Here is a 42,296-nt window from a genome sequence, read left to right on the forward strand (position 1 = left end):
GTGACGGTGCCGGCCCGCTCCGCGAGGATCGGGATCTCCGTCTTCATGCACTCGATGACGGCGACGGTGTCGCCGGCCGCGAGCCGACTCCCTTCGGTCACAGGAATGCGGACGACGCTTCCCATCATCTCGCTCCGAATATCGGCCATGCGCCATCCTCACTGATCGGACCATCGCCGTGTGGATCTACGTGCTCGTTGTACGCCTGAGTCGGAAAAGCTGTCAACGCTTCTTCTCGGGTGCAGAACCGACCGCTCGGTAGGGCCTTTCCGAACGGACGGTTGACCGTGACGGTTGTCCGAGGCTAATCTCCTGCTGTCCGGGTCGGCAGACGGCAGGAGAGCTCATGTCGGAGGCCGGACACATCGCGCACGACGTCCCGGAAGCGAGGCGTCCGGTCGCCCCCAAGGCGCGGCCGCAGGAAGTCAACGAGTCCCGTTACGAGCACATCGTCGACGTCGCAGCGGAGCTATTCCGCCGTAAAGGCTATGCCGCCACGAGTATCAACGACATCGCCGAGGCGGCCGGCCTGATGAAGGGAAGTCTCTACCACTACATCAACTCCAAGGAAGACCTTCTGTCGGCCATCGTCGACCAGGCGCACCACAACACGGCCTCGCTCGGCGAAGAGTTGCTGGCGGCGGATGCAACCGCCGAGGACAAGCTCCGCTTCGTCGTGCGGCGGCACCTGCGCGGGACCGAGCAGAACCAGACCAAGATCCAGGTCCTGTATCGCGAGTTCCCGGTCCTCCCCGCCGAACGCTTCGCCGAGGTCATCCGCAGGCGGGACACCTACGAGCGGGCGGTTCGCGAGCTGGTGCGCCAGGGACAACGGGAGGGCACGTTCGCCCCGACGCTCAATCCCTGGCTGACGGCGGCGTCGATCCTGGCGACGTTGAACTCGGTCCAGGCGTGGTTCACGCCGGACGGGCCGATGAGTATGACGGAGATCATCGACGGCTACACGGCTCTCCTCCTGCGGAGCGTGGGCGTGGAGACCGAGAACGGTCCTGCGGGCCCGGCCGGGAAGACGTCGGCCGAGGACGCCGGCGAGCCGGGCTGACCCTGCGGCCCGCTCCGGCCCGGGTACGCCGAGGTGCCCGGGGTGTCGAGGAGAGCGAGGTTCGAGACGTGATCGGAGTGGGCGACATCGTCCGCGTCAACGCGCGACACCTCGGTGACCGGGAGGCGCTGGTCACCCTGGCGGAGCGCATCACCCACCGCGAGTTCAACCATCGAGTGAACCGGATCGCAGCCGGGCTCACCGGATTCGGGGTGCGAGCGGGGGACCGGGTCGCGGTCCTGAGCCGCAACCATCCGGACTACGTCGCCACCTACTTCGCACTCGCCAAACTGGGTGCCGCCCTCGTGCCGCTCAACTTCTGGCACCGCGCGACAGAACACCGGTTCGTGCTCGACGACGCCGCGCCCCGGGTCGTGATCGTCGAGGACGAGTTCGGCGACGTGATCCGATCGGCGTCGGAGGGGCGGACGGGGACCCGGCTCGTCGAGGTCCCTGCCGGATACTCCGACGGCCGGTCGGACCCTCCGTGGGAGGCGGTCTACGGACCGCCGGACTCGCCTGAACCCCTGTCGGTCACCGATCTCGACCTGCCGCACATGGTCCTGTACACGTCGGGCACGACGGGTAGGCCCAAGGGAGCCGTGCTGTCCCAGCGGCGTACGGTCGAGGACGCCTACTCGATGGCCCTGGCCCTGCGCATCGGTTCGAACGACACGTTCATCGAGTACCACCCACCCTTCCACGTCGGGAACTGGGACCATCTCAAGCTCTACTTCCTGGTCGGTGCCCGCACGGTCCTCCTGCGCGAGTTCGAGCCCTCCGCCGTCCTCGACGCGGTGGAGCGTGAACGGGTGTCGGTGATGCTGGCCGGGAGCACCATGCTCAAGCGCCTCGTCGAACACCCGACCTTCGCGACCCGGGACTACTCCGGCCTCCGTCTACTCTACGGCGGCAACTACGACCCGTCGGGAGCGCCGGCGAAGGCCATCGCCGACCTGGGAGCACGAGACGGCAAGGTCGCCGTCGCCGCCACCTACGGGCTCACCGAGGCCGGCCCGTTCGTCACGCTCTGCCCGCCCGAGGAGGCGCTCGACCGCGTCGGGACGATCGGCAGGCCGATCCCCGGCGTCGAGATCACGCTGCTCGGCGACGACGGGAACCCGGTCGTACGGGGCACTCCGGGTGAGCTCTGCGTAGCCGGCCCCCACCTCAGCGAGTACCTCGGTCTGCCGGACGTCACGGCGGAGACCCTCGCCGGAGGGCTACTGCACACTGGCGACATCGCCGTCGAGGACGAGGAGGGCTACTTCTGGCTCGTCGACCGGCTCAAGGACATGGTCCGCTCGGGCGGGCACAACGTGTACTCGAAGGTCGTGGAGAACTGCCTGGTCGAGCACCCGTCGGTGCGCGACGCCGCGGTCGTCGCGGTCCCCGATCCCGAGTTCGGGGAGGCGGTGTGCGCGGTCGTCGTCCCGGCGGACCTCCACGACGACGGCCTCGCGGACGATCTCCGGGACTGGGTCCGTGGACGGATCGCCGGCTACAACGTGCCCAAGCACGTCTTCCTCACCGACGAGCTGCCCAAGAGTGCGATCGGCAAGACGCTCAAGCGCCGGCTGCGCGAGGAGTACGGATCCCGCGTGCAGCAGCTGATCGCGAGCGGAGCGGCCACGTGACCGCTGCGGCCGCTGACCCCGCCCCGAACGACGTCGCCCTCGCGGTCCGGAACGTCACGAAGACGTTCAAGGGCGTCCGGGCCCTGACCGACGTCTCCATAGACTTCCGCCGTGGTCGCATCACCGGCTTCGTCGGCCCGAACGGTGCCGGGAAGTCCACACTGGTGAACGTCGCGTCCGGCCTCCTGCATCCCGACAGCGGCCGGATCGAGCTCGACGGCAAGGACGTGACGGGCCTGGGGTTGGCCGCGCACGCCCGCCTGGGGATCGTGCGCACCTTCCAGCATCCTCGCCTCTTCGGTGGCCACACGGCCGGCGAGATGGTCCGGACCGCGCTGAGGGCACCGTCCACCGACGGCCGAACCCGGGATGCGGGGGAGGTCCTCGCCCATTTCGCGCTCGAGCACGTCACCGATGTCGTCGTCGACGATCTGCCGTACGGCACGAAGAAGCTGCTGAACGTCGCCATCGCCTGGGCCCTGCGCCCGAGGGTTCTCCTGCTCGACGAACCCTTCGCCGGGGTCGGCCATGGGGACCGGGAGCTGTTCGTCGACGCGATCGCCGCCGTCGCGGAAAGCGGTGTCGCAGTGGGGCTCATCGAGCACAACGTCGGTGTGGTGATGCGGCTGTCGAGCCAGCTCGTGGTGCTCGACTCGGGAAGGGTCATCTTCGACGGCGATCCCGTCGAAGGGCAGCGCGACCCGGAGGTGCTCGCCGCGTACTTCGGCGATCCCGATGCCCCTGCCCTGCCCGCGATGGTGGGGGAGAACGACGATGAATGACGCACCGCTTCTCGAGATCACGGGCCTCGAAGCCGGCTACAGCGGTTCCCGGGTGCTGGACGGGGTCGATCTCGCCGTGCACGCCGGCGAGGCGGTCGTGGTCGTCGGGCCGAACGGGGCCGGGAAGTCGACCCTGCTCAAGACGATCTCCGGGCTGATCCGGGCCGGTGGGGGCCGGATCCGCTTCGACGGCGACGACGTGACGAACTGGCCGACACATCGCCTCGTGGCCGCCGGGATCGTCCAGGTCCCGGAGGGCAGGCAGGTCTTCCCCGGACTGTCCGTCGCGGAGAACCTCCGCCTCGGCGCTTTCGCGCTCGGTCGTTCGACGGGTGCCACCGACGACCGGTTGGACCAGGTACTGCACATGTTCCCGCGGTTGCGGGAGCGCTACGGCCAGGACGCGGAGAACCTCTCCGGTGGCGAGCAGCAGATGCTCGCCATCGGCCGCGGGCTCATGGCCCGACCCCGGTTGCTGATGGTCGACGAGCCGACGCTCGGGCTGGCCCCGGTCGTCGTGCAGCAGCTGATCGGCTACTTCGCCTACATCCGGTCGGAGTTCGACACGACGCTCCTGGTCGCCGAGCAGAACCTCTATCTGCTGGAGAAGGTCGCCGACCGAGGATGCCGGCTCGCCGACGGTCGGCTGAGCGAGTACAGCGCCGACGGGGCGGACGCGTCGCGCGACGGCCTCCTCGGAACCTATGCCGGTGAGATCGGCACCTGAGCGCACGCCGATCCCGTCCATCCGCCCTCGAGCACAACGGAGTGTCATGGCCACCAGGTACAACGCGTTTCCCAAGGGAGCCCTCGCCGCCGCGGCCGCAGTCGCGGCGGTGGCGCTCGTCGCCGGATGCGGCGGGGGATCGAGCGGCTCCGGCGGGAGCGGCGAGACGATCAAGATCGGGGAGATCGACAGCCTGACCGGGGCGTCACGCACCTACGGAGTGCCCCAGCACAACGGCATCCAGCTCGCCGTCGACGAGATCAACGGCAAGGGCGGCGTCACGGTCGGTGGCACCAAGTACCAGCTGGAGCTCACCACCGAGGACGACAAGAGCGACCCGGCGACGGGAGTCGCAGCGGTGCAGAAGCTGCTGAGCCAGGACGACAGCCACTTCATCGTCGGCACCCTGAGCAGCGAGGTCGCCAGCGCCTACATCCCGGTGATCAAGAACCGCGACGACGTGGTCAACATGGTCGTCGGCGCCGCGGTCGCCGGCATCACGGACTACCCACCGGTCTACCGGCCCCGCGTGACGTCGGCCCAGTACACGCCGCAGCAGGTCGACTTCCTCGACCAGCTCGCGAAGCAGAGCCCCATCACCAACGTCGGCATCGTCTACGACCAGACCCACTCGGGAGTGGTCCAGCAGTTGCCGGTGATCAAGCAGAAGCTCGCCGACGGCCACTACACGGTCGCCGCCGAGCAGGCGTTCGACCTCAGTGCCAGCACGTTCGACACCCAGATCGCCGCTGTCCTGCGCGGCGGTGCGCAGGCCGTGTTCTTCCAGGGCTACGCACCCGACGCGGCCACGTTCGTGAAGCAGTCCCGCGCCGCCGGCTACACCGGCCCCATCATCACCGCGGTCGGTTTCACCAGCAAGGACGTCCAGAACGCCAACGTCCCGTCGGCCGCCATGAACGGCGTCTACGACATCGGCGCGCCCTTCCCGAAGGACCTCGTGGCGCTCGGTTCGGACAAGGCGTCCGCCGCGAAGACCTTCGCCGACGCCTATCAGGCCAAGTTCAACGACGAGCCCGGCTTCACCTCCGCCAGCGCCTACAACGGCGTCTACATCCTCGCCAAGGCCCTGGAGCAGGCGAGCTCGCCGAAGGACTACGCGGGCGTCAAGAAGGCTCTGGACGGGATGAAGACCACCGACGTGCCGAACCTGGCCGAGTCGATCATCCCGCAGACCGCCGGCGAGATCTTCACGGCACACCAGGCCTACTTCCAGTCCGCCGTGCACGTGTGGAAGGACAACACCTTCCAGGCGACCGCACTCGTCGGATGACGCCATGCAGGAACTGATCAACGGCATCGTCCAGGGGTCCGTCTTCGCGCTGGTCGCCACCGGGCTCCTGCTGATCTTCAGCATCGTCCGGGTCCCGCACTTCGCGCACGGGGAGTCCGTCATGATCGGGGGTATGGTCACGACGACGCTCGTGACCCAGGCTCACCTGCCGCTCGTGCTCGCCCTCGTGCTCGGCGCCGTCTCCGGACTGGTGCTCGGCCTGCTGATGTGCGCGGGACTGTATTGGCCGCTGCGGCACTACCCCGAGGTCAGCGTGCTGGCGGCGTCCCTCGCCGTGGTCCTGCTCATCGAGACCGTGGCGACGCTGATCTGGGGCGCGGATCCGCGGGTCACCCCCACCGACCTGTCCGGCGCCCTCCCGCTCGCGAGCGCCCAGGTCCAGTGGGACCGGGTGATCCTGGTGGCGGCCGCGCTGGTCTTCGTCACGGCGACCTGGGCCTACGTGCACCACACGCCGCGGGGACGGGCCATGCGGGCGATGGCACTCAACCGCACCGCGGCCCTGCTGATGGGTATCCCCGTGCGCCGCTACTGGCTGATCGCCTTCGCGATCGGCTCCGGCCTCGCGGGCGCGGCCGGAGCTCTCTACAGCCTTTCGTTCGGCGTGAGCGCCACGATGGGCTCGCAGATCACCCTGAACGCCTTCATCGTGATCGTCTTCGCCGGGGTCGGGTCGATCTTCGGTGCCTTCGGGGGCGGCCTGCTCCTCGGGATCGTCCAGTCCTTCGGCGGGAGCTACATCTCCGCCGGTTATCAGGAGATGTTCGGGTTCGTCGTCATGGTCGTCATCCTGATCGTCAAGCCGCAGGGGTTGTTCGGTGCTGCCAAGACTGCGTAGTGCGCTGCCGTGGGTCCTGTTCGCCGCCGTCATCGTGCTGGTCGGCGCGACCGGCGGGCCATTCCTGATGACCGTCGGCATGGTGACGGCGCTGTCGATCATCCTGTCCTCGGGGATGAACGTCGCCATGGGCTACGGCGGACTGCTCAACCTCGGCATCGGTGCCTTCTACGGCCTCGGTGCGTACGGGACGGCCATCCTGAGCCTGCACTTCCAGGCGAGCTTCTGGGTCATCCTGGTCGCGGTCGTCGTGGTCGCCGCCGTGACCGCCGTCGTCCTCGGGCTGCCGATCCTGCGGACCCGCGGCCTGTACTTCGCGATCGCCACGCTCGCCATCGGTGTCATCGGAACCGACGTCGCCAACAATTGGGTCGAGGTCACGCAGGGCCCGATCGGGCTCGCAGGCATCGAGCGTCCGGACCTGCTGGGCTGGGACCTGTCCGACCTGCAGCCGATGTACTTCTTCGCGGCGGTCGTTGCCTTCCTGGCCGTGGGTGTGGTGGCGTTCTTCGCCCGGAGCCGGTACGGCCAGGTGCTGGTGGCCGTCCGGGAGGACGAACAGCTCGCACAGTCCTTCGGCTACCGCACCCTCGCGTTCAAGGTCGGGGGCTTCGCCCTGTCGAGCGTGATCGCGGCCGTCGCGGGCATCGTGTACGCCTACGCGATCCAGTACGTGTCCCCGACGCCCTTCTCGTTTCTGACCGGCTCCTTCCAGGCCTTCGTCGTGGTCGCGGTCGGCGGGGGCGGGACGGTGTGGGGCCCGGTGGTGGCCGCCGTGCTGCTCGTCGGCGTCCCGGACCTGCTCGACTTCTCGCCGACGACGAACCAGTTCATCTACGCCGTCGCGCTGCTCGTCGTGGTCGTCGCGCTCCGGGGTGGCGTCGTGCCGGCGCTGCGTCGCCTGGCACGTCGCGCGGCGCCGCCGCGACCACCGGTCGCTGCGGGAACGGGTCAGGGCCGCAGCCGCGAGGTTCCCGGGCAGCGGGTCCCGGCAGGTGGCCCACCCACCGCATGATCGTGAACAGGACGGCCGACGGCACGGAGAGGAACGGAGGACGAATGAGCGAGCCCAGCGCCTGGGACGCCGAGATCGAGGAGGGGGCCCGGCGTCGCGACCTCGCCGCGGGGCTGGGCGGCCCCGACCGTGTCGTACGCCAGCACGCGAACGGCAAGCTCACGGTGCGCGAGCGCATCGCCCGTCTCGCCGACCCGGGCTCCTTCCGTGAGGTCGGGGGCCTGGCAGGGGAGGCGGTCTACGACGATTACGGCACGCTCCTGTCCTTCACCCCGGCGCCGTTCGTCTTCGGCGAGGCGCGGATCGACGGCCGACGGGTGACCGTCGGCGGTGACGACTTCACGGTGAAGGGAGCGGCCTCGGCGAGGGGCCCGAACAAGCGCCGCTACTTCTGGCGGATGTCGCACGATCTGCAGATCCCGCAGATCAAGTTGCTCGACGGAGCGGGCGCCAGCGTCAAGGCGGTGGAGGAGGAGGAGCGCACCTACGTCCCGGAGATCGACGGCTGGTCGTACGCCGCCGCGAACCTGTCCCGGGTGCCGGTGGTCGCGGCCGCGCTGGGGCCGGTCGCAGGCCTGCCTGCGGCAGAGGTGGTCGCAAGCCACTTCTCCGTGATGGTGAAGGGGCTCGCCCAGGTCTTCGCGGCGGGGCCACCTGTGGTGGCCCGGAGCGGGCTCGGCCCGGAGATGACCAAGGAGGAGCTCGGCGGCTGGGAGGTCGCCGCGCGGTCCGGCGTCGTGGACAATGCCGCCGAGGACGAGGAGGACGCGTTCCGTCAGATCCGCGAGTTCCTCGACTTCCTCCCGGGAAGCCGGTTCGCCTTCCCGCAGGTCCGGGCGGCCACCGATCCTGCCGACCGGGACTGCCGGGTGCTCCGGGACGCGGTCCCGCGCAACCCGCGCGAGCCCGTCCGGATCCGTCCGATCATCCACACCCTGGTCGACGACGGCCGGTTCTTCGAGATCGGCCGCTACTACGGCAGGTCGGCCGTCGTCGGACTGGCCCGGCTGCAGGGCGCGCCGGTCGCGGTGATCGCCACGGATCCCTTCTTCGACGGCGGTGGACTGACCGCCGACGCGTCGTCGAAGCTCACCCGCTTCGTGGACATGGCCAACCTGTTCCGCCTGCCGGTGATCCATCTCGTCGACCGGCCGGGAGTCGTCATCGGGCCGGCCGCCGAGCGCGCCGGCAGCCTGCGCTACGCGGCGCGCATGCTCGCAGCCCTGCACGAGGCCACGGTGCCGTGGGCAACCATCCTGATCAGACGGGCCTTCGGCCTCGCCGGCGCCGCGGACCGCGACCACTCCCGCCACGGTTTCCGCGTGGCGTGGCCGAGCGGCACCTGGGGCTCGTTGCCGATCGAGGGTGGTGTCAAGGCGGCCTACAAGCGCGCGATCGAAGCCGCGCCCGACCCCGAGCTGTACCTGAAGCAGCTCGAGGCCCGACTCACCGCACTCCGCTCGCCGTACCGGACCGCGGAGGCCTTCCTCGTCGAGGACGTCATCGACCCGGCCGACAGCCGCGCGCTGCTCTGCGACTGGGTCGGATCGGCCTACGACGTGCTGACCTCCGGCGCCCTCGACGACGCGGGAGCCCGCTATCGCCCCTGAAACGGAGGAGGCCGCTCGGCAGGACTGCTCGTCGCGCGACGCCGCCGCAGGACGGGAGACGGTCGTGATGGTCCCGTTGCTTGAGGTCGGCGGGGTGCGGGGGAGAGCCTAATCGTGATCGTCTTGGGGCGTTCGTCCGGGATGACCGACCCGACGCGCTCGACCACCACGCACGGCGACGAACGGGAGAGCGGCGCGCCCGGCGCCCTCTCGACGAGATGGGACGTCGATGCGTTTGTCACCGTTCGGCGCGCTTCCCGCGCGCCGTCTCCGCCTGCTGTTCGTCGGTGCGGTCGCTGCACTGCTCGTGGCCGGGTGTGGCTCGGGGCCGATCGACTCGGGCAGCGCGCCCGCCGCGTCCGCTGCGCCCGCGGCGGGGGCCTTTCCGGTCACCGTCGAGCACCTCTACGGCAGCACCGAGATCACCGCGCGCCGCAGCGGGTGGTCGCGCTGGGCTACAGCGACACAGACGCGCTGCTCGCCGTCGGGGTGAAGCCGGTCGGGATCGTGGACTGGTTCCAGGTCCCGCCCGCGAACAACACGTGGTCGTGGGAGGAGCAGGCCTTCGGTGGCACCGTGCCCGAGGTGGTCGGCGTGCGGGACGAGTACGACCTGGAGAAGGTCGCCGCGCTGCGGTCCGATCTCGTGGTCGCGGCCTACTCCGGCATGTCGGAGGAGCAGTCCAACCCGCTGTCGCAGATCACGAAGGTGGTCGCCCAGCCCGTCGGGTTCGAGCCGTTCGCGGCGCCGTGGCAGGCCCTGACCACCCAGATCACCAAGGCGGTCGGGCAGGAGGCGCGGGGCAGGGAGCTCGTCGCCGGGGTCGAGCGGAAGATCGCCGACGCACGGTCCGCCCATCCGGAGTGGGTCGGGCAGACGGCGGTGACCGCGGCGTACGGCGGCGGCCAGTACTTCGCGTTCACCGCGGGCGACCCGAAGACCGACCTCCTCACCCAGCTCGGGTTCACCATCCCGGCCGAGCTCGACGCCCCGCGGCAGGGCGGGACCGCGATGGTCAGCGCCGAGCGGGTCGACCTGCTCGACGTCGACAAGCTCGTCTGGGTGCTGTCCACCGCGGCCGACGAGGCCGAGGTCAGGGCACGACCCGAGTACGCGGCGATGCCCGTGGCCCAGCAGGACCGGGCGCTGTTCCTGCTCACCGAGGAACGGCAGAAGGCCCTCGCCGCGGCGTTCTCCTACAACAGCGTGCTGAGCCTGCCGTACGTGGTGGACCAACTCGCGCCGCAGCTGGCGGACCTGCCGCCGGCCACCTGATCGGCGCGTGTCGCAGCCCCGGCCCCGAGGTCCGGGGCTGCGGCCGCCTCCCACGCGCTCACGGGCTCGAGCCGACCCGACTCCGCGCCTTCCCCGGCCGTTGACCCGCACCGGTCACCGTCATACGCTCCGGTATAAACCGGCGGGTCGAACGTCGGGACGCGACGACGCGGCGGGAGGGCCGATGGCCGAGATCGGTCTGCGGGGCAGCGCCGTCCGCGATCCCGAACACCGCGAGGCGCAGCGCGGACGGATCCTCGCGGCCGCAGCGGAGGTGTTCGCCCGCAAGGGTTACGAGGCCGCGACGATGGACGACATCGCCGCGCAGATGGGTGTGAGCAAGGGCGTCCTCTACTACCAGTTCCGCAGCAAGCAGGAGCTGGTCGTCGAGACCCGGCGGGCCAGCTCGGGGGCCGCTGTCGAGCGGCTGGACGAGATCGTGCGCCGGCCCGGGTCCGCCCTGGTGCGGATCGAGGCAGCCCTGCGCGACCTCGCGGCGGCGGCGTTCGACCCGCTGGCCAAGCACGTGATCCTGCTCCCGGTGCTGCACGGCCTGGACCAGCAGCACCTCCACGAGGTCCGGACCATCGAGCGCCGCTACGAGCGGCTGCTCGAGACTCTCCTGCGCGAGGGTGTGACCGAGGGCAGCCTCGTGGTCGACGACGTCAAGCTGACCGCGTTCACCCTGATCAGGGCCTGTTTCGGCCCGGCGGTCTGGTATCGGCCGGACGGCGAGCTCGGCGAGTCCCAGATCGTCGACCGCCTCGTCGCGCACCTGTTGCGCAGCATCACCGCATGACTGGAGGTCCCGTGACCCTGCTCGTCGCCAACCGGGGCGAGATCGCCGTCCGGCTCGTCCGCGCCGCCCGCGAGCTCGGCCTGCGGACGGTCGCCGTCTTCGCGGCCGAGGACGCGGACGCCCCGCACGTCACGCTGGCGGACGAGGCGCACGAGCTGCCCGGCTCGGGCGTGGCCGCCTACCTGGACCAGGACGCGCTGGTCGAGGTCGCCACCCGCGCGGGAGCCCGGCTCGTCCACCCCGGCTACGGCTTCCTCAGCGAGAACGCGGCCTTCGCCCGGCGGTGCGCGGACAACGGCCTGACCTTCGTCGGCCCACGACCCGAGCTGCTGGACCTGTTCGGTGACAAGGTCCGCGCCCGTGCGACCGCCCGGGAGGCCGGCGTCCCGGTCCTGCCCGGCACCCTCGGACCCACCTCGCCGGACGAGGCCGGGGCCTTCCTCGCCGAGCACGGCGCCGTGATGCTGAAGGCGCTCGCCGGCGGGGGCGGCCGCGGGATGCGGGCCGTGACCAGCGCCGACGACCTCGCCGACGCCTACGCCCGCTGCCGCTCCGAGGCCGAGCAGGCGTTCGGGTCCGGGGAGCTGTACGTCGAGAAGCTGGTCGGGTCGGCGCGGCACATCGAGGTGCAGATCGTCGGGGACGGCACGCAGGTCCGGCACCTCGGCGAGCGGGACTGCTCGATCCAGCGCCGCCACCAGAAGCTGATCGAGATCGCCCCCGCACCGTTCCTGGACGTCGCGGTCCGGCAGCGGCTCCTCGACGCGGCCGTGACCATCGGCGAGCACGTCGGCTACGAGAGCCTGGGCACCGTCGAGTTCCTCGTGCACGGCGACGAGGTGTGGTTCCTCGAGCTCAACCCGCGGCTGCAGGTCGAGCACACCGTGACCGAGGAGGTCACCGGCGTCGACCTCGTCGAGACCCAGCTCCGGCTCGCGCAGGGTGGGCCCCTGGACGTCTCCGGTGCGCCGCGGGGGTTCGCGATCCAGGCCCGGGTCAACACCGAGGAGCTCGACGAGGACGGCACGCCCCGCCCCCGGGCGGGCCTGCTCACCGCCTTCGACCCGCCCGCCGGCCCGCACGTGCGGGTGGACACCTACGGCTACACGGGCCTGCGGACCAGTCCGCGGTTCGACTCGTTGCTGGCCAAGGTGATCGCCCACGGCGCCTCGTTCGCGGACGCGGCCCGGCGCGCGGACGCGGCGCTGGCCGAGTTCCGGATCGAGGGGCTCGCGACGACGATCCCGTTCCTGCGCGCGGTGCTGACCCATCCGGACTTCACCGGCGGCCCGTCGGACACCGGGTTCGTGGCCGCGCACCTCGCCGAGCTGCGGAGCACCGACCTGCCGGTCCGGTTCCCCACCGTCACGCACGCGGCACCGAGGGCCGAGGTCGTCCCCGCCGACGGGATCACGGCGCCGATGGACGGCGTCGTCGTCGAGTACGCGGTCGAGCCCGGTGCCCGGGTCCGCCGCGGCGAGCGACTGCTGGTGCTCGAGGCGATGAAGATGGAGTTCACGGTCCGCGCCGAGACCGCGGGCACCGTCGGCCCGCTGCTGGCCGAGGTCGGGGCGGTCGTCGAGGAGGGCGCGCCGCTGCTGGTGCTGGAGCCCTCGGCGTCGGACGACGGTGAGGTCACGGCGGACATTCCGGCGGTCGACGAGGGCTGGGAGCGCGAGGCGGAGGAGGTCCACCGCCGCCGGGCCCTCGGCCGCGAGATGGGCGGGCCGGAGAAGATCGCCCGCCAGCACGAGAGCGGCCGGCTGACCGTGCGCGAGCGCATCGACGCGCTGGTGGACAAGGGCAGCTTCGCCGAGATCGCCCCGCTCACCGGCTTTGCCACCTACTCCGCGGACAACGAGCTGACCTCGCTGCTGCCGGTCAACTTCGTCTCCGGCACGGCGCGGATCGACGGCCGCCGCGCGGTCGTCGGGGCCGACGACTTCACCATCCGCGGCAGCTCCGGCGACGCCGCGATCTGGCAGAAGCAGGTCTTCACCGAGGAGTACGCGGGTGCGATGCGGCTGCCGGTCGTGCGGCTGCTCGACGGCGCGAGCGGCGGCGGCAGCGTGGTCACCGCGCAGCGCAACGGCTACCACTACCTGCCGGTCAACCCGGGGTGGGACGCCGTCGTCGAGAACATGTCGCTGGTCCCGGTCGTCTCGGCCTGCCTCGGCCCGACGGTCGGGCTGGGCGCCGCACGGCTGGCCATGTCCCACCTGGCGCTGATGGTCGAGGGCATCGGGCAGGTCTTCACCGCCGGGCCGCCGGTGGTGAAGGGCAGCTCCGGTGAGGACCTGACCAAGGAGCAGCTCGGCGGCGCGGAGATCCACCGCAACAACGGGCTCGTCGAGCGCTTCGTCCGCAGCGAGGAGGAGGCGTTCGGCGTGGTCCGCGGCTTCCTGTCCTACCTGCCGCAGAGCGTCTTCGAAGTGCCGCCGGTCGTCCCGAGCGAGGACCCGGCGGACCGGGCGGAGGAGAGCCTGGTGCGGGCCATGCCCCGCAACCCCCGCGAGCCCTACGACGTGCACGCCCTGCTCGACGCCGTCTTCGACCAGGGCTCGGTCTTCCGTTACGCCGAGTACGGCGGCGCGACGGTCACCGCACTCGCCCGGCTCGACGGACACCCTGTCGGCGTGATCGCCACCGACCCGACCCGCGGCGTGACCATCTCCGCGGAGGGCGCGCAGGCGATCACCCGGCTCGTCGACCTCTGCGAGACCTTCCACCTGCCGCTGGTCAGCCTGACCGACCAGGGCGGCGCCTCGATCGGTTCGGGCGCGGAACGCAAGGCCACCATCCGCTTCGGGGTGCGCGCGATCGCGGCCGTCTACCAGGCGCGAGTGCCGCAGGCGGAGATCATCGTGCGGCGGGTGTTCGGGGTCGGCGGCGCGGGGATCGTCAACCGGCACCGGCCGAACCGGACGTGGGCCTGGCCGTCCGCCACCTGGGGCTCGCTGCCCGCGAAGGGCGGCGTCGAGGCGGCCTTCCGCGCGCAGCTGGAGAACGCCCCGGACCGCGCGGCGGAGATCGCCCGGATCGAGCGCGAGCTGGAGGCGCTGGCCTCCCCGTTCCGGACCGTCGAGCGCTTCGGTGTGCAGGACCTGATCGACCCCCGCGAGAGCCGGGCCGTGCTGTGCGAGTGGGTGCACGACGCCTACCGCCTCCTGCCCGAGCAGCTCGGCCGTCCCGCCTTCGGCACTCGTCCCTGAGAAGTCCGGCCCTGAGGAGAAGCATGTCCGAGCACGAGCTCACCGCCCGGCTGCGCGCCGAGGACGAGCTGATCACCGACCGGCTCCGGCACTGGGCCCGGACCACCGGCGACCGCACGTTCCTCTACTACGGCGAGGACGACGTCTCGTTCACCTACGCCGAGTTCGACCGCCGGACCGACGCGATCGCCGGCAACCTCGCCGGCCGGGGCGTGACCAAGGGCGACCGGGTGTCGGTCTTCAGCCTCAATCCGATGATCACCGCGCTGGTGATGGTCGGCTGCTGGAAGGCCGGGGCGGTCTACGCGCCGGTCAACTTCTCCTACACCGGCCGGCTGCTGTCCTACCAGCTCGACGACACCCGACCCGTGCTGATCGTGACCGATCCCGCCCTGCTGCCGGCGCTCAACGCCGTCGCCGACGTGCTGGAGCAGCCGCCCGCCGTCGCCCTCTACACGCCGCCGGAGAGCGCCCACGACCACGCGCCCGCGCCCGACCTGCACCCGGCGTTCCGGTCCGTGGCCTGGGGCGATCTCGTGGCCGACGCCGCGGCGCCGCAGGTCACCGTCGCCTTCGACGACCCGGCCAACGTCTTCTACACGTCAGGGACCACCGGTCCGTCGAAGGGCGTGCTGCAGCCCTTCCGCTGGATGGCGCAGTACACGTGGGGGCTGCGGATGACGTTGTCCGAAGAGGACGTCGTCTACAACGACCTGCCGATGTACCACGTGGGCGGGGCGCTGGCGAACTTCGGCCGCGCGCTGTGGCAGGGCAGCGAGGTCGCGGTGTGGAACCGGTTCAGCCCCACCCGGTTCTGGGAGCGCGTCGCCTCCCGTGGGGCCACCTCCGCGATCCTGCTGGACGTCATGATCCCCTGGCTGTCCAAGGCACCCGCCTGCGCCGACGACCGGCGAAACACGCTGAACAAGGCGTACATGCAGCCGTTGCCGTTGCAGCACAACGAGTTCTCCCGCCGGTTCGGGATCGACCACGTGGCGGCCGGGTTCGGGCAGACCGAGGCCGGGGCGCCGCTGTGCGTGCTGATCGAGGAGACCGCTCCTGGTGAGGGGACGCCGGCCGATCTCTACCGCGGCCACTCGCACGAGGAGATGGCGGCGGTGGCGGAGCGCAAGGGCGTCCCGGTCCTGCACGCTGCGCAGGCGAGCCGGAAGGGGCTGATGGGGCGGCCGAGCCCGTTCTTCGACGTCACGGTGCGGAACGAGCGCGACGAGGAGTGCGAGCCCGAGGAGCCCGGCCACCTCAGCGTCCGGCCGAAGGTGCCCGGGATGCTGCTGCAGTCCTACCTGAACAAGCCGGAGGCCACGGTCACCGCCACCCGCAACCTCTGGTTCCACACCGGCGACGCGGCGCTCGTGGGTGAGGACGGGCTGTTCTACTTCGTCGACCGGCTCGGTGACCGGATCCGGGTGCGCGGCGAGAACCTGTCGTCGTTCCAGGTGGAGGACATGCTCAACCAGCACCCGGTGGTCCGGATGAGCGCCGCGTTCCCGATCCCGGGCGCCGAGGGGGACGAGGACGACATCGTGGCCTACGTCGTCCCCACCGAGGGCGCGGCGCTGACCACGGACGAGGTGTACGCCTTCGCCGAGGAGACCATGCCGAAGTACATGCGGCCCCGACACGTCCGGATCGTGGACGACATCCCGCGCACCCCCACCAACAAGGTCGAGAAGTACCGGCTGCGGCAGCGGATCCTGGCCGAGCTGCAGGAGGCGTAGCCCGCCGTGGCGCGGGACGGGGGTGGTGTCGCGCCGCCGTCGTCCCGGGTGGGCTCGGTCCCGGTACGAGGCGCGGGTAGCGACGGGAGGGCTCAGGGGCCCGGCCGGCTGACGTGGCACTCGGCGTGGAACCAGCCCGCGGACTCCTTGCCGGACGGGTCGAGGCCGCGGGCGCGGACGTCGGCGACGGCGGCGGCCTGCTCCGCCGCGTCGACGAAGCGACGCTGGCGCACGGTGCCGGGCAGGCGGCGGGTGACCAGGCCGTGCGCGTCGAGCACCCCGGTGATCTCGTCGTAGCCGAAGACGCGCAGCACGAACACGACCAGGCGGACGTCGGACGGCAGGTGGGCGAGCAGCCGGGTGAACGTCCGCGGGCCGACGTACCCGACGCCGCCGGTGCACACCAGTGTCCCGACCGTCGCGAGCGCGGCGGCGAGCTCGGGGGACGGGTCCGCGCGTTCGAGGTCCTCGGCGAAACCGCGGTGGAGCAACCCGGCACGCTCGGCGTAGCCGACGGCCGGGGCGGAGGCGTCGAGGCCCACGACCCGGATGTCGGGGCGGTCTACCCAGGCGCCGAAGAACGCCGCGTCGGCGGCGGCGAGCGCGTCGGGGGACAGGTCTCCGACGGCGGGCGCGGTGTAGCGGGCCTCGAGCGCCGGGAGACGGATCGAGGTGCGCAGCAGGGCCGCGTTGGTGCCGTAGGAGCAGCAGAGGTCCAGCACCGTCCGGGCCCGTGGGTCCCGGCCCGCCGCGTCGACCTCGGCGCGGGCGACGGGCACGGCGTGGGCGGGCACCTGGTACTCCAGCGGCGCGAGCGCGCCGAAGTAGGGGCGCGGGTCGGGCGCGGTGTAGATGCCGCTGAAGTCCGCCTTCGAGGTCGCGGTCCGCGCCGCCCGCACGGCCGGCGTCATCCCGGGACCTGCTCTGCGGCGAGGAGGGCGTCGAGCTCGGCGAGGGCCTCGCGGAGGCGGCCGGCGAAGGCGTGCATCCGGTCGGCGACGGCCCGCGGGGTCGCGAGGTAGACGTCGAAACGGTCGTGCTGCAGGCCGTAGCCGACGCCGATGCACGTCGGGCTGGTCGAGCCGAAGCCGAAGTACTGGATGCGGGGCGAGGGCACGGCGCTGGTGGACAGGAAGTCGTCGCGCAGGATCGTCCAGCCCGGGCTGTCGAAGAACGGCAGGTCCGGGCCGCCGCGGCGGCGCCGGATCCACTGCAGCTCCCACAGGTGCTGTTCGGGGGCGTCGCCGGCCTGGCACTCCTTCGCCCGGCGGACGTGGGCCTCGGCGGCGGCGCGGAAGGCGGCGCGCCGCGCGTCGTCGCCCACGGCCGGGTCGGTCATGGCGTCGACGAAGGCGACGACCTCGGGGGTCACCACGCGCATCGCCTCGGTGCGCCCGTGTCGGAAGCGGCGGGTGGCGATCGACTCATAGGTCGCGCCGGTGATCCCCGTCGCGCGGCGGTGGGCGAGCTGGAACGCCAGCTGGGCGAACGCGTCGGGGGAGCAGCGGAGCTGCTTGGCGCGGGTGCTGGTGACGCTGCCGATGCTGAGCGTCTCGGTGGCGCAGGCGGCGGCGTAGTCGGCGAACTCGGCGCCGGACCGGGCGATGTCGGCCCGCATGGCGTCGTCGAGGTGCCACGGGACGGGGGTGACGGCGCAGGGCCCCGCGCCGGGAAGGTTTGGGGCCGGTGCGCCGAGGATCGCGTCGACGTAGCCGATCACGGTGGTCCCGTCGAGCTCGCAGTGCTCGCCGTTGAGCCCCGCGGTGCCGTCGCCGAACACGACCAGGGTGAGCGACTTGTCGAACCAGCGGTTGCCGGAGTCCCCGTGCAGGAGGACGTCGCAGGCCTCGCGCGGCTCGCCCGGGACGGTGTCCTCCAGGGCCACACAGAACAGCGCGGTCTCGATCGTCTCGAGCGCGTCCGCGTTGTGGGCGCGCAGCCTGTCGCGGCTCTCCGCCCAGGCGGCACGGGCCTTCGTGGTGAGGTGCCCGACCCCCTCGCCGCGGGTCCCGGTGGCCGCGACGACGGCGCGGAGCCCGTCGGCGATCTCGGCGGCCGAGTGCGGTGTCCCGTCCGGGCCGATCACGTCGAGCCGGACGGCGTGGCCGTGGTGGAACACGACGACGTGCCGCTCGGCGGACGGTCCCGGCCAGGCGTCGGTGTACGGGGTGCGACTGCTGTCGATCTCGCGGCCCGGGATGCGGCAGGCGGAGAACAGGTACTTGAGCTGCTCCATCGACAGCGGCGCGCCGCGCTGGGTCGCCGGCGGCACCGCCTGCGCGTCGATCGCCAGCTTGTAGGCGACCGTGGCCGCGGTCAGCGCGGCCGCGCGCTCGATCCGGCCGAGGCCGGGGGCGTCCTGGAAGAGGAAGAAGAAGTTGGCGTTGAGCGCGATGCGGTCGCGGCGGCCGAGGTAGCGGGAACGCCAGAAGGCGTCGAGCCAGCTGTGCACGCCCGGGGTGGCGTCGTAGGCGCGCAGCGCGGCGTCGAGCTCGGGGCCCTCGCCGGCGAGGAACTCGTCGAGCGCCTTCTCGGTGCGGGCGCGCTCGTCGTCGGTCAGCAGCGGCGCGCACCACTCCAGGAACCGTCGTGCGGTGTCCTCCAGGGAGGGCAGCGGCACCCGGGGCAGGGCGTCCTCGTTGCCGAAGGTCGCGGGGGAGAGGGTCACCGGCGGCCCTTCAGATCAGGAGCCGGTCGACGCGGCCGGGGCCGGCCGGCACGGTGTGGGTCCGGGTCACCCGGCCGAAGAGCTGGCGGGTGCGGGTCGCGGTGCCCACCACCCCGGGCCGGCGGCTGTAGGCGAGGATCGCGGTGTGCCGCTCGCGGCCGCCCTCGACCGGGCTGACCCGGTGCAACGAGTACCGGCCCGCGAAGAGCTGCAGGTCACCCGGGCGCAGCTCCAGCGTGCGGACGCCCCGGTGGTCGCCGTCGAGCACCGCGGTGACCGCGTCGAGGTTCTCCTCCTGCGGCGACCGGATGCCGGGGCAGTACTGGAACAGGCCACCGGCCTCGGCGGCCTGGGTCTGCAGGCTGACGGTGAACTCGTTGGTGTCGAAGTGCCAGGGGTGCTCGCGGCCGGGGGCGACGACGTTGAGCACGAGGCCCGAGAGCGGGTCGGCGAGCGGGAACACCTCGGGCAGCCCGAAGGCGGCGGCGACGAACCGCTGGACCGCGCGGTCGGCGTGGAGGCGCTGGATCAGCGCGTCGGCCGGGATCCGGTCGCGGGCGACGAACGCGTTCCCCCGCTCCAACGGCCGGTGCGCGGGGTGCTCCGCCGGGAGCGTGGGGTCCGGGTCGGTGTTGTAGACGTTGACGATCGCGGTCTGGTGGTGGGCGAGCGGGGCGAGCGCCCGGCCCTCCGCGCGCAGCGCCTCCACCTGCTCGGCCCGCACGAACCCCGGCAGCACGCAGCATCCGGAGTCTCGCAGCTCGGCCCGCACGCGGTCGACCAGCGCCGGGTCATCGAGCGGATGGCGGTCGGTGTCCACGATGGTCGGATCCACGCGCACCCCTTCACGTCGTCGTACGAGGGTCGTCGTCGTGCGAGTGCCACAGTCGTGCGAGTGTCGTCGTCGTGCGTGTGCCGCTGTGCGCAACGTAGCGGGTCGGCGCCGCCCCCAGAACCCTCCGACCGCACGCCCGGGGCCGTCCGCTCAGGCGTCGGGCAGGTTCTGCACGTGCTGGAAGCCGAAGCGGCCCTTGATGCAGAGGTGGCCGTGGGTGACGTCGTGGTCCGACGGGCTGGTCACGTTGACGATGCTGCCCTGCTGGACGTGCAGCTCCAGGTTGCAGCCGACCCCGCAGAACGAGCAGATCGTCGTGGTGACGGTCTGCTCCTCGGGACGCCAGTCGCCGTCCTCGCGCAGCTCGTGCTCGCGGACCGACTTCAGCGCGCCGGTCGGGCAGACCCCGATGCAGTTGCCGCAGTAGACGCAGGCGGAGTCGGGCAGCTCGCCGTCGTACTCGGTGGCGATGTGGGCGTCGAACCCGCGGCCGGCGGCGGAGATCGCGAAGGTGAACTGCGCGTCCGTGCCGCAGGCCTTCACGCACTTGTAGCAGAGGATGCAGCGGGCGTAGTCACGCACGTAGAGGTCGTTGTCGACCTTGACCGGCTGGGCGACGTTCGCCGCCGTCGACCCGTCCGGCGCGTGGTGGTGGCCCACGCGGTGACCCGCGCGGTCGTCCTCGGGGGGCGCCGGCGGTCCGTAGCGTGCCGGGTCGACACCGTACTCGACCATCCAGCGCTGCACGTCGGTGCTCGCCTGGTCCATGTCGACGGACGAGGCGAGCAGCTCCAGGACCATCCGACGGCTGTGGCGCACCTTCTCGGTGTCCGTGCGCACGACCATCCCGTCCTCGACCTTCCGCGCACAGGACGGCACGAGCACCCGGGAGCCCTCGACCTCGACCATGCACACCCGGCAGGCGTTGATCGGCGTGAGGTTCGGCGCCCAGCACAGGGTCGGCGTCTCGACGCCCCGGTCGCGCAGGACGTCGAGGATCGTCGCGCCCTCGGGGACGCGCAGCTCGCGGCCGTCGACCGTGACGGTGACGAGCCGGGAGATCGAGCCGAGAAGCACGGTCGTCACAGCAGCCCCACTCTCACAACAGGCCCAGTTTCAGTGCGGACATGACAGCGGCCGGGGCGGTCTGTCCCAGGCCGCAGATGGACGCGTCCTGCATGACGCGCGCCAGGTCGTCGAGCAGCGTCAGCTCCGGGCCCTTCGGCGCGCCCCGGGTGAGCCGGGCCAGCGCCTCCTCCTGGCGGACGGTGCCGACCCGGCACGGCACGCACTGCCCGCACGACTCGTCGCGGAAGAAGGCCGCGATCCGCCGCAGCGTCCCGGTCAGGTCCGCCTGCGTGTCCAACGCGAGCACGACACCCGAACCGAGCGTGGCGCCGATCTCGCGGGAGCCCTCGAGCGTGAGCGGCAGGTCGAGCCCGTCGGGCAGCACGAACCCGCCCGCCGCCCCGCCGAGCAGGACCGCCCGCAGCTCGCCGCGCACGCCGCCCGCCAGCTCCAGCAGCTCACCCAGCGTGGTGCCGAAGTCCACCTCGTAGACCCCGGGCGTGCCGACCGCCCCGGACACGCAGAACAGCTTGGTCCCGGTCGAGCGGCCGCCGCCGACCTTCGCGAACGCCTCGCCGCCGACCGCGAGCACCGGCAGGACGTTGTACAGCGTCTCGACGTTGTTGATCACGGTCGGCTTGCCGAACAGGCCGCTCGTGCTGGGGAACGGGGGCTTGTTGCGGGGCTCGCCGCGGTGGCCCTCGATCGAGTTGAGCAGCGCGGTCTCCTCGCCGCAGATGTAGGCGCCGGCCCCGCGGCGCAGCTCGATGTCGAAGGTGAAACCGTCTCCGGCCATGTCCGCGCCGAGGTACCCGTGGGCCCGGGCGGTCGCGATGGCGTGCTCGAGGCGCCGCGTGGCCAGCGGGTACTCGCCGCGGATGTAGAGGTAGCCGCGCTCGCAGCCGGTGGCGTACCCGGCGATCGTCATGGCCTCGATCAACCCGAAGGGGTCGTACTCCATCAGCACGCGGTCCTTGAACGTGCCGGGTTCGGACTCGTCGGCGTTGCACACCAGGTAGTGCGGGCGGCTCGGGGCGCGGGCGACGCCGTCCCACTTGACGCCGGTCGGGAACGCGGCCCCGCCGCGGCCGGTGAGCGAGGCGTCGGAGACCTCCCGGATCACCCGCTCGGGGCCGAGCGCGACCGCGCGCCGCAGCGCCTCGTAGCCGCCGTGCGCGCGGTAGTCGTCGATGCTCTCCGGGTCGACGACGCCCACCCGGCGCAGCAGGGTGAGCTGCGGCTGCCCGGCCTGCGGGACGCTGACCGTGGCGTCGGCGAACGCGGCGTCGGCGGCCGGGACCCGGTTCGGCTCCCCGGGCTCCTCGGTCGCGATCCGGTCCAGCTCGGCGCGCAGGCCGCCGATCGCCGCCGGCGCGACGCTCACGTCGGGCCGCCCGGCGAGCTGCAGCATCGCGGCCGGGGCCCGTTCGCACAGGCCGAGGCAGGGGCTGCGGACCCAGCACGCCTCCTTGCCCTCGCCCTCCTCGCCGAGGTCCTCGGCCAGCCCCGCGATGATCGCCTCGGCGCCCGCCGGCGCGCACGCCACGTCGTCGCACACGTGCACGACGTGCGGGGCCCGCGGCGTCACGCTGAACATCGCGTAGAACGTGGCGACGCCGTAGACGTCGGCGGGCGGCACGGACAGCACCCGGGCGAGGTGGTTCAACGCGCCCGGCGTGAGGTGCCCGACCGCGTCCATCACCGCGTGCAGGGCGGGCAGCAGGATGTGCCGGCGCGCCCGCGCGGCGTGCCCCGAGTCGGGGAAGCGCACGTCGGCGCCGGGGACGTCGTCGGGCGACCGGTGCGCGGCGAAGGCCGAGTCGACGGCGCGGCGCTCGGCCTCCGTCGGCTCGGCCGTGGACAGGTGCAGGTCCATCAGATCTTTTCGCTGCCGATCTTCTCGATGCGGATCGCGGTCGCCTTGAACTCCGACGTGCCCGACTTGGGGTCCCACGCGTCGTTGGTCAGCACGTTGATGTCGACCTCCTCGGAGAAGTGGGGCGTGAACGACGCCAGCCCCGGACGCAGCGAGGGGTCGAAGGCGACCGGCGCCTCCACCGCGCCGCGGCGGGACACGACGCGCACCCGGTCGCCGTCGGCGATGCCCAGCTTCGCGCCGTCCTCGGCGTCCATCCGCAACGACTCGCGCCGCCGCATCGGCGACGCGTACCCGCCGCTCTGCACACCGGAGTTGTAGGCGTCGAGGATGCGGACGGTGGTGAGCCGGATCGGGAACTCCTCGCTCAGGACGTCGAGCGGGGCGGCGTGCTCCACCGGCATGAACGGTGCCAGGCGGCCGCGCTCCTCGGGGTCCTCGGCCCACAGCCGGGTGTGCAGGGTCGGCGTGCCGGGATGGTCCTCGTCGGGGCACGGCCACTGGATCCCGCCGAGGGCGTCGAGGCGGGCGTAGGACATCCCGGCGTGCCAGTCCAGGGACAACGACCGGAGCTCGTCCCACACCTCCTCGGCGGTGGGCTCGCCCCAGGCGTGTCCCAGCCGGTCGGCGACGGCGCAGATGATGTGCGTGTCCGGGCGGGCCGAACCCGGCGGGTCGAGCGCCTTGCGGACGCGCTGGACCCGGCGCTCGGAGTTGGTGACCGTGCCCTCGTACTCGCACCAGTCCGCCGCGGCGGGCAGGACGACGTCGGCGAGCTCGGCCGTGGCCGTCCGGAAGATGTCCTGGACGACGAGGTGGTCCAGGCCTTCCAGCAGCTCCCGGGCGTGCGCGGCGTTGGCCTCCGACTCGGCCGGGTTCTCCCCGATGCAGTAGAGGGCCCGCATCGTGCCGGTCTCCATCGCCTCGAAGATCTGCGACAGGTGCATCCCCGGCTTCGGCGAGATCGGCGCGCCCCACGCCTGCTCGAAGCGGCCGCGGGCCACGTCGTCGCCGAGGTCGTAGCCGCCCGGCAGCTTGGCCGGGATGGCGCCCATGTCGCCGCCGCCCTGGACGTTGTTCTGCCCGCGCAGCGGCACGACCCCCGACCCGTAGCGGCCGATGTGCCCGGTGAGCAACGCGAGGTTGATCAGGGCGAACACGTTGTCGGCGGCGTTGTGGTGCTCGGTGATGCCCAGCGTCCAGCAGATCTGGGCGCGGTCGGCCCGGGCGTAGGCGTGCGCCAGGTCGCGGATCAGTCCGGCGTCGACGCCGGTGATCTCCTGGGCGCGCGCGAGGGTGTAGGGCTCCACCGTGGCGCGGTAGTCCTCGAACCCGGTGGTCGACCGCTCGACGAACACCTCGTTGACCAGCCCGGCGTCGATGATCTCCCGCCCGACCGCGTTCGCCAGCGCCACGTCGGTGCCGATGTCGAGGCCGAGCCACCCGTCCGCCCACTGCGCCGTGGAGGTGCGCCGCGGGTCGACCGACCACATCCGGGCGCCCTTCTTCAGGCCCTGCAGGACGTGGTGGAAGAAGATCGGGTGCGTCTCGCGCGCATTGGTACCCCACAGGACCAGCAGGTCGGTGTCCTCGGCCTCGACGTAGGCCGACGTGCCGCCACCCGCTCCGAACACTGCCGTCAGACCGACGACCGAGGGAGCGTGTCAAGTGCGGTTGCAGGAGTCCACGTTGTTGCTGCCCATGACCACCCGGGAGAACTTCTGGGCCATGAAGTTCATCTCGTTGGTGGCCTTGGAGCAGCTGAACATCCCGAACGCCTCGGGCGGCACGCCGCGGAACCCGGCGGCGGCCCGGTCGAGGGCTTCCTTCCAGCTCGCCGGGCGCAGCACCCCGTCCTCGCGGACGAGCGGCTCGGTGAGGCGGACGTGGCGGGGGCGGCGCGGCATCGGGCGACCTCCTGCTCGGCGTCGAGAACCAGGAACGACCACCCTAGTTGAGAAACGTGACTCCGCACACGGCCTGACCCGCAACTGGCCCAGTCCGATCGGGGAGGGCTACGCCACGATGACGTACAGCCCGCGAGCGGCGATCGCGACTTCGGGTTCACGCCGGCCGAGCCGGTCCGCGTCGTCCAGGACCTGGGCTCGCCTACGCCGGTACCGGTCCTGCGCCGCGTCGTGACCCCCACGGCCCTACCAAACGATTGTCTGGGCGGGTACCGTCGTCCCGCGGCGGACCAACGGAGGTACGGCGTGGACTTCGAGCTCACCGACCAGCAGCAGCTCTTCCGGAAGACCGTGAAGGAGTGGGTGGACCGCGAGGCACCCAAGTCCTGGGCCCGGGAGCTGGAGCGCGACGAACACCATTTCCCGCACGCCCTGTTCGACAAGTTCACGGCGGCGGGCTTCCACGGCATCGGGATCCCCGAGCAGTACGGCGGCCAGGGCGGCGACGTGCTGACCCAGATGATCCTGGCGCGCGAGCTGGCCCGGTCGCTGGCCGGGCTGACCTGGGTCTGGGGCATCACGTCGTTCGCCGGCGGCAAGTCGGTGGGCCTCTACGGCACGGAGGAGCAGAAGGCGGCGCACCTGCCGGCGATCGTCGAGGGCCGGGAGAAGTGGGCGATCGGGTTCACCGAGCCCGGCGGCGGCACGGACCTGCTCGGCGGCATGCGGACCCGCGCGCGCAAGGTCGACGGCGGCTGGGTGGTGAACGGGCAGAAGACCTGGAGCTCGGCCTCGCACGTGGCCGACTACATCCTGCTGCTGGCCCGCACGGCCGACCACGGCGAGAAGCGGCACCAGGGCGTCTCGCTGTTCATCCTGCCGGCGAAGGCGGAGGGCGTGACGATCCGGGAGATCCCCAAGCTGGGGATGCGTGCGCTCGGCTCGTGCGACGTCTTCCTCGACGACGTGTTCGTGCCCGACGAGAACCTGCTCGGCGAGCAGGACCGGGCCTGGTACATGCTGCTGCCCACGCTGAACAACGAGCGGATCATGCTCTCCTCGTTCTGCGTGGGGATCATGGACGGCGTCCTCGAGGACGCGTTGCGGTACATGCAGGAGCGCGAGGCCTTCGGCGGCCCGATCGGCCGGTTCCAGGCGCTGCAGCACCATGTCGCCAACATCGCGATGTGGCGCGACCAGGCCGAGCTGATGGTCTACCGCGCGGCCTGGCTGCAGTCTCTGGGGCGCCCGTGCGGGCAGGAGGCGAACATGGCGAAGGTCGTGGCCTCCGAGCTGGCCGGGCAGGCCGCCGACCTGGGCCTGCAGATCCTCGGCGGCATGGGGTACTCGGCCGAGACGGACATGCAGCGCTACTGGCGCGACGTCCGGCTGTTCCGGATCGGCCCGGTGACGAACGAGATGGCGCGCAACGGCATCGCCGAGGGCCTCGGCCTGCCGCGGTCCTTCTCGTGAGCGCCCCGTTGACGATTCCGGGCCTCGTGCTGCGCGCGGCCCGCGAGCACCCGGACGCCGACGCGTTCGTGTTCCCGGACGTCCGGCAGACCTACCGCGAGCTGCTGGAGTCGGCGAGCGAGGTGGCCCGGGCGCTGCTCGCGCTGGGCGTGGGGCCGGGCGACGCCGTCGGCACCCTGATGCCCAACGGGCTCGCGTTCGCCCACGCCATGATCGGGACGGCGATGACCGGGGCGCTGTTCGTGCCGGTCAACGCGCGGCTGGCGCCGCGGGAGATCGCGCACGTGGTCCCCGACTCGGGGATGAAGGTGCTGCTCACGACGGATGCCGTGGACGAGCACGTGGACTACGTGGCGCGGCTGCACCAGGCCCTTCCCGAGCTGGCCGCGGCCGAGCCGGGTGCGACGCCGGCGCTCGCCGGTGCGCCCGGGCTGCGGGCCGCCGTCGTGATGGGCAGCCGGGAGGCGCCCGGCTTCCGCACCCGCGAGGACTTCCTGGCGGCCGGGACCGGGGACGCGCTCGCCGCCGCGGAGGCCGTCGGACCCGACCAGCCGTACATCATGATGTACACGTCCGGGACCACGGCGGAGCCGAAGGGCTGCCCGCTCACGCACCGCTCCGTCGTCGGGCTGGGGCGGGCGGTGGGGGAGGAGGCGTTCGGCCTCACCGCCGCCGACCGGATGTGGAACCCGCTGCCGATGTTCCACGTCAGCGCGCAGGCGCCGATGGTCGGCGTGCTCAACGCCGGTGCGGCCTGGCTGTCCATGACCCACTTCGAGGTGGACGCCGCCATGGAGCAGATCGAGCGCGAGCGCGCCACGATCCTCTACCCGGCCTATCCGACGCTGACGAGCCCGCTGCTGAACCACCCGTCCTACGGCCCGGACACCTTCCGGCGCGTGCGCGCGATGCTCACCGTCGGCCCGCCGGAGCTGCTGCGCTCGTTCCAGGAACGGTTGCCGCACACCGCCCACGTGAGCTGCTACGGCTCCACCGAGACCGGCGGCGTCGCGATCATGGGCAGGCTCGACGACCCGCTGGAAGCCCGGCTGACCTCCGGCAAGCCCTTCACCGGTGTCGAGGCGCAGGTGCGGGACCCGCTGACCGGCGCCCCGCTGCCGGCGGACGAGACCGGTCCGCTGTGGATCCGGGGGTTCAACCTCTTCCAGGGCTACCGCAACGACCCCGCGAAGACGGCGGCCGGCTTCGACGCCGAAGGGTGGTTCCACACCGGCGATCTCGCCTCGATCGACGCCGCCGGCAACCTGACCTTCCGCGGCCGCACCAAGGACATGCTCAAGGTCGGCGGCGAGAGCGTCGGCTGCCTGGAGGTCGAGGCCTACCTGGGCGCCCATCCGGACGTGCAGACGGCCGTGGTCGTCGGCGTGCCGGACCCGAAGTACGGCGAGGTGCCGGCCGCGTTCGTCGAGCTGCGCCCCCGGGCCACCCTGACCGAGGACGACGTGACGGCGTACTGCCGGGCGGGGCTGGCGAAGTACAAGGTGCCGCGGTACGTGCGGTTCACCGACGACTGGCCGATGTCCGCGACCAAGATCCAGAAGTTCCGGCTGCGCGACCGGCTGCTCGCCGAGCTGTCGGCCGGGGTGTGAGTGGAGCGCCGGACCGGTGGTGAACAGGAGGAGGGCGGCGCGGACGGACACCGCGCCGCCCTTCCGCGCCGACGACGGCCGTTGGCAGGAGCTGCTGGACATCGCGGCCCGGATCTTCGCCCGCAAGGGCTACCGGTCGACGACCCTGCAGGACATCGCCGACGAGTTCGGGGTGCTGAAGGGCAGTCTGTACCACTACATCCGCAGCAAGGACGAGCTGCTGTTCGAGGTCGTCCGGACCGTGTACGCGGGCGGTCTGGAGAACCTGCGGGAGCTGGCCGAGGCCGAGCTCGACCCCGTCGAACGGCTGCGGGCCGTGATCCGCGGTCACGTCCGGTACCTGATCGACAACCTGGTGGAGACGACCGTGCTCCTGCACGAGTTCGACCAGCTCTCCGCCGAGAACCGCGCGCGGTTGCCGATCCGCGACTACCAGGAGGTGGTCGCCGGCCTCGTCGCCGACGCGCAGGCCGACCCGCGGGTCAAGCCGGACCTGGACCCGCAGCTCACGGCCCTCGCGGTCCTGGGGGCCGCGAACTGGGTGTACCGCTGGTACCGGCCCGACGGGCGACGTTCGCCGGACCAGATCGGCGCGGCCTACGCTGATCTGCTGGTCGACGGGATGCTGACGAGGACGGGTGCGCCGCTCGACCGGCGCCCGCGTGCCCTCTAGCGTCCGGAACCATGCCGATGGACGCCGTCCACCGCCGGTTGTGCCGCTCCGCGGGCTGGGCGGAGCGGATGCACGGCCAGGTCATGCCGTGGGCGCTCGACGGCGTCGACCTCACCGGCGACGTGCTGGAGATCGGTCCGGGATACGGGGTGACGACCCGCTGGCTGGCCGAGCGGGCCGGCGGCCTCACCGCCGTCGAGGTCGACCCGGCCCTCGCCGCCGACCTGCGACGGGATCTCGCCGGCCGGGTCGAGATCAGGACCGGCGACGGGGCGGACCTGCCGTTCCCGACCGGGAGCGTCGACGTCGTCGTCTGCTTCACGATGCTGCACCACGTGCCTTCGGCCGACCGGCAGGACCGGCTGTTCGCCGAGGCCGCGCGGGTGCTGCGGCCCGGCGGGACGTTCGCCGGCTCGGACAGCCGGGTCTCGCTCCGGTTCCGGCTGCTGCACGTCCGCGACACGATGGTGCCGGTCGACCCGGCGACCCTGCCCGAGCGGCTTCGCGCGGCGGGGTTCGCCGACGCGGAGACGAGCCTGGGCGCACGGTCCTTCCGGTTCCGCGCGACCACGCCCGGGTAGGTCCCGCGCCGGGTCAGAGCCCGCCGGCGGCGGCGTGCAGGTTCTTGGCCGCCAGGGCGAGGCCCTCGGTCTGGGAGTAGGCGGCGTCCTCGTGCTCGATGTTGACCGCCATGTCGGGGTCGATCTCGGCGAGGGCGCGGAGGAACTCGGTCCAGTAGGCGGTGTCGTGCCCGAGGCCGACGGCGACGAACTTCCACGCCGGGTTCTCCGGCCAGGCGTTGCACCAGAAGCCGTAGCCGGTGGGGACCTTGTTCTCCCCGTCGGCAGGGACGCGGGTGAAGGAGGTGTCGAGCACGCCGCGGATGTCGACGCCGGGCTGGAGTGCGGCGTCCTTGGCGGCGGCGTGGAACACCAGCGGGCCGAGCCAGCGGATGCAGGCGACGACGTCCATGCCCTGCCACATCAGGTGTGAGGGGTCCATCTCGGCGCCGACGTTCGTGGCGCCGATGTCGTCGACGAGCTTCTTGAGCGTGACGGGGGAGAAGACCAGGTTGTGCGGGTGCATCTCGATGGCGACCCGGACGTCGTTCTCCCGGGCCAGCGCGTCGATCTCGGTCCAGAACTCGCGGGCGACGCCCCACTGGTAGTCGAGCACGTCCATGTAGACGCCGTCCCAGGGGTTGACGACCCAGGAGGGGTACTTGGCGTCGGGGTCCGAGCCGGGGGTGCCGGACATCGTCACGACGTGCTTGACGCCGAGCAGGCCGGCCAGCTTGATGGTCCGGCGCAGGTCGTCGGCGTGCTTGGGGCCGACGCCCGGGAGCGGGTTGAGCGGGTTGCCGTTGCAGTTGAGCCCGGTCAGCTCCAGGCCGCGCTCGGCGAAGGTCGCGAGGTAGTCCTCGCGGGCCTTCGCGGAGGTGAGCAGCTGGTCGACGTGGCAGTGCGGGGCCGGGATGAAGCCGCCGGTGTTGACCTCGACCGAGGTCAGCCCGTTGGCGGCCAGGACGTGGAGGGCCTCGGTGAGGGTGTGGTCGTGCAGGCAGGCGGTGTAGGCGCCGAGCTTGAGGGCCATGATCGTTCCTTCTGCGAGAGGGGTCAGACGGAGGGGACGGCGGGGACGTCGACGGCGGCGCCGCCGGCCGCGGCGGAGCGCACGACGGCTTGGATGATCTCCATCGTGCGCAGAGCGTCGGCGAAGGTCGCGCACGGCGGGAGCGGGTCGGCCACACCCGCGACCTGGTCGAGGAACGCGCGCGCCTGGTAGGTGAAGTTCTCGCTGTTGCCGCCGCCGACGCCGGGGGCCTCCATCGGCATGCCGCCCGTGAAGTAGGGCAGCTGAGGACCGGCGATGATCTGCCGGGCGCCCCGGGTGCGGGCCTCGGGCTGGGCGTCGTCGAACAGGTACTCCGCGGGACGGTTCTGGTCGAACGCGGCGCGCCCGGCCACGCCGAGGACGTCGAACGCGAGGCCGTTGGGCAGGCCGAAGGCGGTGCGGGACACGGAGAAGGTGCCGACCAGGCCGGAGGCGAAGCGGGCGGTGAAGGTCGCGGAGTCCTCGTTCTCGACCTCGCCGAGCTCGTCGGAGACCGGGGCGGCGTTGTGCCCGACGACCGCGCCCAGCGGGAGCGGCCGCTTGCCGATCTGGGTGGACAGCGCCGCCCCGGCGACCGAGACGATCGGGCCGGCGACGTACTCGGCGGTGTCGATCACGTGCGAGCCGATGTCGCCGAGCGCGCCGGACCCCTGGGGCCCCTTGAACCGCCAGCTCAGCGGGCCGTGGGGGTCGGTGGCGTAGTCGCACCAGTAGCGGCCCTGGAAGACCGACAACGCGCCCAGCTCGCCGCGCCGGGCGTGGTCACGGATCGCGGCGATGGAGGGGTTGCGGCGGAAGGTGTAGCCGACGGCGGTGACCAGGTCGGTCGAGCGCTCCAGCGCGACCATCGCGTGGGCGTCGTCGAGCGAACCGGCGAGGGGCTTCTCGCACAGCACGTGCTTGCCCGCGGCGACCAGCGCCTCGGCGATCGGGCGGTGCAGGGCGTTGCCCACCACGATGCTCACGGCGTCGATCGAGGGGTCCTCGGCGACCTGCTCCCACGAGGAGTACGCCCGCTCGTAGCCGTAGCGACGGGCGGCGTCCTCGCCGAGCTCGACGTTGGCGTCGGCGATCGCGGCGAGCCGGATCTCCGGGAGACCCGGCCCGAAGACGGTGCCGGCGTTGCGGTACGCCGCGGCGTGGCTGCGGCCGGCCATGCCGGCGCCGATCACGGCGACCGCGAGGGGCCGGCCGGTACGGGTCTGGGACATCGTCGTGCCCTTTCGGAGAGAAGCGGAGGATCGATCCGGAACGTTCCGGCTCCAGGTCGAGGACGAGCGTCGGAGCCAGCCGGAACGTTCCGGTAAAGTGGTGGAACGCTAACGAGGGGCTCGCTAGCATGTCAAGACAAAGTCGGGCCGGGATCGCTCCGGGACGGGAGGCGCAGGGTGGCGGCGAGGGCCGGGCAGGCCGGGCGGGTGACCATCGTGGACGTCGCCCGCGCCGCGGGCACCTCCGTGTCCTCGGCGTCCGTCGCGCTCCGCGGCGAGCCGGGCGTCTCCGAGGAGACCCGGCGCCGGATCCTGAGCACCGCCGACCGGCTCGGGTACCGCCCCGACCAGCGCGCCCGGATGCTGCGCGAGCAGCACTCGCGGCTGCTCGGCGTCACGTACACGGTGTCGCAGGCCTTCCACGCCGAGGTCGTCGAGCACCTCTACCGGGCCGTCGCCGACAGCGGCTACGACCTCGTGCTCTCCGCAACGACCCGCGATCGCGGCGAGCTCGAGGCAATCGAGCGTCTGGTGCAGGACCGCTGCGCCTCGCTGGTGCTGGTCAGCCCGGAGATGGGTAGCCACGACCTCGCCACGGTCAGCCGGAGGGTCCCGACGGTGCTGGTGGGTTCGGAGCTGCACGCCGAGTCCGTCGACTCCGTGCGCGCCGACGACCGCCGCGGCGTCGCGCTGGCCGTCGAGCACCTGGTGGCGGCGGGGCACCGGGACATCCACTACGTCGACGGCGGCCGGGCGATCATGAGCGAGACTCGGCGGGAGGGCTATCTCGAGGCGATGGCGGCGCACGGACTGGTTGCCCGCGCCCGTGTCGTCGAGGGGCACGCCGACGAGGAGTCCGGCGTCGCCGCGGCCACCGCGCTGCTGGCCGCCCCCGACCGCCCGACGGCCGTGCTGGCGCACAACGACATGACCGCCTTCGGTCTCCTGCTGACGCTGCGGATGCGCGGTGTCGACGTGCCGGGCGAGCTGTCGGTCGTCGGCTACGACGACACCCGCCTCGCCTCGCTGCGCAACGTCGAGCTGACGTCGGTCAGCCAGGACCCGGCCGCCCTGGCCGCCGCGGCCGTCCGCTGCGCGATCGCGCGGGCGGAGGGACGGGAGAGGCCGGCGGGGGAGTACGTCACCCCGCCGCGGCTGGTCACGCGCGGGAGCTCGGGCCGGGTCGCATGACGCCGGCGCCGTCGTCGGCCGCGCCGTCGCGCAGTGAGATGCTCAGGCCTGGGTCGGTCGGCGGCCGCCGGCCGGCGTGGCGCTGAGGAGGACGTGATGGAGCTGCTGGCAGGGCGGGCCGCCGTCGTCACCGGTGGGGCGGCCGGGATCGGGCTGGCGATCGCCCGCACCTTCGCCGCGAACGGTGCGTCGGTCGTGATCGGGGACCGGGACGGCGAGGCCGCCGAGACCGCCGCGAAGGAGCTGGGTGATCGCGTCACCGGCGTGGCGTGCGACGTGCTGGTGCCCGAGGACGTCGACGCGCTGGTCCGGACCTGTGTCGACCGGCACGGGTCGCTCGACGTGATGGTCAACAACGCCGGCATCCTCCGGGACGCCACGCTGCGCCGGATGACGCTCGAGGACTTCGAGGCCGTCGTCGACGTCCACCTGCGGGGCTGTTGGCTCGGCGTCCGGGCGGCGTCGCTGGTCATGCGCGAGCAGGGCCGCGGGGCGATGATCAACATGTCCTCGATCTCGGGCAAGGTCGGGATGATGGGCCAGACGAACTACAGCGCCGCCAAGGCGGGGATCGTCGGGCTGACCAAGGCCGCCGCCAAGGAGCTGGGCCACCTGGGGATCCGGGTCAACGCGATCCAGCCGGGCATCATCGCCACCGCGATGACCGCGGACCTGCGCGAGGACATCCTCGAGGCGAAGCGGGCGGAGGTGCCGCTGGGCCGGATCGGCGACCCGGACGAGGTCGCGAACGTCGCGCTCTTCCTGGCCTCCGACCTGTCCAGCTACATGACCGGCACGGTGCTCGAGGTGACGGGCGGGCGGCACATCTGACCCCCGGGGCGGCGTGGCTCCGGATCGCCGAGCCCCGCCGACCGTGATCACTGCGCTCTCAGGGGACCGGTGGGGCGTCGAGCTCCTGCAGGCGCGCGGCCAGCTCACGGCGCGAGGAGAGGCCGAGCTTCGCGTAGATGTTGCTGAGGTGGAAGGCGACCGTGCGGCCGGTGATGAACAGCGCCGCGCCGGTCTCCCGGTTGGTACGGCCGGCCGCGACGGAGCGGGCGACGGCCAGCTCCTGCGGGGTGAGGCCCAGCGCGTCGCCGGGTGAGGGCGGGTGCAGCCCGGCGGAGCGGAGCATGTCGTCGCACTCCGCGAGGAACGGCGCGGCGCCGAGCCGGGCGAGCCGGTCGTGGGCGGTGCGCAACAGGTCCACCGCCGGTCGTCGTTCGGGGCCGGTCAGGAGCAGCCGGCCGAGCGCGACCTCCAGGCGGGCCCGGCTCAGCGCGGCGGCGACGCCGCCGGCCGTCTCGAGGCCGCGCCGGTAGGCGTGCTCGGCGGCCGCCCGGTCCGGTCGGAGCTCCTCGCGCAGGCCGCGCAGCCGGGCGGCCTCCACTCCGGACCAGCCCGCCGGCCGGTCCGCGACCCGGGCCTCGAGCGCGCGCAGGGCCGCGTCCGCCTCCCGCTCGCGGCCCAGGCCGAGCAGGGCCTCGGTGTGCAGGACCCGCCAGCCGACGGGCCCGACGTTGTCGAGCAGCCGGGACAGCGCCGGATCGTCGAAGGGCCGAAGGGCCTCCAACACCGCCGCGTGATCGTGCTCGGCCTGCGCGAGCGTCGCGGCCGCGAGGGCGGCGTACGCGCGCCCGCCCCACCAGGGCAGCGCCTGCGCGACACCGGCTGCCGCGTCGCTGTGGGCACGCGCCGCGTCGCGGTCGCCTCGGCCCGCTGCCACGTAGGCGGCGATGGCCCGCACGACGCCGCTGCCCATCACCACGCCCGCGTCCCGGGCCAGCGAGATCGCCAGCTCCGCCTCGACGGTCGCCTCCTGCCAGTCGCCCGTCCGGTAGTGCGCCTCGGCGAGGTAGCCCAGCGCGAGCAGGCGCCCCTGCATCGGCAGGTGCTGCGCCCGGTCGTCGACCACTCCGGACAGGATCCGGGCGGCGCCGGCGGCGTCGCCCGTCCAGAGTGCGAGGATCCCGCGCAGCGCCCGGGCCTCGACCGACTCGGGGCCGGACGGCCCGGCGTCGAGCACGGCGCGGGCGTCGTCGTGGCGGCCCTCGGCGGCCAGCGCGACGACCAGCACGAACCGCGCCGTCGAGGCGACGTCGGCGGCCCCGTCGAGGGCGAGCGCCTCCTCGGCCGACGCGACGGCCCGGGCCGTGTCGCCCTCGATCAGCGAGACCAGGGCCAGGTGCGCCGCCGCGGCCCGCCGGCCCGGGTCCGGCCCGCTCCGGTCGACCGCCGCGGTCAGCTCCTCGCGGGCCACCGCGAACCGGCCGGTCAACGCGGCGAGCCGGCCGAGCACGCGGCTGCGGCCGGGGCTCGGCTCGGCCGCACGCACCTCCGGCTCGGCCCGCAGCCCCGCGCCGAGGTCCCCGCCGGCGAGCATCGACTCCATCGCGCCGACGAGCCGGGCCGACCGCTCCCGGTGGCTCGGGCTGAGGTCGGCCGCGGCCAGCAGGTGTGCCGCCGAGTCCCGCCACCGTCGGGTCGCGCGTTCGGCCTCGCCCAGCTTCTGCAGCTCCGCAGCCAGCTCGGGATCCGGCCCGACGGCCGCGGCGATCCGGTGCTCGAGCGCGGCCGCGCCGCCGAGCCGGCCGGCCGCGGCCGCGTGCAGGCGGTGCCGGCGCTCGGGGGGCAGGTCCGCGTACACGGCGGCACGGATCAGCGGGTGCCGGAACACGACGTCGGGCCGGACGCCGGCGGGCACCTCCTGCAGCGCCCCGGCGCCGACGGCCTCGCCGAGCGCCGCGAGCGGGTCCGGCACCCCGGCCAGCGCCGCCACGTCGGACAGCGCGGCCCGCACGCCCAGCACGGCCGCGGCCAGCACGACCTCCTGGGCGGGCCGGGACAGCGCGGCCACCCGGACCAGGACCAGCGAGCCGAACGACCGCGGCGCGGGCAGGGTGACGGCGAGATCGAGCAGATCGGCCGGGGGGATCTCCTCCACCAGCGCCCGGACGTGCATCGGGTGGCCCTCGGTGTGGTCGCGCAGCCGCACCGCGGCCGCCGGCGGCAGCTCGGGGCCGCCGAGGGCGACCGACAGGGCCCCGACCTCGTCGGCGTCCAGTCCGGACAACGCGAGCCGGCGCAGCAGCGGCTCCTGGGCGAGTATCCGGCCCCAGGCGGGCGACGGCGTGTCCTCCGCGCGGACCCCGGCAACGAGCAGAATTTGGTCCCGGCGGAGCCGCCGCACCACGAACACGAGCGCGCGCACGGAGAGCTCGTCGGCCCACTGGGCGTCGTCGACGACGATCAGGACCGGACCCGCGGCCTGCAGTGCCCCGAGGACCTCCAGCAGAGCCGCCCCGACGTCGACCGGGTCCGCCCCCGGCGCCGGTCCGGTGCCGAGGAGCGGGAGGTCGGCGACCAGCTCCGCCGGCACGTCGGCGAGGAGCTGCTGCAGCAGCCCGTACGGCAGGCCCGCCTCGGCCTCGTCGGCGCCGACCCACAGCACCGTCCCGGCCCCGGACCGGTCGCGGAAACGATGCAGCACGGAGGTCTTGCCGATCCCTGCCTCACCCGTCAACCACACGACCCGGGCCTGCCCCGAGCGCGCCCGGTCGAACTCCGCGGCCAGCACGCGGAGCTCCTCGCGCCGCCCGACGAAGTCGTCCGGCGGGGTCATGGTGGCAGTGTGCTCGGGATCACCTCGGAAGTCGACCGAGGACGGCCTGCGGTCCATCGTGGCCGTCGGCCAGGCCGCCGACGAGGCATCGGAACGCCCGTTCGCGTCGGCGAGGCGCGCCGGACCACCCGTTTGTCGCGTCCGGGCACGGAACGCGCTTGTCGCGCAACCCCTTATACGACGTCTGAGTGAATTCTCGACCGGCGTGAAACAGACGGCTCGTCCGGAGGGATCTACGTGCACAACTCGCCGCAAGGGGGCGGCGGGACTCTGATCGACGGGGCATGGGGGTGTCGCGCCGATCGGGAAGGGGGGAACCTTGACCGCTCGTGACGACACCAGGAGAGCGACGTCGGCGACGTCCCGCCGCCGGCGATCACGCCGGCCACCGGGGCGCGCGACGGCCGTACCCGTGCGGCTCCCACCCGGTCCGCGCTGACCGGCCACGACCTCCACGCAAGCCGACATCCGGGACGGGCCCGTCCGTGCCCCGCAGCGCCCACCCGGCACACCGGCCGTCCACCCGGCCGGAGACCCATCCCGGTGCGCCCGGCCGCCTCGACGCGCCCGCGTGCCGGAACCACGAACCTCCGTCGTTCTCCACCCCGGTCTCGCCGGTGCGACCCGCGCAGGGCGAGCAGTCAGACGAGGAGGGCCCAGTGCCCGTCATCTCCGAACCCCATCAGTACAACGAGGATGCGCTGTACGTCGATCTGTCCGCGATCGTCGACCAGCCGCTGCACCTCAAGTGCGAGGGGTTCAACTTCGCAGGATCGATCAAACTGAAGGCCGCGACCGAGATGGTCGAGGCCGCCGAGCGGCGCGGTGTGATCCACCCGTGGTCGGTGCTCGTCGAGTCGTCGTCGGGGAACCTCGGCGTCGCGCTCAGTCTGCTCGCGGCCAGCAAGGGCCTGAAGTTCGTGTGCGTGACCGACTCCCGGTGCAACCTGGCGACCCGCCGGATGATGGAGGCGCTGGGGGCCGAGGTGCACGTGATGACCGACCCGGACCCCAAGGAGGGGCTGCTCGGTGCGCGGCTGCGGCACGTGCGCGAACTGCTCGCCTCGGACGAGAAGTACGTGTGGCTCAACCAGTACGGCAACGCCGACAACTGGCGTGCCCACTACCGGCGGACCGCGCCGGAGATCCACCGCGAGTTCCCGGACCTGGACGTGCTGTTCGTCGGGGCGGGCACGACCGGGACCCTGATGGGGTGCGCGCGGTGGTTCGGTGAGTACGCACCGGATGTGCGGATCGTGGCCGTCGATGCGGCGGGATCGGTGACCTTCGGCGACGCACCGGGGCGGCGGATGATCCCCGGCCTGGGCAGCAGCGTCCCCTCCCAGTTCCTCGAGCGGTCCCTGGTGTACGACGTGGTGCGGGTCGAGGAGGCCGACACGGTGCGGATGTGTCACCGGTTGGCCCGGCGCGGGTTCCTCTTCGGAGGCTCCACCGGCACCGTGGTCAGCGGTGCGACCCGCTGGCTCGCCGAGCACGGCACGCCCGGGACCGTCGCGGTGGCGCTGGCCCCCGACCTCGGGGAGCGCTATCTGGACACCGTGTACCAGAGCAACTGGGTCGAGGCCCTCTACGGCGACGACGTCCTGTGCGACGAGGAGGAGTCGGTCGCGGCCGGGTCGAGCTGAGGGGCCGCGCCCGGCGGCCCGGTCGGCGTCGGCGCGGGTGGCGCCGGCGCGCGACTGCCGCCGTCCTGCGCGGCACCTGAACCGGGGCGCGGGCCTGTCGCGGCTGTACCAGGATGCGTGCATGCCGGCGGAGCACGGTACGAGTGACGCCGGCGCTCCCGCCGACGTCCTCGGCGCATTCGAGTCGGTTCCCGCGATCATCTGGGCCTTCGAGGGCCCCGAGCTGCGGGTCGTCGCGGCCAACACCGGCGCCCGTGCCTCGGCCGGGTTCCGCCCCGGGATCGTCGGCCGCCCGATCCGCGAGGTGCTGCCCGAGCTGGAGGGGCAGCAGATCTTCGAGATTGTGGAGGAGGCCTTCGCCGCGGGCCGCCCGGTTTCGGCCGATCACCGTCGGGTCTTGGTCGACCGGGACGGCGACGGCCGGCTGGAAGAGAGCTTCTTCACCTACACGTTCTTGCCCACGCACCACGCCGACGGGACGGTCCGGGGGCGCGTCGTGCACATCGCGGAGACCACCGCCCAGGCCCTGCGCCAGGAGGAGGCCGAGCGGGCGGCGGCGGCCTCGGAGCGGCGGTACCGGCACGCGTCGGAGATCGTGCTCGAGCTGCAGCGCAGCCTGCTGCCCACCGGCGTGCCGGTGCTGCCCGGCGTGGTCACCACGGCGCACTACCGGGTCGCCGGCCACGAGCTGGCCGCCGGCGGGGACTGGTTCGACGTGGTGGTGCTGCCCGACGACCGCGTCGGGCTGCTGGTCGGCGACGTCGTGGGACACGGCGCCGCGGCGGCCGGCGCGATGGGGCAGCTGCGCGCGGTCGCGCTCGACGCGTTGCGCGCGGGCGAGGCCTCGGCGGTGGCGCTGCAGCGGCTCGACCGCTTCGCCGCACGGCAGCGGGCGACCCGCGCGGCGACCGTCTGCCTGGCCGTGCTGGACCCGGCGACCGGGGAGCTCGAGGTGGCCGCGCACGCCCATCCGCCGCCGGTCGTCGTCGGTCTGGGGGCCGGGGCCCGTCGGCTCGAGGTGCCCGCGGGGCGCCCCCTGGGGAACGGACCGGCCGGTGCGTCTCCGGGCGGAGCTGGGTCCGGACGGCGCCGTCCGGCTGACGGTCGCCGACGCCGGCCGCTGGCGGACACCCCCGCGCGGGCCGGTCGCGGGCGGGCGCGGGGTGCAGATGATGCGCGAGCTCACCGACGACACCGCGATCGAGCGGGGCCCCGCGGGCACGACGGTGCGGCTCACCCGCCGGCTCGGCCGGCCGGTGACGATCGGGGTGCCACCGCCGGCGCCGGATCCACGACCGCGGCACGACGAGCTCGTCGTCGACCTCGACGAGGAGGACGCGGTCGCGCGGGTCTCGGGTCCGGTCGACCTGACGACCGTCGACCGGTTGCGGGCGCAGTTGCTGCAGGCCGGTCGCGGCCGGACCCGCCCGCTGCGGGTGGACCTCGACAAGGTCACAGTGCTCTCGAGCGCGGGGGTGCAGCTGTTCCACGATCTCACCGGGCTGATGCCGGACCTGCGGCTGACCGTCGAGCCGGACGGGGTCGCGGGCGCCGTCGTCGCGTTGACCGGGCTCGCGGACCGGTTGGCTGAGCCGGCCGGACGCCCCCGACGCCCCGACGCCCCGGAAGAGGTTGTCGACCCGAGCGTCGGCCGCCGCGTGGTCGAGCGGCATGTCGGGCAAGCCCGCAGGCGGTGAGCACGATCACGCGATAACAACTTGCATGGTGCATACATCCGATTATCGTTGCGTGTAGCAACCAACGACGAGGACGAGGAAGACACCGTGTCCATCACCCACGCCGAGGCGGCGCCCCGGGCCCGGACGGGGAGCGGCACCCCCGACGGGGCCGCCGGCGGCGGCGCCGGCATGACCCACCGCCAGATCGTGCAGGCCCTCACCGGGATGCTGCTGGCGCTGTTCACCGCACTGCTGTCGTCGACGATCGTGTCGAACGCGCTGCCGACGATCATCACGGACCTGCACGGCACGCAGAGCCAGTACACCTGGGTCGTCACCGCGACCCTGCTGTCGTCCACGGCCAGCACCCCGATCTGGGGCAAGCTCTCCGACCTCTTCTCGAAGAAGCTGCTGGTCCAGATCGCGATCGTGCTCTACATCGGCGGGTCGATCCTCGCCGGCTTCTCGCACTCGGTGAGCATCCTGATCGTCTGGCGCGCGGTGCAGGGCCTGGGCCTCGGCGCCCTGCAGTCGCTGGTCATGATCGTGATCGCCGTGATGATCAGCCCCCGCGAGCGCGGCCGCTACACCGGCCCGATCGCCGCGGTGATGTCGCTGGCCACCGTGGCCGGGCCGCTGATCGGCGGCGTGATCGTGGACAGCGCGCTGGGCTGGCGCTGGTGCTTCTGGGTCGGCGCGCCCGTCGCGATCGTGGCGCTGGTCGTCGTGCAGCGCACGCTGAACCTGCCCGTGGTCAAGCGGGCGGTGAAGATCGACTACCTGGGTGCCGCACTGATCGCGGCCGGTGTCTGCGACCTGCTCATCTGGGTCACCCTCGCCGGCAACGACTTCGCCTGGAGCTCGGGCACCTCGTGGTCGCTGGTCGCGATCGGCGTCGCCCTGCTCGGGCTCGCCGTGTTCGTCGAGTCGCGGGCCGCGGAGCCGATCGTCCCGCTGCGGCTGTTCAAGGACCGCACCACCACCCTCGCCGTGGTCGCGAGCATCGCCGTCGGTGTCGCGATGTTCGGCAGCGCGGTCTTCCTCGGCCAGTACTTCCAGATCGCCCGCGGCTACTCGCCCACGGCCTCCGGCCTGCTGACCCTCCCCATGATCATCGGTTCGACGGTCTCGGCCACCCTGTCCGGGCAGCTCATCTCGCGCCTGGGCCGGTGGAAGGGCTTCCTGGTCGGCGGCGCGATCCTGATGATCGCCGGCTTCGGCCTGCTCGCCACGATCGACCACGCCACGAACATGGTCCTCGTCGGCACCTTCCTCGCCGTGCTCGGCCTCGGCATGGGCATGACGATGCAGAACCTGGTCCTGGCGGTGCAGAACACCGTGCGGGCGAGCGACCTCGGCGCCGCCTCGTCGACGGTGACCTTCTTCCGTTCGCTCGGCGGCACGATCGGCGTCTCGGTCCTCGGCTCGATCCTGGCCAGCCGGGTCGCCACCCTGACCACCGACGGCCTGGCCGACGCCGGGGTCCAGGTCCCGGCCGGCGGGTCCGGTGAGGTCGGGATCGGCTCGCTCAACCAGCTGCCCGGCTTCGTCGCCGACATCGTGCGCGCCGCCTACGGCGACGGCACCGCCACGATCTTCCTGGTCTCCGCGGTCCTGGCCGTGGTCTCGCTGCTCGCGATCGTGTTCATCAAGGAGGTGCCGCTGCGCACCCAGAGCGGCCTCGAGCAGCAGCGCGAGGAGGTCGACGGCGGCGCCCCCGCGGCTGTCGCCGCGCCGGCCCTCGAGCCCGCGACCATGCCCATCCCGGTCGTCCGGGCCGGGCAGCCGACACCGGCGGTGCCTGCCGCCGTGCCCGCCGCTGTGCCCGCCGCTGGGTCCGCTGCGGCCCCCTCTGCCGCGCCTGCCGGGGACTGGTCGCAGGGCAGGCACGCCCGGCCCCAGCAGGCGCAGCCCGTCCCCCGGCCGTCGCCCGGCCCGCGGCCCCGTCCGGGGCAGCACCCCGACGGCGTCGGCCCGGCGGTCTACGGCTTCGTGACCGGCGCCGGCGGGACCGGCATCCGCGACGCGGCCGTGACCCTCACCGGAGCCCGCGGCGAGCAGGTCGCCCGCACCACCACCGCGCCCGACGGCGGCTACGAGTTCCACCTGCCCACCGGCGGCACGTACCTGCTGGTCGTGTCCTCGGGGTCGCTGCGGCCCTCGGCGTCGATGGTCGCCGTGGCGGACCGCCCGGCCCGGCACGACGTGACCCTCGCCGGTGGCGGCCGGGTCTCCGGCACCGTCGACCGGGGTGCGACCGAGCCGGCGGCCGGTGCGGCCGTCACGCTGATCGACGCCCGCGGCGACGTCACCGGTGCCGCCCGCACCGACGAGACCGGCGGCTACGTGATCGAGGGGGTCCCGGCCGGGACCTACACGCTCACCGCCGCCCTGGCCGGCCACCAGCCGGTGGTCACCACCGTCCTGCTCGAGGACGGCGAGGCCGCGACCGTGGACCTGCAGCTGCCGGTCCGGGCCGAGCTGCGCGGCACGGTCACCGCGGCGCGCACCGGCCGGGGCGTGGCCGAGGCGGTCGCGACGCTGATCTCGCCCGCGGGCGAGGTGGTCGGCACCGCCACCACGGCGGCCGACGGCGGGTTCGCCTTCACCGACCTGGCCGCCGGCACCTACACCCTCACCGCCGCCGGCTACGCGCCCGACGTCCGCAGCGTGCGGGTCGACCCCGGCGCCACGACTGAGGTGCGGGTCGAGCTCGGGGCGCCCGCCCCGTGGGACGGAACCCCCGCCCCCTCGCACCCCGCCTCGCCGGACGTGCGGAGGTTCGACCCCGTCGCCGGGGAGTGATCCACGAGAAACGCGACCGCTGGCCGCCGGGACCTCCGGCGGACGGCAGTCGTGTTCAAGGGGCTCCACGATCGCCGCTTGGGACCGTTGCCCGCCGGTTCTGTCGGCTCCGCGGTCGCAGGCGACGATCACGCCGGGTGTCATGATCGCCGTTCAGGACGCTCTGCGGCCGCAGGTGGCCATGTGTGGTCCCGATCAGCGATCACGGGCAGAGGTTCCGGGCTGGCGGCGGGTGCGGCGTTTCATGATCGTCGTCTGGGAATGCTCCCCGCCGGATGCGGCCGGTCTCGGTCCCGACCGGTGATCATGGGCGGTTGTGGCGGCACTCGCCCTGCCGCGGTGATCATCGCTTGTGACCGTTGCCCGCCGGTTCTGTCGGCTCCGCGGTCGCAGGCGACGATCACGCCGG

31 protein-coding genes and 1 pseudogene (1 of these 32 running past the window's edge) are annotated in these 42,296 nt (G+C 72.9%); 22 read left to right on the forward strand and 10 right to left on the reverse strand.

Annotated elements, in window-relative coordinates:
- On the reverse strand, positions 1-149 hold the 5' portion of the coding sequence (locus LWC33_RS05315; RefSeq protein ID WP_255690931.1) for a biotin/lipoyl-binding carrier protein. It extends 64 nt beyond the left edge of the window; the window shows 149 of its 213 coding nt (coding positions 1-149); the start codon lies at positions 147-149; its stop codon lies beyond the left edge, outside the window.
- Positions 150-346: 197 nt separating this feature from the next.
- Between LWC33_RS05315 and LWC33_RS05320 the strand changes: the two genes are divergently transcribed.
- The 12 genes from LWC33_RS05320 (at position 347) to LWC33_RS05375 (ending at position 16,009) form a co-directional block, all read left to right on the forward strand.
- On the forward strand, positions 347-1,063 hold the full coding sequence (locus LWC33_RS05320; protein WP_233303083.1) for a TetR/AcrR family transcriptional regulator: 717 nt from the start codon (positions 347-349) through the stop codon (positions 1,061-1,063).
- 68 nt (positions 1,064-1,131) lie between these two features.
- The gene (locus LWC33_RS05325) at positions 1,132-2,700 is read left to right on the forward strand and encodes a class I adenylate-forming enzyme family protein (RefSeq protein ID WP_233303084.1); all 1,569 of its coding nucleotides are present in this window, start codon (positions 1,132-1,134) and stop codon (positions 2,698-2,700) included.
- Positions 2,697-3,482: an ABC transporter ATP-binding protein gene (locus LWC33_RS05330; RefSeq protein WP_233303085.1), complete on the forward strand. Its 786-nt coding sequence runs from the start codon at positions 2,697-2,699 to the stop codon at positions 3,480-3,482. The genes LWC33_RS05325 and LWC33_RS05330 overlap by 4 nt, the downstream gene beginning before the upstream one ends.
- Positions 3,475-4,209: an ABC transporter ATP-binding protein gene (locus tag LWC33_RS05335; RefSeq protein ID WP_233303086.1), complete on the forward strand. Its 735-nt coding sequence runs from the start codon at positions 3,475-3,477 to the stop codon at positions 4,207-4,209. The genes LWC33_RS05330 and LWC33_RS05335 overlap by 8 nt, the downstream gene beginning before the upstream one ends.
- A 46-nt stretch (positions 4,210-4,255) precedes the next feature.
- Positions 4,256-5,500, forward strand: a complete 1,245-nt coding sequence (locus LWC33_RS05340) for an ABC transporter substrate-binding protein (protein ID WP_233303087.1) — start codon at positions 4,256-4,258, stop codon at positions 5,498-5,500.
- 4 nt (positions 5,501-5,504) lie between these two features.
- Positions 5,505-6,359 (forward strand): branched-chain amino acid ABC transporter permease, encoded by an 855-nt coding sequence (locus tag LWC33_RS05345; protein WP_233303088.1) that lies wholly within the window; start codon positions 5,505-5,507, stop codon positions 6,357-6,359.
- Positions 6,340-7,374, forward strand: coding sequence for a branched-chain amino acid ABC transporter permease (locus LWC33_RS05350; protein ID WP_233303089.1), 1,035 nt, complete (start codon positions 6,340-6,342; stop codon positions 7,372-7,374). Before LWC33_RS05345 ends, LWC33_RS05350 begins: the two co-directional genes overlap by 20 nt.
- 44 nt (positions 7,375-7,418) lie before the next feature.
- Positions 7,419-8,984, forward strand: coding sequence for an acyl-CoA carboxylase subunit beta (locus tag LWC33_RS05355; protein ID WP_233303090.1), 1,566 nt, complete (start codon positions 7,419-7,421; stop codon positions 8,982-8,984).
- Between the two features lie 441 nt (positions 8,985-9,425).
- Positions 9,426-10,259, forward strand: a complete 834-nt coding sequence (locus LWC33_RS05360; protein ID WP_233303091.1) for an ABC transporter substrate-binding protein — start codon at positions 9,426-9,428, stop codon at positions 10,257-10,259.
- A 184-nt stretch (positions 10,260-10,443) separates the two neighbouring features.
- Entirely contained in the window at positions 10,444-11,058 is a 615-nt protein-coding gene (locus LWC33_RS05365; RefSeq protein ID WP_233303092.1) for a TetR/AcrR family transcriptional regulator, read from the forward strand.
- Entirely contained in the window at positions 11,055-14,270 is a 3,216-nt protein-coding gene (locus LWC33_RS05370; protein ID WP_233303093.1) for a carboxyl transferase domain-containing protein, read from the forward strand. Before LWC33_RS05365 ends, LWC33_RS05370 begins: the two co-directional genes overlap by 4 nt.
- A gap of 23 nt (positions 14,271-14,293) precedes the next feature.
- On the forward strand, positions 14,294-16,009 hold the full coding sequence (locus tag LWC33_RS05375) for an AMP-binding protein (RefSeq protein WP_233303094.1): 1,716 nt from the start codon (positions 14,294-14,296) through the stop codon (positions 16,007-16,009).
- A gap of 92 nt (positions 16,010-16,101) precedes the next feature.
- Here LWC33_RS05375 and LWC33_RS05380 read toward each other — a convergent pair whose 3' ends face one another.
- From LWC33_RS05380 to LWC33_RS05405, 6 genes are all read right to left on the reverse strand, one after another.
- Positions 16,102-16,920: a class I SAM-dependent methyltransferase gene (locus LWC33_RS05380; RefSeq protein ID WP_233303095.1), complete on the reverse strand. Its 819-nt coding sequence runs from the start codon at positions 16,918-16,920 to the stop codon at positions 16,102-16,104.
- Positions 16,917-18,677: a choline/carnitine O-acyltransferase gene (locus LWC33_RS05385; RefSeq protein ID WP_233303096.1), complete on the reverse strand. Its 1,761-nt coding sequence runs from the start codon at positions 18,675-18,677 to the stop codon at positions 16,917-16,919. Before LWC33_RS05385 ends, LWC33_RS05380 begins: the two co-directional genes overlap by 4 nt.
- Positions 18,678-18,687: 10 nt before the next feature.
- Entirely contained in the window at positions 18,688-19,512 is an 825-nt protein-coding gene (locus LWC33_RS05390; protein ID WP_233303097.1) for a HalD/BesD family halogenase, read from the reverse strand.
- A 150-nt stretch (positions 19,513-19,662) separates the two neighbouring features.
- Positions 19,663-20,598 (reverse strand): 2Fe-2S iron-sulfur cluster-binding protein, encoded by a 936-nt coding sequence (locus tag LWC33_RS05395; RefSeq protein WP_233303098.1) that lies wholly within the window; start codon positions 20,596-20,598, stop codon positions 19,663-19,665.
- Between the two features lie 13 nt (positions 20,599-20,611).
- On the reverse strand, positions 20,612-22,456 hold the full coding sequence (locus LWC33_RS05400) for an NAD(P)H-dependent oxidoreductase subunit E (protein ID WP_233303099.1): 1,845 nt from the start codon (positions 22,454-22,456) through the stop codon (positions 20,612-20,614).
- Positions 22,456-24,363, reverse strand: coding sequence for a molybdopterin oxidoreductase family protein (locus LWC33_RS05405; RefSeq protein WP_233303100.1), 1,908 nt, complete (start codon positions 24,361-24,363; stop codon positions 22,456-22,458). Before LWC33_RS05405 ends, LWC33_RS05400 begins: the two co-directional genes overlap by 1 nt.
- Positions 24,364-24,669: 306 nt before the next feature.
- On the opposite strand from LWC33_RS05405, the gene LWC33_RS05410 reads away from it, so the two are divergent.
- Genes LWC33_RS05410 through LWC33_RS05425 form a run of 4 tightly spaced genes read left to right on the forward strand, consistent with a single transcriptional unit; the run spans position 24,670 to position 28,700 of the window.
- The gene (locus LWC33_RS05410) at positions 24,670-25,836 is read left to right on the forward strand and encodes an acyl-CoA dehydrogenase family protein (protein WP_233303101.1); all 1,167 of its coding nucleotides are present in this window, start codon (positions 24,670-24,672) and stop codon (positions 25,834-25,836) included.
- Positions 25,833-27,446, forward strand: coding sequence for an AMP-binding protein (locus LWC33_RS05415; protein WP_233303102.1), 1,614 nt, complete (start codon positions 25,833-25,835; stop codon positions 27,444-27,446). Before LWC33_RS05410 ends, LWC33_RS05415 begins: the two co-directional genes overlap by 4 nt.
- A 19-nt stretch (positions 27,447-27,465) precedes the next feature.
- Positions 27,466-28,119: a TetR/AcrR family transcriptional regulator gene (locus LWC33_RS05420; RefSeq protein ID WP_233303103.1), complete on the forward strand. Its 654-nt coding sequence runs from the start codon at positions 27,466-27,468 to the stop codon at positions 28,117-28,119.
- An 11-nt stretch (positions 28,120-28,130) separates the two neighbouring features.
- Positions 28,131-28,700: a class I SAM-dependent methyltransferase gene (locus LWC33_RS05425; RefSeq protein WP_233303104.1), complete on the forward strand. Its 570-nt coding sequence runs from the start codon at positions 28,131-28,133 to the stop codon at positions 28,698-28,700.
- A gap of 13 nt (positions 28,701-28,713) precedes the next feature.
- Here LWC33_RS05425 and LWC33_RS05430 read toward each other — a convergent pair whose 3' ends face one another.
- Both LWC33_RS05430 and LWC33_RS05435 read right to left on the reverse strand, forming a co-directional pair.
- The gene (locus LWC33_RS05430; RefSeq protein ID WP_233303105.1) at positions 28,714-29,712 is read right to left on the reverse strand and encodes a sugar phosphate isomerase/epimerase family protein; all 999 of its coding nucleotides are present in this window, start codon (positions 29,710-29,712) and stop codon (positions 28,714-28,716) included.
- Between the two features lie 23 nt (positions 29,713-29,735).
- Positions 29,736-30,944, reverse strand: coding sequence for a Gfo/Idh/MocA family protein (locus LWC33_RS05435; RefSeq protein WP_233303106.1), 1,209 nt, complete (start codon positions 30,942-30,944; stop codon positions 29,736-29,738).
- A gap of 177 nt (positions 30,945-31,121) precedes the next feature.
- On the opposite strand from LWC33_RS05435, the gene LWC33_RS05440 reads away from it, so the two are divergent.
- Complete coding sequence (locus tag LWC33_RS05440; protein ID WP_233303107.1) at positions 31,122-32,135, forward strand: LacI family DNA-binding transcriptional regulator; 1,014 nt, start codon at positions 31,122-31,124, stop codon at positions 32,133-32,135.
- Between the two features lie 96 nt (positions 32,136-32,231).
- A complete protein-coding gene (gene fabG / locus LWC33_RS05445) occupies positions 32,232-32,966 on the forward strand; it encodes a 3-oxoacyl-ACP reductase FabG (protein ID WP_233303108.1) in 735 nt (244 codons plus the stop codon).
- Positions 32,967-33,024: 58 nt separating this feature from the next.
- Here the strand turns inward: fabG and LWC33_RS05450 are convergent, their stop codons facing one another.
- Positions 33,025-35,757 (reverse strand): ATP-binding protein, encoded by a 2,733-nt coding sequence (locus LWC33_RS05450; protein ID WP_233303109.1) that lies wholly within the window; start codon positions 35,755-35,757, stop codon positions 33,025-33,027.
- A 659-nt stretch (positions 35,758-36,416) separates the two neighbouring features.
- Here LWC33_RS05450 and sbnA point away from each other — a divergent pair.
- The 4 genes and pseudogenes from sbnA to LWC33_RS05470 all read left to right on the forward strand — a co-directional run bounded on the left by sbnA (position 36,417) and on the right by LWC33_RS05470 (position 41,887).
- A complete protein-coding gene (gene sbnA, locus LWC33_RS05455; protein ID WP_233303110.1) occupies positions 36,417-37,403 on the forward strand; it encodes a 2,3-diaminopropionate biosynthesis protein SbnA in 987 nt (328 codons plus the stop codon).
- A gap of 121 nt (positions 37,404-37,524) precedes the next feature.
- A pseudogene (locus LWC33_RS36435) lies at positions 37,525-38,436 on the forward strand (PP2C family protein-serine/threonine phosphatase); the annotation flags it as partial.
- Between the two features lie 22 nt (positions 38,437-38,458).
- Entirely contained in the window at positions 38,459-39,100 is a 642-nt protein-coding gene (locus tag LWC33_RS05465; protein WP_233303112.1) for an STAS domain-containing protein, read from the forward strand.
- A gap of 87 nt (positions 39,101-39,187) precedes the next feature.
- Positions 39,188-41,887, forward strand: a complete 2,700-nt coding sequence (locus LWC33_RS05470; RefSeq protein WP_233303113.1) for an MFS transporter — start codon at positions 39,188-39,190, stop codon at positions 41,885-41,887.
- Positions 41,888-42,296 lie beyond the last annotated feature (409 nt).

The organism is Pseudonocardia terrae (assembly GCF_021343995.1).
Classification (GTDB): domain Bacteria; phylum Actinomycetota; class Actinomycetes; order Mycobacteriales; family Pseudonocardiaceae; genus Pseudonocardia; species Pseudonocardia terrae.

Bases quoted from the DNA above. Each gene is read 5' to 3' on its own strand.
- LWC33_RS05320 (WP_233303083.1), top strand. From the start codon at position 347: ATGTCGGAGGCCGGACACATCGCGCACGACGTCCCGGAAGCGAGGCGT.
- LWC33_RS05335 (WP_233303086.1), top strand. From the start codon at position 3,475: ATGAATGACGCACCGCTTCTCGAGATCACGGGCCTCGAAGCCGGCTAC.
- LWC33_RS05340 (WP_233303087.1), top strand. From the start codon at position 4,256: ATGGCCACCAGGTACAACGCGTTTCCCAAGGGAGCCCTCGCCGCCGCG.
- LWC33_RS05345 (WP_233303088.1), top strand. From the start codon at position 5,505: ATGCAGGAACTGATCAACGGCATCGTCCAGGGGTCCGTCTTCGCGCTG.
- LWC33_RS05355 (WP_233303090.1), top strand. From the start codon at position 7,419: ATGAGCGAGCCCAGCGCCTGGGACGCCGAGATCGAGGAGGGGGCCCGG.
- LWC33_RS05365 (WP_233303092.1), top strand. From the start codon at position 10,444: ATGGCCGAGATCGGTCTGCGGGGCAGCGCCGTCCGCGATCCCGAACAC.
- LWC33_RS05370 (WP_233303093.1), top strand. From the start codon at position 11,055: ATGACTGGAGGTCCCGTGACCCTGCTCGTCGCCAACCGGGGCGAGATC.
- LWC33_RS05375 (WP_233303094.1), top strand. From the start codon at position 14,294: ATGTCCGAGCACGAGCTCACCGCCCGGCTGCGCGCCGAGGACGAGCTG.
- LWC33_RS05380 (WP_233303095.1), bottom strand. From the start codon at position 16,920: ATGACGCCGGCCGTGCGGGCGGCGCGGACCGCGACCTCGAAGGCGGAC.
- LWC33_RS05400 (WP_233303099.1), bottom strand. From the start codon at position 22,456: ATGGACCTGCACCTGTCCACGGCCGAGCCGACGGAGGCCGAGCGCCGC.
- LWC33_RS05425 (WP_233303104.1), top strand. From the start codon at position 28,131: ATGCCGATGGACGCCGTCCACCGCCGGTTGTGCCGCTCCGCGGGCTGG.
- LWC33_RS05430 (WP_233303105.1), bottom strand. From the start codon at position 29,712: ATGGCCCTCAAGCTCGGCGCCTACACCGCCTGCCTGCACGACCACACC.
- LWC33_RS05435 (WP_233303106.1), bottom strand. From the start codon at position 30,944: ATGTCCCAGACCCGTACCGGCCGGCCCCTCGCGGTCGCCGTGATCGGC.
- fabG (WP_233303108.1), top strand. From the start codon at position 32,232: ATGGAGCTGCTGGCAGGGCGGGCCGCCGTCGTCACCGGTGGGGCGGCC.
- LWC33_RS05450 (WP_233303109.1), bottom strand. From the start codon at position 35,757: ATGACCCCGCCGGACGACTTCGTCGGGCGGCGCGAGGAGCTCCGCGTG.